Annotated in this window: 57 protein-coding genes, 4 pseudogenes and 1 riboswitch (2 of these 62 only partly in view); of the genes and pseudogenes, 11 read left to right on the plus strand and 50 right to left on the minus strand. The window is 36.3% G+C overall.

Features of this window, described 5'->3' with window-relative positions; translation table 11 throughout:
- From V192_RS0103520 to V192_RS0103580, 13 genes are all read right to left on the minus strand, one after another.
- Positions 1 to 287: the 5' portion of a shikimate kinase gene (locus V192_RS0103520; protein WP_025868972.1), read on the minus strand. 217 nt of this gene lie to the left of the window's left edge; 287 of the gene's 504 nt are visible here — the first part of the coding sequence; its start codon is at positions 285 to 287; its stop codon lies off the left edge, out of view.
- 14 nt (positions 288 to 301) lie between these two features.
- Entirely contained in the window at positions 302 to 1,564 is a 1,263-nt protein-coding gene (gene aroA, locus V192_RS0103525; RefSeq protein WP_029948109.1) for a 3-phosphoshikimate 1-carboxyvinyltransferase, read from the minus strand.
- A gap of 146 nt (positions 1,565 to 1,710) precedes the next feature.
- Positions 1,711 to 2,808 (minus strand): prephenate dehydrogenase, encoded by a 1,098-nt coding sequence (locus tag V192_RS0103530; protein WP_025868974.1) that lies wholly within the window; start codon positions 2,806 to 2,808, stop codon positions 1,711 to 1,713.
- Between the two features lie 29 nt (positions 2,809 to 2,837).
- Positions 2,838 to 4,004 (minus strand): chorismate synthase, encoded by a 1,167-nt coding sequence (gene aroC, locus V192_RS0103535; protein WP_025868975.1) that lies wholly within the window; start codon positions 4,002 to 4,004, stop codon positions 2,838 to 2,840.
- Positions 4,005 to 4,015: 11 nt separating this feature from the next.
- Complete coding sequence (gene aroB / locus V192_RS0103540) at positions 4,016 to 5,077, minus strand: 3-dehydroquinate synthase (RefSeq protein ID WP_025868976.1); 1,062 nt, start codon at positions 5,075 to 5,077, stop codon at positions 4,016 to 4,018.
- A gap of 71 nt (positions 5,078 to 5,148) precedes the next feature.
- Complete coding sequence (gene aroF, locus V192_RS0103545) at positions 5,149 to 6,171, minus strand: 3-deoxy-7-phosphoheptulonate synthase (RefSeq protein ID WP_025868977.1); 1,023 nt, start codon at positions 6,169 to 6,171, stop codon at positions 5,149 to 5,151.
- A 29-nt stretch (positions 6,172 to 6,200) separates the two neighbouring features.
- Positions 6,201 to 7,070 carry a shikimate dehydrogenase gene (aroE, locus tag V192_RS0103550; protein ID WP_025868978.1) on the minus strand — a complete coding sequence of 290 codons (870 nt, stop codon included), beginning with the start codon at positions 7,068 to 7,070 and terminating at the stop codon, positions 6,201 to 6,203.
- A 400-nt stretch (positions 7,071 to 7,470) separates the two neighbouring features.
- Positions 7,471 to 8,451 carry an NAD(P)H-quinone oxidoreductase gene (locus V192_RS0103555; protein WP_025868979.1) on the minus strand — a complete coding sequence of 327 codons (981 nt, stop codon included), beginning with the start codon at positions 8,449 to 8,451 and terminating at the stop codon, positions 7,471 to 7,473.
- A gap of 80 nt (positions 8,452 to 8,531) precedes the next feature.
- Positions 8,532 to 8,984, minus strand: coding sequence for a hypothetical protein (locus tag V192_RS0103560; RefSeq protein ID WP_010772458.1), 453 nt, complete (start codon positions 8,982 to 8,984; stop codon positions 8,532 to 8,534).
- An 82-nt stretch (positions 8,985 to 9,066) separates the two neighbouring features.
- A complete protein-coding gene (locus tag V192_RS0103565; protein WP_025868980.1) occupies positions 9,067 to 9,438 on the minus strand; it encodes a thioesterase family protein in 372 nt (123 codons plus the stop codon).
- A gap of 5 nt (positions 9,439 to 9,443) precedes the next feature.
- Positions 9,444 to 10,655, minus strand: coding sequence for a CCA tRNA nucleotidyltransferase (locus tag V192_RS0103570; RefSeq protein ID WP_025868981.1), 1,212 nt, complete (start codon positions 10,653 to 10,655; stop codon positions 9,444 to 9,446).
- Positions 10,652 to 11,440, minus strand: coding sequence for a 4-hydroxy-tetrahydrodipicolinate reductase (dapB, locus tag V192_RS0103575; RefSeq protein WP_025868982.1), 789 nt, complete (start codon positions 11,438 to 11,440; stop codon positions 10,652 to 10,654). Before dapB ends, V192_RS0103570 begins: the two co-directional genes overlap by 4 nt.
- Positions 11,433 to 11,780, minus strand: a complete 348-nt coding sequence (locus V192_RS0103580) for a nucleotide pyrophosphohydrolase (RefSeq protein ID WP_025868983.1) — start codon at positions 11,778 to 11,780, stop codon at positions 11,433 to 11,435. The genes dapB and V192_RS0103580 overlap by 8 nt, the downstream gene beginning before the upstream one ends.
- Before the next feature lie 161 nt (positions 11,781 to 11,941).
- Between V192_RS0103580 and V192_RS0103585 the strand changes: the two genes are divergently transcribed.
- Entirely contained in the window at positions 11,942 to 12,835 is an 894-nt protein-coding gene (locus V192_RS0103585) for a YitT family protein (RefSeq protein WP_025868984.1), read from the plus strand.
- Between the two features lie 50 nt (positions 12,836 to 12,885).
- On the opposite strand, the gene V192_RS0103590 is transcribed toward V192_RS0103585, so the two are convergent.
- The 6 genes and pseudogenes from V192_RS0103590 to V192_RS0103615 all read right to left on the minus strand — a co-directional run bounded on the left by V192_RS0103590 (position 12,886) and on the right by V192_RS0103615 (position 19,838).
- Positions 12,886 to 13,422: a ReoY family proteolytic degradation factor gene (locus tag V192_RS0103590; RefSeq protein WP_025868985.1), complete on the minus strand. Its 537-nt coding sequence runs from the start codon at positions 13,420 to 13,422 to the stop codon at positions 12,886 to 12,888.
- An 8-nt stretch (positions 13,423 to 13,430) separates the two neighbouring features.
- A complete protein-coding gene (locus V192_RS0103595; RefSeq protein WP_025868986.1) occupies positions 13,431 to 14,690 on the minus strand; it encodes a tetratricopeptide repeat protein in 1,260 nt (419 codons plus the stop codon).
- Positions 14,691 to 14,693: 3 nt separating this feature from the next.
- Positions 14,694 to 15,740 (minus strand): hypothetical protein, encoded by a 1,047-nt coding sequence (locus V192_RS0103600; protein ID WP_025868987.1) that lies wholly within the window; start codon positions 15,738 to 15,740, stop codon positions 14,694 to 14,696.
- 746 nt (positions 15,741 to 16,486) lie between these two features.
- Positions 16,487 to 16,762, minus strand: coding sequence for an HU family DNA-binding protein (locus V192_RS0103605; protein WP_010761417.1), 276 nt, complete (start codon positions 16,760 to 16,762; stop codon positions 16,487 to 16,489).
- A 247-nt stretch (positions 16,763 to 17,009) separates the two neighbouring features.
- Positions 17,010 to 18,318, minus strand: a pseudogene (gene der, locus V192_RS19210) (ribosome biogenesis GTPase Der).
- A 179-nt stretch (positions 18,319 to 18,497) separates the two neighbouring features.
- On the minus strand, positions 18,498 to 19,838 hold the full coding sequence (locus tag V192_RS0103615; RefSeq protein WP_051581922.1) for an acetaldehyde dehydrogenase (acetylating): 1,341 nt from the start codon (positions 19,836 to 19,838) through the stop codon (positions 18,498 to 18,500).
- Between the two features lie 288 nt (positions 19,839 to 20,126).
- Here V192_RS0103615 and V192_RS0103620 point away from each other — a divergent pair, with 288 nt between their 5' ends.
- Positions 20,127 to 20,903 carry a helix-turn-helix domain-containing protein gene (locus V192_RS0103620; RefSeq protein WP_025868989.1) on the plus strand — a complete coding sequence of 259 codons (777 nt, stop codon included), beginning with the start codon at positions 20,127 to 20,129 and terminating at the stop codon, positions 20,901 to 20,903.
- A 265-nt stretch (positions 20,904 to 21,168) separates the two neighbouring features.
- Here the strand turns inward: V192_RS0103620 and rpsA are convergent, their stop codons facing one another.
- The 5 genes from rpsA to V192_RS0103650 form a co-directional block, all read right to left on the minus strand.
- Complete coding sequence (gene rpsA / locus V192_RS0103630; RefSeq protein WP_025868990.1) at positions 21,169 to 22,380, minus strand: 30S ribosomal protein S1; 1,212 nt, start codon at positions 22,378 to 22,380, stop codon at positions 21,169 to 21,171.
- A gap of 211 nt (positions 22,381 to 22,591) precedes the next feature.
- Complete coding sequence (gene cmk, locus V192_RS0103635) at positions 22,592 to 23,260, minus strand: (d)CMP kinase (protein ID WP_025868991.1); 669 nt, start codon at positions 23,258 to 23,260, stop codon at positions 22,592 to 22,594.
- Between the two features lie 125 nt (positions 23,261 to 23,385).
- On the minus strand, positions 23,386 to 23,907 hold the full coding sequence (locus tag V192_RS0103640; RefSeq protein WP_025868992.1) for an SAG1386/EF1546 family surface-associated protein: 522 nt from the start codon (positions 23,905 to 23,907) through the stop codon (positions 23,386 to 23,388).
- A 79-nt stretch (positions 23,908 to 23,986) separates the two neighbouring features.
- Complete coding sequence (locus V192_RS0103645) at positions 23,987 to 25,429, minus strand: RecQ family ATP-dependent DNA helicase (RefSeq protein WP_029948110.1); 1,443 nt, start codon at positions 25,427 to 25,429, stop codon at positions 23,987 to 23,989.
- A complete protein-coding gene (locus tag V192_RS0103650; protein WP_025868994.1) occupies positions 25,426 to 26,457 on the minus strand; it encodes a YpbB family protein in 1,032 nt (343 codons plus the stop codon). Before V192_RS0103650 ends, V192_RS0103645 begins: the two co-directional genes overlap by 4 nt.
- A gap of 39 nt (positions 26,458 to 26,496) precedes the next feature.
- Here V192_RS0103650 and V192_RS0103655 point away from each other — a divergent pair, with 39 nt between their 5' ends.
- A complete protein-coding gene (locus V192_RS0103655; protein WP_025868995.1) occupies positions 26,497 to 26,709 on the plus strand; it encodes a ferredoxin in 213 nt (70 codons plus the stop codon).
- 81 nt (positions 26,710 to 26,790) lie between these two features.
- Here the strand turns inward: V192_RS0103655 and V192_RS0103660 are convergent, their stop codons facing one another.
- The 10 genes and pseudogenes from V192_RS0103660 to V192_RS0103705 form a co-directional block, all read right to left on the minus strand.
- Positions 26,791 to 27,516 carry an alpha/beta hydrolase gene (locus V192_RS0103660; protein ID WP_025868996.1) on the minus strand — a complete coding sequence of 242 codons (726 nt, stop codon included), beginning with the start codon at positions 27,514 to 27,516 and terminating at the stop codon, positions 26,791 to 26,793.
- A 319-nt stretch (positions 27,517 to 27,835) separates the two neighbouring features.
- Positions 27,836 to 28,443, minus strand: a pseudogene (locus tag V192_RS19215) (ECF transporter S component).
- Between the two features lie 438 nt (positions 28,444 to 28,881).
- A riboswitch (FMN riboswitch) is annotated at positions 28,882 to 29,006 on the minus strand.
- Positions 29,007 to 29,161: 155 nt separating this feature from the next.
- Complete coding sequence (locus V192_RS0103670; RefSeq protein WP_025868997.1) at positions 29,162 to 29,878, minus strand: pseudouridine synthase; 717 nt, start codon at positions 29,876 to 29,878, stop codon at positions 29,162 to 29,164.
- On the minus strand, positions 29,879 to 30,496 hold the full coding sequence (gene scpB / locus V192_RS0103675; protein WP_025868998.1) for an SMC-Scp complex subunit ScpB: 618 nt from the start codon (positions 30,494 to 30,496) through the stop codon (positions 29,879 to 29,881). It abuts the gene before it with no gap.
- A pseudogene (locus V192_RS19220) lies at positions 30,450 to 31,276 on the minus strand (segregation/condensation protein A). Before V192_RS19220 ends, scpB begins: the two are co-directional and overlap by 47 nt.
- A 38-nt stretch (positions 31,277 to 31,314) precedes the next feature.
- Complete coding sequence (locus V192_RS0103685) at positions 31,315 to 31,677, minus strand: GNAT family N-acetyltransferase (protein WP_025868999.1); 363 nt, start codon at positions 31,675 to 31,677, stop codon at positions 31,315 to 31,317.
- 32 nt (positions 31,678 to 31,709) lie between these two features.
- On the minus strand, positions 31,710 to 32,600 hold the full coding sequence (gene xerD, locus V192_RS0103690) for a site-specific tyrosine recombinase XerD (protein ID WP_025869000.1): 891 nt from the start codon (positions 32,598 to 32,600) through the stop codon (positions 31,710 to 31,712).
- A gap of 162 nt (positions 32,601 to 32,762) precedes the next feature.
- Entirely contained in the window at positions 32,763 to 33,695 is a 933-nt protein-coding gene (locus V192_RS0103695; protein ID WP_025869001.1) for an alpha/beta hydrolase, read from the minus strand.
- Positions 33,696 to 33,818: 123 nt separating this feature from the next.
- A complete protein-coding gene (locus V192_RS0103700; protein WP_025869002.1) occupies positions 33,819 to 34,448 on the minus strand; it encodes an NUDIX hydrolase N-terminal domain-containing protein in 630 nt (209 codons plus the stop codon).
- Positions 34,449 to 34,581: 133 nt separating this feature from the next.
- Positions 34,582 to 35,673, minus strand: a complete 1,092-nt coding sequence (locus tag V192_RS0103705) for a DUF871 domain-containing protein (protein ID WP_025869003.1) — start codon at positions 35,671 to 35,673, stop codon at positions 34,582 to 34,584.
- Positions 35,674 to 35,850: 177 nt separating this feature from the next.
- Here V192_RS0103705 and V192_RS0103710 point away from each other — a divergent pair.
- Both V192_RS0103710 and V192_RS0103715 read left to right on the plus strand, forming a co-directional pair.
- Positions 35,851 to 36,615 (plus strand): annotated as a pseudogene (locus V192_RS0103710) (peptidylprolyl isomerase); the annotation flags it as partial.
- Positions 36,616 to 37,286: 671 nt separating this feature from the next.
- A complete protein-coding gene (locus V192_RS0103715) occupies positions 37,287 to 37,502 on the plus strand; it encodes a hypothetical protein (RefSeq protein WP_025869005.1) in 216 nt (71 codons plus the stop codon).
- A gap of 134 nt (positions 37,503 to 37,636) precedes the next feature.
- Here the strand turns inward: V192_RS0103715 and V192_RS0103720 are convergent, their stop codons facing one another.
- The 7 genes from V192_RS0103720 to V192_RS0103750 form a co-directional block, all read right to left on the minus strand.
- Positions 37,637 to 38,167, minus strand: coding sequence for a TetR/AcrR family transcriptional regulator (locus tag V192_RS0103720; protein WP_025869006.1), 531 nt, complete (start codon positions 38,165 to 38,167; stop codon positions 37,637 to 37,639).
- 446 nt (positions 38,168 to 38,613) lie between these two features.
- Positions 38,614 to 39,108, minus strand: coding sequence for a TIGR01440 family protein (locus tag V192_RS0103725; RefSeq protein WP_051581923.1), 495 nt, complete (start codon positions 39,106 to 39,108; stop codon positions 38,614 to 38,616).
- A 159-nt stretch (positions 39,109 to 39,267) separates the two neighbouring features.
- Positions 39,268 to 39,513: a KH domain-containing protein gene (locus V192_RS0103730; protein WP_010761444.1), complete on the minus strand. Its 246-nt coding sequence runs from the start codon at positions 39,511 to 39,513 to the stop codon at positions 39,268 to 39,270.
- An 11-nt stretch (positions 39,514 to 39,524) separates the two neighbouring features.
- Complete coding sequence (rpsP, locus tag V192_RS0103735) at positions 39,525 to 39,800, minus strand: 30S ribosomal protein S16 (protein ID WP_010761445.1); 276 nt, start codon at positions 39,798 to 39,800, stop codon at positions 39,525 to 39,527.
- A gap of 235 nt (positions 39,801 to 40,035) precedes the next feature.
- Positions 40,036 to 40,881, minus strand: a complete 846-nt coding sequence (locus V192_RS0103740; protein WP_025869008.1) for a GNAT family N-acetyltransferase — start codon at positions 40,879 to 40,881, stop codon at positions 40,036 to 40,038.
- 74 nt (positions 40,882 to 40,955) lie between these two features.
- Positions 40,956 to 42,791 (minus strand): Ig-like domain-containing protein, encoded by a 1,836-nt coding sequence (locus tag V192_RS0103745; protein WP_029948113.1) that lies wholly within the window; start codon positions 42,789 to 42,791, stop codon positions 40,956 to 40,958.
- 149 nt (positions 42,792 to 42,940) lie between these two features.
- Complete coding sequence (locus V192_RS0103750) at positions 42,941 to 43,504, minus strand: DNA-3-methyladenine glycosylase I (protein ID WP_025869010.1); 564 nt, start codon at positions 43,502 to 43,504, stop codon at positions 42,941 to 42,943.
- 138 nt (positions 43,505 to 43,642) lie between these two features.
- Here V192_RS0103750 and V192_RS0103755 point away from each other — a divergent pair, with 138 nt between their 5' ends.
- From V192_RS0103755 to V192_RS0103765, 3 genes are read left to right on the plus strand one after another with little or no spacing between them, the layout of a single operon-like run.
- Positions 43,643 to 44,023: a GntR family transcriptional regulator gene (locus tag V192_RS0103755; protein ID WP_025869011.1), complete on the plus strand. Its 381-nt coding sequence runs from the start codon at positions 43,643 to 43,645 to the stop codon at positions 44,021 to 44,023.
- A gap of 2 nt (positions 44,024 to 44,025) precedes the next feature.
- Positions 44,026 to 44,925, plus strand: coding sequence for an ATP-binding cassette domain-containing protein (locus V192_RS0103760; RefSeq protein ID WP_025869012.1), 900 nt, complete (start codon positions 44,026 to 44,028; stop codon positions 44,923 to 44,925).
- On the plus strand, positions 44,922 to 46,085 hold the full coding sequence (locus tag V192_RS0103765; protein ID WP_025869013.1) for an ABC transporter permease: 1,164 nt from the start codon (positions 44,922 to 44,924) through the stop codon (positions 46,083 to 46,085). The genes V192_RS0103760 and V192_RS0103765 overlap by 4 nt, the downstream gene beginning before the upstream one ends.
- A 63-nt stretch (positions 46,086 to 46,148) precedes the next feature.
- On the opposite strand, the gene ffh is transcribed toward V192_RS0103765, so the two are convergent.
- The 4 genes from ffh to V192_RS0103785 are packed head-to-tail and all read right to left on the minus strand — an operon-like array spanning position 46,149 to position 49,075.
- Complete coding sequence (gene ffh, locus V192_RS0103770) at positions 46,149 to 47,567, minus strand: signal recognition particle protein (RefSeq protein ID WP_025869014.1); 1,419 nt, start codon at positions 47,565 to 47,567, stop codon at positions 46,149 to 46,151.
- 4 nt (positions 47,568 to 47,571) lie between these two features.
- Complete coding sequence (locus V192_RS0103775; protein ID WP_025869015.1) at positions 47,572 to 47,910, minus strand: putative DNA-binding protein; 339 nt, start codon at positions 47,908 to 47,910, stop codon at positions 47,572 to 47,574.
- A 50-nt stretch (positions 47,911 to 47,960) separates the two neighbouring features.
- On the minus strand, positions 47,961 to 48,605 hold the full coding sequence (locus tag V192_RS0103780; protein ID WP_025869016.1) for an NUDIX hydrolase: 645 nt from the start codon (positions 48,603 to 48,605) through the stop codon (positions 47,961 to 47,963).
- A gap of 2 nt (positions 48,606 to 48,607) precedes the next feature.
- Positions 48,608 to 49,075, minus strand: a complete 468-nt coding sequence (locus tag V192_RS0103785; protein ID WP_025869017.1) for a 2-thiouracil desulfurase family protein — start codon at positions 49,073 to 49,075, stop codon at positions 48,608 to 48,610.
- 145 nt (positions 49,076 to 49,220) lie between these two features.
- Between V192_RS0103785 and V192_RS0103790 the strand changes: the two genes are divergently transcribed.
- Positions 49,221 to 49,934, plus strand: coding sequence for a response regulator transcription factor (locus tag V192_RS0103790; RefSeq protein ID WP_025869018.1), 714 nt, complete (start codon positions 49,221 to 49,223; stop codon positions 49,932 to 49,934).
- Positions 49,931 to 51,688: a sensor histidine kinase gene (locus V192_RS0103795; RefSeq protein WP_025869019.1), complete on the plus strand. Its 1,758-nt coding sequence runs from the start codon at positions 49,931 to 49,933 to the stop codon at positions 51,686 to 51,688. Before V192_RS0103790 ends, V192_RS0103795 begins: the two co-directional genes overlap by 4 nt.
- Before the next feature lie 61 nt (positions 51,689 to 51,749).
- Here the strand turns inward: V192_RS0103795 and V192_RS0103800 are convergent, their stop codons facing one another.
- Complete coding sequence (locus tag V192_RS0103800) at positions 51,750 to 52,658, minus strand: phosphate ABC transporter substrate-binding protein PstS family protein (protein WP_025869020.1); 909 nt, start codon at positions 52,656 to 52,658, stop codon at positions 51,750 to 51,752.
- A 193-nt stretch (positions 52,659 to 52,851) separates the two neighbouring features.
- Positions 52,852 to 54,048 (minus strand): pyridoxal phosphate-dependent aminotransferase, encoded by a 1,197-nt coding sequence (locus tag V192_RS0103805; RefSeq protein ID WP_025869021.1) that lies wholly within the window; start codon positions 54,046 to 54,048, stop codon positions 52,852 to 52,854.
- A gap of 237 nt (positions 54,049 to 54,285) precedes the next feature.
- Between V192_RS0103805 and hisC the strand changes: the two genes are divergently transcribed.
- Entirely contained in the window at positions 54,286 to 55,344 is a 1,059-nt protein-coding gene (hisC, locus tag V192_RS0103810; RefSeq protein ID WP_025869022.1) for a histidinol-phosphate transaminase, read from the plus strand.
- A 291-nt stretch (positions 55,345 to 55,635) separates the two neighbouring features.
- Here the strand turns inward: hisC and V192_RS0103815 are convergent, their stop codons facing one another.
- The 3 genes from V192_RS0103815 to pyrE all read right to left on the minus strand — a co-directional run.
- Positions 55,636 to 56,526 (minus strand): LysR family transcriptional regulator, encoded by an 891-nt coding sequence (locus V192_RS0103815; RefSeq protein WP_025869023.1) that lies wholly within the window; start codon positions 56,524 to 56,526, stop codon positions 55,636 to 55,638.
- 14 nt (positions 56,527 to 56,540) lie between these two features.
- Entirely contained in the window at positions 56,541 to 57,242 is a 702-nt protein-coding gene (locus V192_RS0103820; RefSeq protein WP_025869024.1) for a carbonic anhydrase, read from the minus strand.
- A gap of 180 nt (positions 57,243 to 57,422) precedes the next feature.
- On the minus strand, positions 57,423 to 57,671 hold the final stretch of the coding sequence (pyrE, locus tag V192_RS0103825; RefSeq protein ID WP_025869025.1) for an orotate phosphoribosyltransferase. 387 nt of this gene lie beyond the right edge of the window; only the last 249 of its 636 coding nucleotides appear in the window; its start codon lies off the right edge, out of view; its stop codon occupies positions 57,423 to 57,425.

The following is a 57,671-nucleotide window of genomic DNA, read 5'->3' on the forward strand; positions in this document are numbered from 1 at the left end:
ACAGGTGCCATTTGTTTTAAAAGTGACCTATTTTCTGCCCGCATGACGATACCGCCACCAGTTGAGACAACTTGGTTATGATTTAGATAGCGTTTTAAGACGTCTGTTTCTCTTTCTCTGAAAGCTTCTTCTCCATGTAAATCAAAATATTCTTGGATCGTCATACCAATTTCTTCAACGATTTTATCATCAAAGTCGATGTGCTCCATACCAGTTTTTTCTGAAAGCAATTTTCCGACTGTCGTTTTCCCTGCTCCCATAAAACCAATTAAAATAATCCCCTTCATCTTTGTTCCTCCATTTATCGATATAATTTGTTTAGATCATTAAAGAAGCTCGGATATGAAACCGAGATCGCCTCAGCTTTGTCTAATTCGACTGTCCCGCTTTTAACTAATAAAGCCGCAATTTGAAGCATCATACCAATTCGATGATCACCATAGCTGGTAACTTTCGCATGATGTAGCGGTGTTTTACCATGGATGATCAATCCATCATCAGTAGGTTGAATATCTGCGCCCATTTTACTTAATTCTTTAGCAACAGCATCGATTCGATTAGTTTCTTTCACCTTTAACTCTTCAGCATCTCGGATGATCGTAGTTCCCTCAGCTTGTGTTGCTAATAATGCGATAATCGGCAGTTCATCGATCAATCTTGGAATAATCTCACCACTGATTTCAATGCCCTTTAATTCACTCGTTTCGACAATCAATGATCCAGCTTTGTTCGCTGTACTACCCGTTTCTTGAATGGTCAATTTCCCGCCCATTTGCTGAATGACATCAATAATACCAGTCCGAGTTGGGTTTAAACCAACATTATTCAGTGTGATTCGACTATCTGGAATAATCAGTCCAGCTGTAAGGAAAAACGCCGCTGAAGAGATATCTCCAGGCACAACTACTTCTTGCCCTATTAGATGTTGCGGTCCATTGAGATGGATTTCTTTACCGGAAACAGTAATTTCACCACCAAATTGGCGAATCATATCTTCCGTATGGTCCCGTGTTTTTTCTTTTTCTACAATAATAGATTCCCCATGAGCTTGTAAAGCCGCAAATAAGATGGCAGACTTCACTTGTGCACTAGCAACGGGCATTTGGTAATGTATCGGCTTTAATTTATCTGTGCCGCGCACTCTTAGCGGTGGAAATTCAGTCCCGTCATGACCAGTACATTCAGCCCCCATTTGATTGATCGGCAACATTACTCGATTCATTGGGCGTTTAGCAATTGAATGATCTCCAAATAATTCAGAAGTAAATGGTGTTCCAGCTAAAATCCCCATAATCAAACGAATCGTCGTTCCGGAGTTTCCAACATCAATGGCTTGCTTGGCTTGCTTTAACCCTGAAAAACCCGTTCCATGAACGGTAATGATCTCTCCGTCATCTTCGATGTTAACCCCTAAGTCTTGAAATGCTTTTAACGTACTTAAACAGTCATCGCCTCTCAAAAAATTTTTAATCGTTGTTTTACCTTGCGCAATTGCACCAAACATAATGCTTCTGTGAGAAATTGATTTATCACTCGGAACGTCGATTATTCCGTTTAGACTCATTTTATTGATTACTAAATCCAAAATACCCCTCCTAATTTTACAACTGGAACAAATCACATGGTCCTATAAAACATTTGGACATCCGTACTGAAATATGCTTTGCTTCGTTGCTAATTGACATTTTTCTAAAACCGAACCCGCCAACCTTACTTTTCATAACACAAATAATCGGTTTCTTTTTCAAGTATTTCTTTTGCTTTCTCTAAGTCTTCCTGACGTTTAAACGTCAACTGTAAAATACCGTAAATATCTTCTCGAGTTTCAAGAATTTTCAAATTAATCAGTGAAAGTTTTGCCTTACCAAGTAATCCTGTAATTTCGGCAATCACACCAGGAACATCAGGTACATCTACGAACAAGTCATGAAACGCTGGTATTGCACCTTCTTTGTGAACGGGCATTTGATTTCTCGTTTCCTTTGCATCATAAAAAAATTGAAAAATCGCTTCTTTATTTTCACTTTGAATCCACTCTGAAACTTGATTCATTTCTGTTTGCCACGCATTCATTAATTCTATTAACGCTTCTTTATTACTTAACAATATATCAGTCCACATTTGCGGATCAGATGAAGCAATACGCGTAATATCACGAAATCCTCCAGCTGCTAATTGACGTGAACGTGGGTGCTCTTCGTTGAAAACCTTACTTTGATTAACTAAACCTGCTGCAATAATATGAGGCAAATGACTGAGCATTCCTGTAATTTGATCATGTTCTTCAGCTGTAAGAACTACAAATTTTGCTCTAGTACCTTGTAATAATCGTTGCAGCTCATTTACTTGTCGCTTTTTTTCCGGCTTTGATGAAGTCAAAATATAGTAGGCATTCTCAAATAAATTTTCATCTGCTGCAGTCACACCTGACTTATGCGAGCCGGCCATGGGATGTCCGCCAATAAAGGTTTCTAGACCAGCCATTTGAGCAGCTGTTATGATTTCAAGTTTCGTACTGCCCACATCAGAAATAATGACTTCTTTTTTTAATGGCAATGTACCCAATAACATCAACTGCTCAAGCATACTCTTAACGGGTGTGCATAGAAAAATCACGTCTGCTTGAACAGCTGCAGCCTCTATGGATAAACCTCTTTCATCGATAATTTGCCGTTTTAGTGCAAAATCTTCAGATGCTTCTAAATGATCGATCCCAATAATTGTGACAGATGGATGTTGTTTTTTTATACATAATGCTAATGAACTGCCGATCAAGCCTAGACCGATAATCAAAACTTTCTTATTCATTCCGCTTCACTCTCCATTTTTAGTTTGCATTAAAACGTTTGAGTATAGCGACGGTAAGACTCTACTTCTTCTTTCATTTGTTCAAAAGCATCACTGCCGAATTTTTCCAGCATCGCTTGGGCAACTTCTGTTGCTACAACCGCTTCACAAACCACACTTGCAGCTGGAACCGCTGTACTATCAGACCGTTCCACACTAGCTTTATAGGGTTCTTTTGTATCGATATTTACACTTTGCAATGGTTTATACAACGTCGGGATAGGTTTCATCACACCCCTAACAATAATTGGCATGCCATTTGTCATACCACCTTCAAAACCGCCTAGATTATTTGATGTTCTGGTATAGCCCGTTTTTTTATCCCAAACAATCTCATCCATAACTTGACTACCTGGTTTAAAGCCCATTTCAAAACCAATCCCAAATTCAACACCTTTAAAAGCATTGATACTTGTTACTGCCTGAGCGATTTTTGCATCGAGTTTGCGATCCCATTGGACATAGCTACCTAGACCAATCGGGACACCACCGACAACAACTTCAACCACGCCACCAATCGTATCGCCATTTTTCTTGGTCTTATCAATTAAATCGCGAATGTCTTGTTCTACTGAGGGATCAAGTACACGAACATCTGAATTTTCTGAGCGCTCTTGAATCTCCTTAACGGTTAAATTATCAGGAATTTCTGCTTTGATCCCACCTAATATTGCAACATGTCCTGCTACTTCTATTTCTAATTCCTTCAATAGCTTTTTAGCAACTGCACCAATAGCAACACGCATCGTCGTTTCTCTCGCTGAAGAACGTTCTAATACATTTCTCAAATCATCGTGCTGATATTTGATTCCGCCAACAAGATCTGCATGTCCTGGACGTGGTTTATTGACTCGGCGGATCTTCTTCTCTTTCTCTGTGACCTCTTCAATCGACATTACAGACGTCCAGTTTTTCCAGTCCTTATTTTCAACAACAAGTGTGACTGGCGACCCTAATGTTTTTCCGTGACGAATACCAGAAGTAATTCTTACTTGGTCTTTTTCGATCAACATTCTACCGCCACGCCCATAACCACCTTGTCTTCTTGCTAACTCCAAGTTAATGTCTTCTGGTGATAAAGGCAATCCTGCTGGTAATCCTTCTATAATTGCTGTTAATTCTGGTCCATGTGATTCTCCCGCTGTAATAAAACGCATATAAACTCCTCCTAGTCTAAATAACTCTTCATTTCTTCAATTGGAACACGAACGATTTTTGCATTGCCAATTGATTCTAACAAAATAATATTGATTTTTCCGCCGCGTGCTTTTTTATCATGAGTCAATGCCGTATATAACTGCTCTTGATCCCACTGCTCTGATCTGATCGGTAAATTAAATTTTTGAATCATTGTGTTTAATTGGTTCGTTGTACCAATTGGCGTCAACATTTTACTTTCCGCAACTCTAGTGATTTGGCTCATCCCGATTGCAACCCCTTCACCATGAGTTAAATTACCATAGCCAGCAGTATTCTCTAATGCATGACCGATTGTATGACCAAAGTTAAGCAGTAAACGAACACCATTATCCAGTTCATCTTCTTCTACAACTTTCCGTTTTATCTTACAACAAGCGGCGATGATCTCCGTTGCATGGATGAGTAAATCATGTTCATCCACCAACCCATCAAGCGTTTGCCATAAGTCTTTGTCTGCAATTGCAGCAGATTTGATGATTTCAGCGATTCCTTCTCTAACACGTCTTATTTCTAACGTGTTCAATGTATCAGGATCGATTAAAACGCCGTCCGGCTGAGCAAATGTGCCAACTAGATTTTTGGCTTTAGTCGTGTTAACAGCCGTTTTACCGCCAATACTACTATCAACTTGGGCCAATAAGGTCGTTGGAACTTGTAAAAAATGTAGTCCTCGCATATAAGTTGAAGCAACGAAACCGGCTAAATCACCAACCACTCCACCGCCTAAAGCAATGATTCCATCACTTCTTGTCAAACCATTATCTGCCAAAAAATCATAGATTTCAGCTGCTACAGCCAAACTTTTACTCTGTTCACCTGCATCGATTACAAAAGCTGAAACCTCAAAACCTGCTTCTTCCAAACTTTTAGAAACCTGATTGCCATATAGCGGATGAACGTTTGTATCTGTTATGATCACAATTTTTTGTGGTGACCATAACTCTTTTACCCAAGTACCAATATTTTTCAATAAGCCTGCTTGAATGCTCAAATCATAAGAATGGTTTGGTAAATTTACCGTGAGTTTCATTTATTCCAACTCCTATTTTTTATTAAAGAGAAAACACTAACCTTCTGTTAACATTTATTTTAAAGAGCCCATTACCCTAAAGCGTTGATTTCTTTCATTGCTTTTTCCATAATGTGAACTTCTTCCATCATACGCATGTAAGTTTTTTCGTTTAACGATTGGGGACCATCAGACCAAGCGTTGACTGGATCTGGATGAATTTCAACAATCAAACCATCCGCACCAGAAGCAACACCAGCTCGTGCCATTGGAGGAACAAGATCCCAAATCCCTACGCCATGACTAGGATCAACAATAATTGGAAAATGACTTAATTTTTTAATCAATGGAACGGCACTTAGATCAAGTGTATTTCGCGTTGCTGTTTCATATGTGCGAATACCGCGTTCAATAAAAATTACATTGAAGTTACCTTGTGCAGCGATATATTCGGCTGCATTCAACCACTCATCAATTGTACCAGAAATACCACGCTTTAAGCCAATTGGCTTACCTGTTTTTCCCACTGCTTGTAATAATTTAAAGTTTTGCATATTTCTAGCGCCAATTTGTAAAATATCACTGTATTGCGCAATCATATCGATATGGGCCTCATCCATAACCTCTGTAATGACTTTCATATCAAATTCGTCTGCTGCTTGGCGAATGTATTTTAACCCTTCTTCTTCTAAACCTTGAAAAGCATATGGAGATGTTCTTGGTTTAAAGGCTCCACCTCGTAAAACGGTTGCCCCACCTGCTTTAGCAATTCTAGCGCATTCGCGAATTTGATCTAGGCTTTCGATTGAGCATGGTCCTGCCATCATTGTCATACTACCATCGCCTATTTTAACGCCATCAACATCGACAACAGTGTTTTCCGGATGAAATTCCCGACTTGTTAATTTGTATGTCAATGAAATTCTAACGGCATTTTCAACACCATCGTAACTATTGAATGCTACATCCTGCATTTTTCTAGTATCACCAACTAAACCAATGATTGTTTGCTCTTTCCCTTCACTTAAGTGAACTTCCAGTCCTTCTTTTTTTACTCGTTCGATCACCGATTTAATTTGTGCCTTTGTTGCTTCTGATTTCATAATTACGATCATTGTTGTTCTCTCCTTCAATCCATTTTAATTTAGTTGTTTTCAATAATTGGTTTTACGATATCTATCGGCATTTCTTGTCCGGTCCATTTTTCAAATGCAGCCGCTCCTTGATAAAGCAGCATACCTAAACCATTATTCGTTTTAGCACCACGTAGGCGGGCTTGTTTAAGAAATTCTGTTTCTCTTGGTGTGTAGATAACGTCACAAACAGCTAAGTCTGGTCTGATGATAGAAAAGTCTTGAATTGGTGTTTGCTCTTCTAGCGGTTTCATGCCCACTCCTGTAGCGTTTAGCAAGAGTGCACTTTCTGCTACATCTGTCGCTAAGCTATTTTCATCCGATAAATCATGCAACGTTATGACGCAGTTAGTATTATCTGAAATATAGGCTAATTTCTCTTTGATTTTGTCATAGAAATCATCTTTTCGATTATACACTGTTATTTCTTTGACACCATCTAAGGCCGCTTGAACAATGATTGCTGTAGCCGCACCACCTGCTCCAATGATCGTCATTTTTTTACCAACGATATCCACAGAAAGATCTTGTAAGCTTCGCATAAACCCAGTACCATCGGTGTTATGTCCAGTTAACTTACCATGATCATTAGTAATAGTGTTGACTGCCCCAATCAAACGAGCTGCCTCACTTAACTCATCCATATACTCCACAGCTAAGATTTTATTTGGCATGGAAAGGTTTGCACCCATCATATCCAAATTTCTGATTGAATCGATTGCTTGTTTTAACCCCTCTGTTCCCACTTCAAAAGCAAGATATACTGCGTCAATCCCCAACGCTTGAAAAGCTGTATTATGAATCATTGGTGAAACACTGTGACGAATCGGTGTAGCGAATAATGCAGCCAGTCTCGTATAGCCTGTAATCTGATTTTCCATTTTAGTTCCTCCTCAAAAGTGTTTTTATTCAAACAAAAAGGTGTTCACGTAGATTTTCAGAAAGAAATCTACAGTGAACACCTCACAAAAAATAGGTAATATAAAAGCCACTATAGATTTTCTCATCTACGCGGCTGAAAGTCATCTCAAAATCCCCTAGCCATCATAGATACAAACTTGCTAGTCTGCATCCATAATGTTATGAATACAAACTCATCTAAAATAGCTAAAGTAATAATTATTCAGTTGTATATGGTTATGCTTCATGATTGTCATATGAATCACTCCGTAACTGATTTATTTAAGAATTGTTCTCAGTATATACCTACTAAAACTCAGTGTCAACATTTTTTTCTCAGCAAATTTAAAATAATGATCTATTTTCATGTCAATACGCTTGCTACTCCCTAATTTTTAAAATGATTTTCCCTTTATTTTTGTTTGCAGCCATCCGTTGATGAGCCTCTTCTACATCTTCAAGTTTAAATGTAGAATCGATAATTGGTTTTAGTTTGTTTGTAGCAAATAGTTTGTTTGTCTTTACTGAAAATTCTCTTGTCAGCTCAGCCTTGTATGCATCACTTCGTGGAGTGAGCAACGTTCCTTCAACTGTGACTCTTTTTTGCAATAATGTCATCAGATCAACTTTTGGAACAACCGAACCGCCTAGAATACCTATAAGAATGAAACGACCATCGACAGCAATACTTGCTAAATTTTGCTCCCAATAGGAAGCTCCGATAAAATCTAAAATCACATTGACGCCTTGATCGTTTGTTTCATGAAGAATCCTTTTGCTAAAGTCCTCTTCATGATAGTTAATCAGAACATCCGCACCCAATTTCTGACATAGCTCAAGTTTATCTGGCGAACTTGCAGTGACGAATATTTTAGCATCAGTTAATTGTTTAACCAACTGAATCGCAGCTGTTCCTACTCCACTAGCGCCAGCATGAATCAATACTGACTCTGTCTCCTTTAATTTCCCTAGCCAAAATAAGGTTTGATACGCAGTAAGAAAGACCTCAGGAATTGCAGCGCCTTCTTCAAATGTTAACGATTCAGATAACGGCATGGCATTTCCAACTTGCATCACAGCATATTCCGCATAACCACCGCCATTTACAAGTCCCATGACGCGTGTACCACAAGGAAACTGTAGCGAATCACTCTCTATAACTGTTCCAGAAACTTCAACACCTAAAATCGGGTTTCCTTTAGGTAAACCCCCTGTTTCTTTAGCAACTAAATCAGTTCGATTGACCGCAGCAGCAGAAACTTTGATCAGTAACTCGCCCTTTTTTCTAATTGGTACCCCTACCTCTTTTTTCACCTCTAAACTCGCGTGATTTGCATTAAATGACAATTCAACTGCTTTCATTCAGAACACCTCCAATGATCGTGAGCAAAAAAACCGCAGACTCTTTTAATAAAGAAATCTACGGCTATATCAATTACTTATTAAAGTTCTTCACCATATACGTCATCAACTGTTTGTGTTGGATCAATCACGATGTATAAGCTTTTTGTTTTTTCGCTGACTTTAGTAGATTGGTAGACATTATCTAAACCTTCGTCAGTTTTGTCTTTGTATGGGAAGTAAACCAAATCTGGTGTGCCAGTTTTGTATAAAATTTCCATACGTTCAATATCTTCATATTTTAAAGCGCGAGCAAACATTCCTAATTCTAGTCCGCCAAGGTTGATATCATGCGTTTGAACATGATCACCTTCTTGGAAAATTTCGATTTTAAAGCCTTCACATGGATGGATTTCCATAAATTCGCTTCCGTGGATACGACCAAAACTTGTAGTGATTTGTTTGATCCATAGATCACCAATAAAACGGCGGCCAATTGTCCAAGTTTCACCATTTCTAAAATAAAATTTCAATCCTGTCATTTCTCTACTCATAATATAAGTCTCCTCATTCTAAAATAATTACTACAAATTAAGTTTAGCATAACTTTCTTCTCAGGTCACACCATTCGCTTCATTACTTATTGTTAGCTAATTTACTTAAAAAAACATCGGTTAAGATAACAGCCCTTTGATGGGTTCCTACAGCTATGATTTGATCATTATCGTAAGCCTCAAAAGAGAAATTGATTTTCGTTTTTTCTTGTGAATCGACTTTGACTTTAACATTGATTGTTGCTCCAACTTTAGATGGTCGTAAATGTTTAGCATCAATCACTGTACCCACACTTGTTTCTTCTGCAGCTAAGTGTTTGTGCAGATATTCTTTTGCTGTATTTTCCACCATTGCAATCATTGCAGGTGTAGCTAAGACATCCAAATCACCGGAACCGATCTCTTTGGCAGTATCTTTTATATCAACAACAAACTCTTTCGAAAATTCTTCCACGGCTCTCACTCCTTATTGATTATATTTTTAGCGTATGCAATCAGTAATTCTTTGTCATTTGTGATTTGACCATTTACGACAGAAGTTTCTAGAGTTTCAATCATATCGCCTAACCATTTCCCAGGTTTTTTATCAAAATAGTCTAACAAATCATTCCCAGTAATAGCAAGTTGCTTTCTATCATGGATCGGCAAACGTAAGTAACGGTCTTTGACTTCTTCAATTTTACTCTTTTGGTCATAATAATACAATAGATTTTCTACTGATAGTACAGCATCCATACCTAAATTAAACAAATCCATCACTTGCCAATCACCTAAAAGACGTTTATTTAACCCAAAAATCAGCATTTGTACCTCTTGAATCAGTTGATTTGATTGTTTCCACGATTTTAAAAAGCTACGAATGTCATTTTCTTTTAGTCCCATTGTATGAATCAATAAAGTCCAAGCTTGATTTTCATCTTTGATCTGCCTATTGGGCAATTCAGAAAAGTTAAATAATGCTTCGCCAAATTTTTTTAATCCTGGGCAGTATTGATAGCACTCCGTTTCGATAAACGGCAGCAAGGCAGCTCGTCTATTTTTCCCCAATAAAAGTTTAATAAACTCTACTGCAATTCGTTCGACAGAAATTTTTTCTAACAATGGATGAAATTCTTCAATAGCAAATAGTGTATTGGTTTCGATCGTAAAATCTAGCTGGCTAGCAAATCGCAATCCACGCATCATACGAAGGGCATCTTCATGAAAACGTTCTTTAGGATTTCCCACTGCACGAATGATTTTTTGCTCCAAATCGAGCATGCCATCAAACAAATCGATGATTTCACCATCAACATCCATCGCTAAGGCATTGATCGTAAAATCTCGACGTTTAAGATCTTCTTTTAAAGAACGGACAAAGGTCACCTGATCTGGACGCCTAAAATCCTGATAAGTAGATTCCGTTCTAAACGTTGTAATCTCGTATTGCTCTTCACCAACTAAAACAAGAACCGTCCCATGATCGATCCCTACATCGATCGTACGGTGGAAAATTTGTTTGATTTCTTCTGGATATGCGCTAGTCGCAATATCTACATCATGAATCGGTTGGTCTAATAAGGCATCACGCACACTTCCGCCAACAAAATAGGCTTCAAATCCATGTGCCTGAATTTCCTTTAGCACACTAGTCGCTCGTGTAAATTCATCTGGTATGACAGCTAGTTTCATAATAGATTTTCCAACCCATAAACTAATTTATCTAGGTGAACAACTTTTTCACAACCCAAAGCCACACCAGTCATAAACGAACTTCGATCATATGAATCATGTCTGATTGTCAAGCCTTCTCCAACTCCGCCAAATTGCACTTGCTGGTGGGCGATCATTCCCGGTAAGCGAACACTGTGGATTTTCATGCCTTCAAAATCAGCACCGCGTGCTCCTTCAATCAATTCCTTTTCTTCTGGGTGACCTTGTATTTTTTTCTTTCGAACTTCACTCATCATCTCAGCCGTTTTGATCGCAGTCCCGCTTGGTGCATCCAATTTATTGTCATGATGTAACTCGATAATTTCGACATCTGGGAAATATTCTGCCGCTTTTTGTGCAAATTGCATCATTAAAACTGCACCTACAGCAAAATTAGGTGCGATCAGCCCGCCGACTTTCAACGTCTCTGAACGAGTAGTTAACTCAGCTAATTGCGCTTCTGTTAGCCCGGTTGTTCCTACAACCGGAGAAATGTTATGTTCTATAGCAAAACGTGTGTTTTCATAGGCAACTTTTGGAATAGTAAAATCGATCCAAACGTCTGGTTGAGCCGAAAGAACGTCTTCTTTCGTTTTAAAAATTGGTACATCGATTGCCGGATACTCTATTAACTCATTAAGGTTGTTATTTTCTTCAAAGGGATCTAGTACCCCAACCAATTCAAATCCTTCATGATTTAAAACCATCTTTGTTGCAGTTGTCCCCATTTTCCCTTTAAAACCTGCGACTAAAATTTTAATCATTTGTTTGCCCATCCTTTCGTTCAAAACGATATTTATCTCGTTGATTGAATTTATCCATATTTTTTTGAAATGCCTCTGTTAGATCTATATCTAATGAATTAGCCATGATCATCGTGACAAACAAGACATCACCTAACTCTTCTGAAACTGTCTTAGGTTTTTCATCTGTTTTCTTAGGTTTTTCACCATAATAGTGATTGATCTCTCGCGCTAACTCACCTACTTCTTCTGTCAAGCGTGCCATTTGGCTTAATGGAGAAAAATAACCCGTTTTAAATTGCTGGATATAGGTATCCACTTCTTCTTGCATAGAATGCAGAGATTGATTTTCGTCTTTCATTTTACCCCAACCTTTCTACTACACATCTTATCAAAAACTGCGCCATCTGAAAAGGTTCTGCTTGTTGTTTTATATTGAGAATGATAAAGTGAGTACTGGATAAGGACTTTCGGGTATGAAGTTAATCAACATCTGTTCAATATGTGTTAGGAGTGATCATTATGATTGAAGAAAAAAAGTTTTATGTTAAAGACGTTTTGTTGATTTTAGCAGGCACATGTCTTTATGCTTTCGGTTTAGTAACATTTAATATTGCAAATGATTTAGCAGAAGGCGGAGTAACTGGGATCACCTTGATTTTACGTGCACTTTTTTATATCGATCCAGCTTATTCGACCTTGATCATCAACATTCCATTGATTTTGATTGGCGGGAAAATTTTAGGCAAGCACTCATTTTATTATACGATTTTAGGAACGGTAGCCTTATCAGTCTTTTTATGGTTATGGCAACGATTCCCAATAGAAGTCAATTTAGATCATGATTTATTAATTGCCTCCTTACTTGCTGGACTCGCAGCAGGTATCGGTAGTGGTTTAGTTTATCGTGTAGGTGGAACAACTGGTGGGACTGACGTGGTTGCACGTATCTTGGAGAAAAATTATGGTATCAGCATGGGACGTTCCTTATTGATTTTTGATATTTTAGTTCTAATTCTTTCTTTGAGCTATATTGACGTAAAACGGATGATGTATACGCTGATCGTTTCGTTTGTTTTCAGTAAAGTTGTTGATTCGGTCTTAGATGGTGCTTATGCAGCTAAAGGGATCTTAGTGATTTCAGATCATTCTGAAGATATCGGTGAAGTGATCATGGCGCTGTTAGAACGTGGTGTAACTTATTTAGATGGTCAAGGCGGCTATTCTCAAGTAGATAAAAAAGTCCTTTATGTCGTTGTCAGTCCAAGTGAAATCATAGAAATCAAACGCATTGTCCATGAGTTAGATGAAAAAGCATTCATTTCAGTCATCAACGTTCACGAAGCCATCGGTGAAGGATTTACCTACGCCAGACCAGTAAGAATGCTCTTTAAAAGAAAAAAACAATTGAATTAGCACAACTAAAAAAAGGTGAGATAGACGTTTGTTACGCTACCACACCTTTTTTATTTCTTCAACCGATTCAATTCATCGGTTAACTCTAAAAAAGCTTCATAATTATTATCTTCTAAGGCTAAATCGATTTGACTATACAATAAATCTAGCTTTGCCTGTTTCTCTTCATGAGCAAAGAATTCATTAATACTTTCAATTACATCTTCACTCACTTGCTCATTCCAACGAGCATACGGATTGTCCTCTAAAATCGATAAATACTGACTATTTTGCCAAGAGCCATCAAACACACATTCTACATAAAGCGCTTCTTTCCAATTCATTCTGATTTCGTGAAAGATTTGATCAGTATCCGTGAATTCTTTTCCTGATAAAAATAAACGAATAGGATCATCCTCCATTTCCTTTGATGTGACCTTTAACCCACGACTCGCTTTATCTGCTTGCTCAATAAAATGAACATTATTTAAAATAGCTTCATGATTGATCAAATAATTTAAAATCCATAACACTTCTCTTTGGCTAAATGAAATATTATTAACTAGCCAAATTAAAAAATCTTTTTTTTCTGCGACATTGACAAACATCTTATCACCTATCTTTCTTCAATATCATCTAATAGGGATTGAGCTTCATTATCCCCTGGCTCGTGTTGAAGATAGTGTTGCAACAGCTCCTTGGCTTTTTCTAATTGGCCTTCTTCACGTAGAAAAACAGCATACTCTTTTAAAAATTCAGGTTCATGTGAAAGCTCTTGGTAGGCTTGTTCATAATGGACTTTTGCTAAATCAAACTCTTCCAGTTCGTTATAGGCGTGAGCTAAATTCCATTCTCCGTATGGATGACCTTGCTCTTCCATCTGTTGTACAACATCGATAACTTCATCGAACCTGTTTTCATTCAAATACAAATTACTTAATGTAAGTCGGGTTTCATCAGTCTTTTCGCCAAGCTCTAGTGCTTGTTTTAGCAAAGCTTCTGCTTGTTCTATATCGTGCAATCGGTAAGCATTTTCAGAGGCTAATTGATATAGATCCACCTGAAATGGATTTTCTTTGATCCCTTGAGCTAGAACTGTCCGAGCTTCTTCTAACTGTTCTTCTTCTTGTAACGCTTCGCCTAAAGATAAGTAGACAGATTGATAATGCGGGTTTAATGCTCTTAATTGTTGCAACAGTGCAATTGCTTTTTGATTTTCATGTAGTTGAAGATAAGTAAAAGCCAATTGGAATAAACGATCATCAGTCTGACCTTCCTCTAAAGCCTTTTCTAAAAATGGGATAGCCTCTTCAAAATCACCTGACATGCTGTAACAACTTCCTAAACGTTCGTTGATCGAGATGCTGGAAATTTCTGTTACTTGCCCTTCAAGTAATTCTTGATACGCAGCAGAAGCTTCTTGGAACTGTCCGTTAGAGAAATACAATTCACCTAACGCAAATAAAATCAATGGCTCATCTGGCATTAATCTTTGTGCTTCTTTTAATTTTGCTTCGCTTACTTCGGGTATACCGATCACTTGATATAGATCTGCCGTTACAAGTAAACTTTGGACATAACTATCACTATCTTTCCCTACTTTTTCCAAATAGACAAACGCATCGTCAATCAAATTATTTTCAATTGCAATTTCTGCTAAGGGAATATTCAACCCATCTGCCTCAGGAAAAATCGTCAATAAGTGGTCAAAAACTAGTTTTGCTTCTTCTAAAAAGCCAAGTGACAATAATTCTTCACCTAAATCAGCAAGTGTGTCATCATCGTCTTTTCTAATGGCTTCTGCCAGCATCAATTGTGCTTGAGCCAACTCTTCTTCATGTAATGCTTGTAACATTTTTTCACTATAAGTTGTCATTTTTTATCCTCTAATCTCTTTTAAAATAGTTTTATATTTTTCTACGGTTGCTAATAAGTCTTCTGTTGTGGGTGACTGCATAGAGTCAAGCTTGCCTACTTCTTTCAATAGAGCAGCCATTTCACCCCGATCTACACACGTTAAAACACCTTCCACATAATCACTGACTAAAATTTGTTCTGGAAAATCAACCGGAAACCCTAAACGGATCAACCAGATTATAAAATTTTTATAATGAAATGAAAAATGGTTGATTTCTTGAGACCAAAGCAACTGTAATAAACAGCCTAAAAATCGTTTCATATGGCCGGAAAGTAAATGCCCATTTGTTGTTTCTAAAAAGCCATGCTCAAAAAGTTCTCCGAATTGGTCGATTGTTTGTCCTTCTTTTTCATAGTAACGAATCATTTCATCCAACATACCGTTAAAGGATTGTTGGCTTAAACGAGTTATATCACTATAGTTTTTAAAAAGCATTCGTAAAAAATCATGGCTACAAACCAAACCACAACGAATAAAAACAAGAAAATCAACTAATTTCCCCTCGCCATAATCTGTTGTTAAGGTATGATCATAGATAATTCTTTCTGCTAGTACTGAGCGTTTTAAAACGGGATGATTCTTTAATTCTATTTGGGCCTCAGCAATCAAACTTTTACTTAATGATCGGATCGACAACGGTAAGAGCCAACAATCAGAAGCAAGTATAGAGGTTTCATGTAGGAAATTTGTTAGCTGAACAACCCCTTCATTGCCAACACCTAAAAAAAGAAATGATTGTTGCTGATCAAAATCTGCTAAAAAAGTTACTATATTTTCCAACTCATTCATATTGTTACAATGAGAGTCGTTCTTACAAATATACCAATCTAATTCTTGTTTGTCATCAAAAAGCTGGATCAGTTTCTCTGAGAATAAATCATAATAGCGTTGATTTGTAATCAAAAAAAGATGTCTATCCTCAAATGCTGCTGATTTAATCTGTGAGGCAAAGGTTTCCCCATAGAAAATTGACGTCTGTAACTGATTTTTCTTATAAACTAGTTCCATCGATAACACTCCTCTTCTACATTTTACCATTAGTTGTCGTAAAACAGAAAGAGGGAGGATTTTTTATTTTTCGAAAACACAACGATTCTTGATTAAAGACGTTTGTTCTTTTAATTTTCTTAAAGAACGAGCATTATTGATTCACAATCATCTATCTATATTCTATTATTTTTATGTAAAAAATTCTTATTTTTGGTTTATACTAAACTTGTTTCGCAAAACAGATGACTTCTAAGAAAAATAGCGCAATTCTTACAGTTTTACTGTTTTTAAGAAACAGAGTGATTCAGTCGTAATTAGAATAATTAGCACGCTACAATGTTCATAGTTACATGATTTGTTTTGTCACATAGCTAATTATTCCTTAGCCATTGGTAAAAACTAATGGACAAAAATCCTTAGTTGATAGTGAAAAAAGAGAGCTCCTAAGCTCTCTTTTCTTCTATCAACTACTTCCTGTAAAAAACAATGGTAAACTTGTTTCCTATTTGATAGACTATTAAGTCTCGGTAAATAGGTTCAGTTTTATTTTAAGTGACACGAAAAAATATCGCCTCTCATCTTTTAAATCATTTCAGACTTTGTTTTTATGCAGTCTAAGCAGTCTGTTCCTTAGCTAGTGAGAGATTCATCGATTAGATTGAGACTCTTCCTAGAAGTGCTAAAAGAGCCAAAACCAGCACTAACTAACCACATCAATAAATAAAGAAAGAACCCTTGAATAATCAAGGGTTCTAAGAACTGTCTTATTTAACAGCATCTTTCAAGGCTTTACCTGGTTTGAACGCAGGTACTTTACTTGCAGCGATTTGAATTTCTTTACCAGTTTGTGGGTTACGTCCTTTACGAGCCGCACGTTCGCGTACTTCAAAGTTACCAAAACCGATTAATTGAACTTTTTCACCTTTAGCAAGAGATTCTTGGATTGTTGAAAATACAGCATCCACTGCTGCAGTTGCGTCTTTTTTAGTTAAACCAGTTGAAGATGCAACGTTTTCGATTAATTCTGCTTTATTTGCCATGGATTATTTCACCTCCTCCACAAGGGATAGGATATCTAAAAGATATCTACTTTACGTTTATTTTTGAGTGGTCCAAAAATCACGCACAAATATTGAATTGGATCAATATTCTGTTATCACGATATCATAGGAAGCTTGTAATAGCAAGGTTTTTGATGCGTTTTAACCAGTTTTTTCTAAAAATATCATTTTTTTTTATAACTCAATGAATTTATTTGTACATTTGAAACAAGTATGGTAAAATGCTCTACTTTCGTCTTCTTGGGATGATTTTGATTGGTGTCCCTTCAAAAGTGAATGCCTTGCGAATTTGATTTTCTAAGAATCGAGCATATGAAAAATGCATCAATTCTTCTTCATTCACAAAAATAACAAATGTCGGCGGTTTGATCGCTACTTGTGTTCCATAGAAAACTTTCAAACGTTTACCCTTATCTGTTGGGGTTGGATTGATTGCGATTGCATCCATCACTACATCATTCAATAAAGCGGATGGAATGCGTAAATTTTGATTCATACTAACTAATTCAATCAATTCTGGTAATTTATTCAAGCGCTGTTTTGTTAATGCTGATACAAAAATGATCGGTGCATAATCAAGATAACGGAATTCTTCACGTATCTCTCTTCGAAGTCACGCATCGTATTTGTTTCTTTTTCAACTGTATCCCATTTATTGACAACAATAATAATACCGCGGCCTGCTTCATGAGCATAGCCGGCAACTTTCTTATCTTGTTCACGAATGCCCTCTTCAGCGTTTAGGACCATTAAAACAATGTCTGAACGCTCGATGGCACGCATTGCACGCATCACGCTGTATTTTTCTGTGGACTCATAGACTTTCCCACGTTTACGCATGCCAGCTGTATCGATCATCAAGAATTTTTGTCCATCTTCTGATTCAAAACGGGTATCGATTGCATCACGCGTTGTTCCTTCAATTTCTGAAACAATCACACGATCTTCACCAAGAATCGCATTGATCAATGACGATTTACCCACATTCGGACGTCCAATCAAACTAAATTTGATCGTATCTTCATCTTCATCTTCGATTTCAGTTGAAAAATGTTTAACTGCTTCATCCAAAACATCACCGATCCCTAAACCATGACTTCCGGAAATAGGGAATGGATCACCTAAGCCTAAAGAATAAAATTCATAGATATCATTTCTCATTTCAGGGTTATCAACTTTATTTACAGCTAAAATTACTGGTTTATTACTGCGATATAAAATTTTTGCTACTAATTCATCTGCATCTGTCACACCTTCACGACCACTTGCGACAAAAACGATGACATCTGCTTCTTCAATAGCGATTTCAGCTTGATGCTTGATTTGCTCCATAAATGGCTCGTCACTTAGTTCGATACCACCTGTATCAATAATACTAAATTCACGTCCCAGCCACTCTCCTGTGGCATAAATACGGTCTCTTGTTACACCTGGTGTATCTTCTACGATAGAAATTCTTTCACCAGCTATACGGTTAAAAATCGTCGATTTCCCAACATTTGGCGCCCGACAATTGCAATTGTTGGATTTGCCATTCAAATTACCTCCTTGACAAGTTTTCAATCTTTACTAGTTTACCTAAAGCTTGTCTAAGATGCAAGAAAAACTAGTGAAATAAGTAAATTAAAGCATTAAGTACAAAAATATCCTGTAATTGTCACTTAACATGTTTGACAATTACAGGATATTTTAATTTAAATCAGTTGGTTTTTATTTATTCAACACCATACGCAATACGTTTTACATTCATCAAATGATGAGCCGTTACATTATCCGTTGTACTGCTTCCACCCATTGCGCCACAACCTAGTGTCATTGAAGGCGCCAATTTTGTTGTTGCACCAATTGCCCCTAAGGCACCCAATGTATTGACTAAAATACGTGATGCTTTCATTTGCAAGCCAAATGTTTCTGCATTAGCGTCTTTTGTCGTATGGATCACTGCAGTGTGACCAGTTCCTTCATTCGCAAGTAAAGCTTTACATGTTTCCACACCTGCTTCAAAAGTATCAACGGTAAATAATCCTAAGATCGGTGTTAATTTTTCTCTTGAGTACGGATTATGATGTCCGATCTCTGACTGTTCTGAAATTAAAATTGACGTTTCTTCTGGTACAGAAATTCCAACTAATTTTGCAACATCTGAAGCACTTTTTCCAACAATATCTGGATTTAGTGTTCCTGTCTCTCTCAAAATAAATTGACTGACTTTTGCTGATTCCTCTTCATTCATAAAATAGGCTTTCTTTGCTTTTAATTGTTCGATCACTGCTTCTTTCACAGCTTTATCTACAACAAGTGCTTGCTCTGAGGCACAGATAATTCCATTATCAAACGTTTTACTGCTGACTACGCAATCAATCGCATTTGTAACATCAGCTGTTGCATCGATCAATGCAGGAACATTTCCAGGCCCTACTCCAATTGCTGGGTTACCTGAGCTGTAAGCTGCTTGCACCATTGCTTTACCGCCTGTTGCGAGAATCAACGAAATATTTTCATGTTTCATTAAGGCACTTGTTGCTTCTAATGTAGGTTCCTTTATTACCTGAACTAATCCGGCTGGCGCTCCAGCTTCAACTGCAGCTTGCTCAATTATATCTGCGGCCATTAGAATCGATTTTAGTGCTTTTGGATGTGGAGAAAAAATAATAGCGTTTCTAGTTTTCAACGCAATCAATGATTTGAAAATAACTGTTGCAGTTGGATTTGTTGACGGAATCAAGCCGGCTACTACACCTAATGGAATGCCGATTTCAATGATTTTCTCTTCTTTTCGACGGTTAATCACACCAACGGTAGGCAGATCTTTGATACTTTCATATACTTGCTCACTTGCGAAGGTATTTTTGATTACTTTATCAGAAACTTTTCCAAAACCTGTTTCCTGATTCGCTGAAACAGCTAATTTTTCTGCATTATCAAGTGTTTTTTGATAGACGTTTTTTACGATTGCATCTACCTGTTCTTGTGTAAAGTTCTCATATTTAGCTTGTGCTTTCTTTGCTGTTTCGACTAATGTTTCAATTTCTTGTACTTTGATTTCTTCAGTCATATTAAACACTCCTTTTTTTATAATTCAACTTCCACTACTTTTGAATCGTTCATTTCTAAAATAATGTTGTGCTTTATTTGTTAACCGCTTACAAATTCATTTTAATCTATTTAACCCAATTTGTTAGGGAATATTTTAAGAAGATTATGGACAAAATTTACCTTTTTACGTATTTTTTTCACAAACAATTACACTTGAAAGCCGAGTTTATTCAGGGTATTATAGAGTAGTAAGGTGGATTTCACAAACTGAAGGACTATTATCTCATCAAAGAAAAGAGGGTTTACTATGTGCCGATTATTGATTGTCAGTAACGATGCAAATGAACAGCAAACACTTCAACAATCTATCAACGATTCCTTTATGAATATAAAAGTTTTACCTCCTGCAATGACGGAGCAAGAAGCACTAGCTATTTCTGAAAAGCTTCTTCCGGAAATTCTTTTAATTGCAATCGATCACTTAGATATCGATGGTTTTATCGTGAAACGTAAAATCGTTCAACAATTGCCAAATATTAAAGTTATCATATTGACTGAACGAGATAATTTCCAAAGTATTCACCAAGCTTTACGATGTGGTGTGATTGATTATTTATTAACACCTATTGATTTCAATGAGCTTAAATTTGCTATCGATCGCTCTGTTAAGTCTCTTAATCAAGTTTCTTTGATGGATGTATTGAACAATAAACCTACCGTCTTGGCTAAAGAGCAGATCAACACGATTCTGGATTATATTCATGATCATTACAATGAGGAAATAAATTTGACTACCTTAGCTGATATCATGCACCTAAACCGTCACTATGTTAGTCGCTTCTTTAAAGAGGCAGTCGGTATGAATTTTATTGATTATTTAACAACATACCGAATCGAAAAGGCAAAACAATTATTAATGAAAACAGAAGAATCAATCACTGAAATTGCTGGGACCGTCGGCTATATCGATGCTACGTACTTCAGTAAACTATTTAAGAAAAAAGTAGGTCAATCACCACACCAATTCCGTAAACATTATCGTGGCGAACATATACCAGCTGATTTACGAGTAATCTATCATTGATCTCCTATTAAAATATGCGAGGGACAAAAATAGTTATCCTTGAGAATCAAATGGTTATTGCACCATTATGTTTAACTGAATTGTAAAAAAGACTAAGACAATGTGATTTCTTATCATTGTCCTAGTCTTTTCGCATATTTACGATAAAAAAAGAGTCCGGGACAAAAACTAAAAATCAGTTTTGTTCCGGACTCTAAATCTGAATAAACGGTTGGATCAGAAGCAAACACTTCTGACCCAGCCTCTTTACAAATTCAATTAAGAATTATTCTGAATCAGAATCTTGTGCTTTTAAAGCATCACCTAAGATATCGCCCATTGTGAAACCAGTATTTTCTTCTGGCAACTCATATTCTTGAACATCTTTCGGTTCTTCTTGAGATTCAGGTTTTGCTTCTAAAGCTTTGATACTCAATGCGATGCGGTGTTCATCTGGATTAACTTCTAAAACTTTCACTTGTATTGCATCGCCTTCTTGTAACACTTCATGAGGTGTTGCAATATGTTTGTGTGAAATTTGAGAAATATGAACTAATCCTTCAACTCCTGGGAATACTTCAACAAATGCACCAAAACTAGTTAAGCGTTTGACTGTTCCATCAAGAACAGATCCCACGGCTGCCTTGTTTTCGATATCCTCCCATGGTCCAGCTAAAGTTTCTTTGATTGATAGAGAAACTCGCTCTTCATCTGGATTGATTGAAAGAATTTTGACTTTTACATCATCACCTACTATTAATACATCACTTGGTTTACCAACATGCTGATGCGCAATTTCAGAAACGTGAACTAGTCCATCAATACCGCCTAAATCAATAAAGGCACCAAAGTCAGTTAAACGAGCGACTTTTCCTTCTACGATATCTCCATCATGAAGTGTTGCTAAGATGTCTTTTTTCTTAGAGTTTTTCTCTGCTGCTACAACAGCTTTATGAGATAAAATCAAACGGTTTTCTGAAGGCTCAATCTCAATAATCTTAAATGTTAGTGTTTGTCCTTTGTATTCTGAAAAATCAGCAACAAAATGGTCTTCCACCATTGATGCTGGAACAAATCCTCGAACACCAACGTCAACAACTAAACCGCCTTTTACAACATTAGTAACGGGCGCTTCGATGATCTTGCCAGCTTGGAAATCTGCTTCGATTTCTTCCCAAACTTTTTTAGCATCCAAACGACGTTTAGAAAGTAAATAACTGCCATTTTCTTTATCTTTACCAATTGATGTGATAACAACCAAATCTAAGATGTCACCAACACTCACTAATTCGTTGATATCTTCTACTTGTGTAGTTGATAGTTCTTTTGCTGGTACAACACCTTCAATGCCTGCACCTTCGATACCAACAACAACTTGTTTGTCCTCAATTGCAAGTACTTCACCTTTAACGATGTCGCCAACACTCACTTCTTGGACACTATTCATTGCATCTTCCATTGTTTCATTGCTGATTTCCACTTTTTTGTCTTCTGTCATGAAATTATCCTCCTATGCCACCAAAAAATTCGTAAAAAACTGACCTACTCCCTTAATAGTACGGGATTTTACTAAAAAAATAAAGCGATTTCTCTCATTTTCTTTTTTTTCTTTGAAATAAGAAGTTATTTTCTTGCTTTAAGACAAAGAAAGTATAACTTTCACGTAGTCATACTTCCTTTGCAGCTATTTTATTACAATATATAAATCCTTAACTTTTCGCTACAATGACCTCTTCAATTGCCTTTACAACTTCTTCTATATTCATTCCAGTCGTATCGATTTTTACAGCATCTACCGCTTGTTTTAAAGGTGACACTTCTCTAGTTGAATCAAGATAATCCCGATGTTCGATTTCTTGTTTCAATGTATCAAAATCAGTCATGATTCCTTTTTCCTGATTTTCCTTAAAGCGTCTTTCAGCGCGTTCTTCCACACTAGCAACTAAAAATATTTTAACTTGTGCATCAGGTAACACGGCTGTTCCAATATCACGACCATCCATGACGACACCGCCTTTTTGACCAATCATTTGCTGAAGTTCTACCATTTTTTTGCGAACAGCGCCATGTTTTGCGACGATTGACACAGCGTTCGTCACATTCGGTTGTCTGATTGCTTCTGTTACCTCGATTCCGTCAATAAAAACGAGTTGTTCTTTTTCTGTTTGCTTGAAAGAAATTGTGTGGTCAAGGCATAGTTCAACTAAGCCTTGTTCATTTTCAAAATCGATATTTTTTTGAATTGCCAAATAAGTTAATGCACGATACATCGCTCCTGTGTCACAATAAACATAATGCAATTTTTTTGCCAAAATCTTTGCTACTGTACTTTTGCCAGATGATGCTGGCCCATCGATAGCAATACTGATCTTTTTCATAATGAACTCCTTTGTTTGTCACATAGTAAAAGAGTCTGGTACAAAACATCACGTGTTTTGTTTCAGACCCTTAAAAGTAAAGACTGAGATCAAAATTGCTGCTATCTCACTCCTTACTTGATTTGTTATTTAATACGTAAGGATTGTCCAGGTTGCAGCATGGCGTCTGCACCTAACCCATTCAATTGTAATAATTCTTCTGTTGAGATTCCATTTCTTGTCGCAACTTGATTTGGTCCCTCTCCATTCAATACTTCTGTGTACACTTCTGCTGCTTCACTTGTCGGCGTTGTTTCTTGCGGTACGCTGCTTTGCCCGTCAACGGCAGATTCTGACGCTGCTGGTGCTTGCGTTGAAGCTTGTGTTGAACTGTCTTTTGTTGATGATTGTACCACAACAGAGGATGATGGCTTACTTGCTTCTTTGTTATCGTTAGGTTTGTCTCTCATCACATAAAGATACGTTCCCACTGGCAAAGTGATAATTAATAGTAATAAGATAACTAAAATAGTTAGAAAAACTGTATTGCCTTTTTTCTGTTGACGTTTTTCTGAACGGGAACCTCCAGCATTCTTATCCGTATCATAAATTGATTGCTCCCAAGGTTCACGAGCTCCTGATGGCTTTTTCTTATCTTTTTTACTCACGTATCGTTCCTCCTAAAATTCTCTCGTTTGCTATTATACCACAGCTTTTTATCAACTGCAGTCTAAAAAAAGATTATTTTCATTCTTTAAATAATCTTATCAAAATGTCCTCCCACTGTTCGGAGATTTCGTTTTCTTCTGGTGATTGTACTATTTGGTCTTTGTAATTGTCAAAGGATAAGCCGCATCGATCACAACAATTTTCTTGTTTTATTCCGTCGACTTTTTCTGAAAAATACTGCCGAATGAATGTACGACGGCACTTTGCTTCATTGATATAGTCTAACATAACACTTAGTTGTTGTTGCCGTTCTTTCTCTTTTCTTAATAATTTCTGCTCTAGCTCTTCAAGTGTATATTCTTTTTCTAAATAACCTTGTAGCCATTTTTGTTGGATTTCATTTAATTCAGGTAATAGATGTTCGACTTTTTCTAACTCATTTACATTCAGTCCATTTAATAGTTCTCGATCTAGACGGCTTTCCGATTGAAAGTAATAATGGATGGATTCGTCCCCTTTTTGATAGAGTAAAACCGCTAGACTTGCTTGTCCATCACGTCCGGCACGACCAATCTCTTGAACATAATTTTCTAGACTATCCGGACAATCGTAGTGAAGTACAAATCGTACATCAGGTTTATCGATTCCCATTCCAAAAGCATTTGTCGCGCATAAAACATCTAATTGATTCGAGACAAATTGTTGCTGTAGAAGACTACGTTCGTTTGCTGTTAGCCCGCCATGATAAAATGCCGATTTCAGGGTCGTCGTCTCTTTAATTAGTCGATTGATCTTTTCAGCTGTTTTTCTTGTTGCACAATAAATGATTCCTTTCTTTTTCAGTTGTGTTAGATAAGAAATCAAGGTGTCATCTTTTTCCGTTGTTTGTTCCACAATCAAGCCAATATTCGGTCGATCTACTGAAAATAGTACTTCAGAAATCTCCTTGCGCTGTGTAAATACTTGCTTAAGAATCTCTTTTTTTACAGCAGGCGTCGCAGTTGCTGTCAAGGCCAGAGTCAAGGGATAGCCACATTCTTCTTGTATGCCAACCAATTTTGTATATTCGGGTCGAAAGTCCACACCCCATTGAGAGACACAATGAGCTTCATCGATTACAAACAATGCAATGTTTAAGCTGGCGATTTTAAGTCTGACCTCTTTTTGAGTCAGTGTTTCCGGACTGATCAAAATAAATTTATACTTGCTTAAATGAGTCAATACATATTGCTTTTCTAAAAAAGACAGACTACTGTTTAATGCGATTACCCGTGTCTCACCTTTTTTTTGCAGTTGAATTACTTGATCTTCCATTAATGATAATAACGGAGAAACAATAAGAACCGTTCCTTCGATCAGTTGACCTACAAATTGATAACATAAAGATTTTCCCGTTCCAGTAGGTAAAACCGCTAGCGTATCTTGTTTTTTTAATAGCTGTTCGATTACAGCTTTTTGTCCTGGTTTAAATGTACGAAAACCAAAGTTTTTATATAGTTGTTCTTCTAAGTCAATGTTCATTGGCTAGCTTCTCTTTCTTCTCTCAGTTTTTGGATTTGATATAAACGAAATTCAAAATAATCAAGTTCTGGATTGAGTTGCTTTAATGATCGATAGGACCAATCTTGATAAGGTTTCGAGAATTCTAGTAAAAAATCTGAAGTCTTTTTTGTTATAAAAGAATCAAAAGGAACATCATCCGTCAACGCAAGCTCCATAAGATGATCTTTGATTGTACTTATTTTTACTTTTCTTTGTTCAGCCAGTTTGTCTACTGAGTGGAGCCGCTTTAAGTACACCTTTGTTTCATTCATACTTTTGTTTTCATTTTGTTTGATCAATGGTAGAATCAATGCTCTTAAAAAACTACCTTCTGGCATTTGCTCGATCGTATACAATAAATAATGTAGTTTTTCTTTTGAGAATAGAAAGCGGTCAAATGCATTCCTCTGAACATCCATTAATTGAAATGATGTTTTGCCGATTTGTTGATAGCCTGAAAATTGTCTTGTAAAATAATTAGCTTCTTCTTTAGATAACTCAGCAAAAATTTGAGTCCATTCTCGCTTGGTTGTTTTGATCAATTGGGCTTTCGGCATTGATTTTAAATACATTTTTACTTGTCTTTGGTACAATGGTGATTGCTCAAGAGGAATGTAGTTTTTATTCGTATACGATAAATGAGAGACGACTTGTACCGTGAATTGTAGTAGTCGCCAGATCATTTCGTCTGTTTTGCCAAAATGATAATTGTTGATTCGAGAAAAACGGTCTCGATATTGACTTATAGCTTGTTGCCCCTTAGCCGTAATCTGAGCTTCACCGTCAGCCGTTTGCTGCAATAACTTTTGCTTAATCAGACCAGTTATTATCGAACGGAATTCTACTTCAGTTAATGTTGGAAATAGCTGAAAAAACTGTAGATTTTCATATAAAAAGCCATAAAGCAATACAGAACTCGTTCGTTTGCCTTTTAAAAGATGATACAATGTTGAGGTTCGTGCCTTGTATCCGTGTTGAAATAAAGCTAAAATAAAGAAAGGTTCCATATTTCCACCTCTTTCAATGATAGAATAGGATGTGTTCATATGTTATGTAAAATAATTCCTGAAAAATGTATTGCTTGCGGTCTATGCCAAGTATATGCACCGGAAATTTTCGATTATAATGATGACGGAATCGTCATTTTAAAAAATGATAACGAAGCTTTTCAGGAGTTTGTTCCTGAAAGAGAAAGAAACAACGCGTTAATAGCGTACCGCAAATGTCCTGTTCGTGCAATAGAGATCACAGAAAAATAACGAGCAATCAGAGGAATTTTATAGCAAACAGCAAAAAGGAGAAAATACTTGTCGCAAGACTGATTTTTCTCCTTTAACTGTTTAATCGACTGTATTTAACCACTTGATGAGTTGATGAGCGACTTCCTCTTGTTGTTCATCATTGTTCATCAAAGCTGGCTTATCCCCTTTTTGTGCGCCGTAACTGCCAAATCCAGCATGGTTTCCACCCTTGATTTCCTGAAACACCGTTTGCTTTGGTAAATATTGTCTTGCTTTCTCATAAGCCTGCCAGTTCAAAACACCATCCTCAGATCCAGTTAACGACAAAACTTGACCTTTAAATTTTGACAGACTCCCTTTTTCATCAGGGTAGCTAGCTAAGAAAAAGACCCCGTTTAACGCCTCCTGCGACTCTTGTTCAGCTGCAAAACGACTAGCCATGACACCACCTAGGGAATGACCACCTATCACATAATTAGTTAGATGGTTGTCATGAACCACTTGCTGTGCTCTATTTTGCCCTAAAACAGCTAGGTTTAAAGGCTCATCTACAAGATAAACTGAAAATCCAGCTTGGGCTACTTTTTCCGCCCAGATACTGTAACTTGTATTTTCAACCAAAGCTCCTTGATAGAAAATAAGTGCTGGTTTTTCTTTATCACCTTTAAAATATAGTAGACCATTTTCGTTTTCCGCTTTTTTTGAGGCCTCTATCGCGTTTGTTGTGGGTGTATATGTAATGGTTTTTATATAAAATAATCCCACTAAAATCACTGTTACAACTACACCTAAAAACCAAAGTAGTCGTTTTTGCCATTTTTTCATTTTATTTCTCCTCTCGTTCTTGACTAGTTTATTTTATCAGAAACCTTTCTATAATTAGAATTTTTTGTTTTGACAATAAAAAAAGGCGAGTCAAAAGCGTTCAGCTCCGAGAAATAAGAGGGATTTCACAGAAATGACCTGAAAAACGGGATTTTTCATTCCGATGTTGAATGATTCCTACTTAGTGTTTTCAACTTTTGGTGAATTCCATTTTATTTCCGAATGGGCTGTTTTTTCTCGCCGTTTACTCAGGTTTAGAGCGCACATCAAAACTAAAGATTAGTTTTGATGTGCGCTCTTTTCAATTTATCTGCATATTTTACTTCGTTATTGTTTTTTTATTGCCTAATTGATATTGTTTTCGAGAAAGCCAAGGTAAAAGCTTTGCATGCAAGACTAAGAAAACAGCACTTACAATGGCGCCTTTGATCAGATTAAATGGAACAATTCCAATCGTAACGTATTTTGCTAGTGACATACCTAAATATTGTCCTGATGATACGCCAAATATCTTTAAATAAAGGGGTGTGATCACAAAATAATTTGCTACGCCCATGAAAACTGTTAAGGTGAGTATTCCTGTAGTAATACCTAAAATTTTATTTGAAAGCTTTTCGCTTCCTCGTTTGAAAAAGTAATACATCGGTAGTGTGAAGACAACCGTTGCAAAAAAACTAGCCGCATCTCCTACTAAATTTTGTGGTGATGCTCCAGTTGTAAAGAGATGCAACAGAGATCTTATAAAAGCTGTACTGATTCCGGCTAAAGGACCGAATAAGAACATGCTGATCATAACTGGGATGTCACTAAAATCGATTTCAAAAAATTCAGCGACGGTATGATTGGAAACGCCACAAACTGTAATACCACACCGATTGCTGCTAACATTGCTACACTTACCATTTTTTGTACCTTGTTGTTTCGCATATGAAATCCTCCTGTTAAGGACCCATCTTCAAACGAACTTTTCTAAATTAACTTTTTCAGTGATTTCTCTTCATTGACTGTGAGGCGCTGCTTCATCAAGCGATATACGTTCTGTAATTATTACAGCTAAAATATCTCGTTACGCAAGTGATTTACACTTAGTTACCATTTGATTGGTTAGGCATGATGTTTTATTCATCATTTACTCTGTCCTACCATTTTTGAAGCTTGAGCTCTTAAAATAGATGGCACTAAAATACTTTATTGTGATTTACTAGTACGGTAACTTCGCTCTCTTCGTTCGCCAAGTACTGTTCATCATCTACTCTGTCTTTTGGCCAGTCGTAGTGATTCACAGCAAGTCACAGCAAAAACTCTATTTTCCTACAGGGAAATAGAGTAGAGTTATCTTATCTGAAAAATGCCAATTCAAATAAGCTCTATCTTCTTTATCCAGACTTTACTGTCGGTATTGGAATTTCACCAATTCAGCCACTTCAAATGAAGTAGGTCGTGGACTATAACCACCGGTCGGGAATTGCACCCTGCCCCTGAAGACGAACCTTTATTAAATTTTTGTACACCTCAAGTATACAACCTTTTTAGAAAAAAGCAATGTTTATGTTCAACTTATCACACGTAAATTATCTGTAAATGTTAATTTCATAAAAAAAGCGTGAGTCAAAATGAAACCGCCATTTTCACCCACACTAAACATTTATTTTGATTGATTCATTAAAACACTGATCTCTTTTTTATTTAGATTACGATATTCACCGGGACGTAATCCTTTTAGGGTTAGGTCGCCGTATCTTTCTCTCTTCAACTTTTGAACTGGGTAACCCACAGCTTGTAGCATTTTTTTCACTTGATGGTTGCGTCCTTCATGAATCGTTAATTCTACAATACTAGTATTGGTTTTAAGATCTACAGAAATAATTTCAAAAGCAGCTGGAGCGGTTTTATAGCCTTCGATTTTCATGCCTTTCGTTAATGGAAGTAAGTCATGTTTTTTAGCCAAACCTTTGACTTTTGCTACGTAAACTTTATCGATTTCATGACTCGGATGCGTCAACTTTTGAGAAAATTCACCATCGTTTGTTAATAGTAACAGTCCTGAAGTGTCATAATCCAATCTGCCGACAGGATAAATTCGTTCTTTAATATGTGAAAAAAAGTCTGTAACGACTTTTCTGCCCTTGTCATCAGAGACAGCAGAAATAACTCCTTTAGGTTTATAGAATAAATAATAACCATACTCTTCTTTATAGATTGGTACATCATCTACTTCAACCTTATCATTTTTACCAACTTGTGTGCCTAATTCGCGAATGATTTTTCCATTTACTTTCACACGTCCGTTGATAATATATTCTTCTGCTTTTCTGCGCGATGCAATCCCTGCATGAGCAATAACTTTTTGAAGTCTTTCCATCTATTTTTCTTCCTCCGCTTCATCTATGTCCGTTGTTGGTTCTTCTTCATTTAATTCTTTGTAGCGGTCGAAAAAGAGGTCTAAAGGTAACTCTTCTGCGATTTCTTCTTCCATTTGATGGATATCTGGCAACTCTTCTAATGATTTTAACCCAAAATAATCCATAAAATACGCTGTAGTTCCATATAAGATAGCTCTACCAGGGCCGTCTACACGTCCTTTTTCTTCAATCAATTGACGTGCAACTAATTTTTGCATAGAACCTGCTGACTGCACCCCTCTGATTTCATCTACTTCTACTCTTGAAATTGGCTGCTTATATGCAACGATCGACAAGGTCTCAAGAGCTGCTTGAGATAAAGAATTCGAAATGGGCGATTGAGCATACTTTTTCAATAATGGTGCAAATACTTTTTTCGTAGATAGGACAAAATGATTCCCGACTTCTAAAATATTTAATGCTGCTTGTTTATCTGACGCATAGCGTTCTTTTAAAGCGGTCAAGGCTTCATATGTTTTGGCAGTGGATAATTCTAGTAAATAAGATAATTCTTCTAAACCGATTCCTTCTTCACCAACAACAAATAGAATCGCTTCGATTTGACTGACTGTGGTCACGCTGTTTCCTCCGTACTTGATTCAATTTCTTCAGACGTATTATATAACAAAATAGTGCCATAATTATCTTCTTGTTCGACGTGAACAACCCCTTTTTCATCAATTCCAGCAAAGCCATAAAAGTAGTCACAACTTCTTGTTTAGAATATGAAGTGAAAAAGGATTCAAAATCAATTGGTGTATCACGGTCGATATGCCTCATTCTTTGAGTAATGACTGTAATTTTCTCTTCAATTGAGACATCATCACCTGTAACCGTTGTCTCAACCGGTTGCCGGCTTTTTTTCTTTTCTAACATTGCATGAAATGCCAAGAATAAATCAATCGTATTTAATTGATTCGGCGTAAGCAAAGGATTGTCGTCCTTATACTCATCAATATCCATTGGTTCTTTCGTATAATAAAGACTTCTTTCAGATTCTTTTTCATGTAAAAGACCTGCTGCATATTTAAATTTACGGTATTCTAACAATTGAGCAACTAATGCATCACGCGGGTCTTCGCCATCAAGAATCTCATCGTCTTCTGTCATTTCCAACTCTTGTTTTGGCAAAAGCATCTTGCTTTTAATTGCATTAAGGTTGCTGCCATGACAATATATTCTCCAGCAATCTCCAGCTCCAACGTTTTCATCGTATGAATATAGTTCATATACTGTTCCGTCACTGCAGCAATCGGGATATCATAAATATCTATCTCCAATTTTTGGATTAAATGTAAAAGAAGATCCAGCGGTCCTTCGAATACATCTAATTTTACATTAATTTCCTGCAAGTTCATCCAACTTTCTTTTTCAACTCTTTAGTTTACCATAAAATTCATGATTTGTGTTCTTTCCATTTAGATAAATAAGCTGAGGTGGCTAAGGTTCCATAAATTTTCATTTCAGGATACAATTCTACCACTTCATTTAATATATCAAAGCCAACTTTTTCACCTCTGAAAGAAGGATTGATTGATATATCATGTATGATCATCGCCTCAGAAGTTTCTACTTCAATTCCCACAATCCCTTGGATGTTTTGTTCTCCTGCTGGTATCCAAAAAAGTAAATGCAAATCAGCTTCCGTTTCATACATGTCTATTTCTTTCAATAGTGACTGGTATTCGGTCAATTTTTGATGGAAACTCAACAATCCCATCGCAATTTTCCGCTGCTCTTTTCGGTAATACGTTAACATGATTTCACCTTCTCTCTTCCGTTTTTTTCAAGTTAGGCTCTTGGAAAGTGTTGTTTGTACACATCCGCCATTCGCTGTTTAGTAATATGTGTGTAAATTTGAGTCGTAGAAATATCAGCATGCCCCAAAAGCTCCTGCACAATTCTCAAATCAGCACCATTTTCTAATAAATGTGTTGCAAAACTATGCCGCAATGTATGAGGGGTAATATTCTTATTGATCCCAGCCGCTTGAACGATTTGTTTTAAGTTTTTCCAAACCCCTTGACGTGACAATGGTTTGCCATGATGGTTGACAAACAAATGCGTTTCATTTTGATTCTTTTTAATCAAAACAGGTCGTGCTTCTTCTAAGTATTTTTCGATCCATTGAATGGCATAATCCCCCAAAGGAATGATGCGTTCTTTATCTCCTTTACCAATGGTTTGGAGTAATCCCATTGCTAAGTGTAAATCGCCAATTTTCAGGTCCACTAATTCACTCACTCGCAAACCAGTTGCATACATGACTTCTAAAATTGTTCGGTTTCTTATCCCTAAAGGTTTTGTGGTATCAGGTGTCTCGATCAATAAAGTAACTTCTTCAACTGAAAGCGTACTTGGAAGCTTCTGAGCTTTTTTTGGTGAATCAATATGCTGCATTGGATCGTGATCCATTATTCGTTCTTGTCTTAAAAATTGGTGAAAGCCTCTTAAACTTGAAATCATTCGGATAATTGTTGCTGATGAGCTATTATCATTATGCAGTATTTGCAGATATTCCATAATGATGTAGCGATCGACCAGCTGCCAAGAGTCGACTTTTTGCTCTATGAGAAAAGTTAAATATTTATGTAAGTCTCGCTCATAGCTTTTTCTCGTATTGAGAGAAAGACCTCGTTCTATTTGTAAGTAATGCAGATAGTCAATTACTTGTTCTTCCATCTATTTTACCTCATTTCTTTTTATTATCATATCAAAGAATTCTAACAAATGTATAGTAAAATTAGTGAGAATTCTTTTTAACTGAACGTTCATTCCAAAATAATAGAACTTTTCTGCTTTAAAAAATCGTCACCAGCTTATTAAACTGGATGACGATAATCGTTAATCTACATATTTTGTTAAAAAGCTTTCGACTTTCGCTTTATAGGCTTCAGGATCAACAGTATACGCTTTAGCATGCGCAGCACCTTTTACAACAAATTTTTCTTTTGGTACATTCGTTGCATTATAGACTTCATCTAACATTTCAAATGGAACAAATTTATCCGCATCTCCATGGATAAACAGCATTGGAACTTTATTTTTTTTCAATTGCGCAACAGAACTTGCTTCTCCAAAGAAATAGCCTGCGCGAATTTTAGTGATCAAGCTAGTCACTGGCACCAACGGAAACGCTGGTAGATTAAACATATCTTTTAACTGATACGCTAATTCTTCATTTACGGTCGAATAGCCACAGTCTTCAACAATTGCTTTAACATTTTTCGGTAGTTTTTCACCACTAGTCATCATGACTGTAGCACCACCCATACTGATTCCGTATAAAGTAATTTGCGCATCTTTGCCATTTTCGGCTATCACTTTATCGATCCATTGAAGGTAATCTTTTCGCTCTGGCCAACCAAAACCAATATAATTGCCTTCACTTTCTCCATGTCCTCTAGCATCTGGGACCAACACATTATATCCCCAATCATGATACATTTTAGCAAAACTGGCCATTGTCTCAGCACTGCCCATATAACCATGAGCCATAATAACATTTTTATCTGTTTTTTCTTCAGCAGGTAAATAGATTGCTTTAAGTTTTAAATCGTCGTTTGATGTCAACGTCCAATACGCTCGATTCTTTTTGTCTTTAAACCATTTTTCCTGTGGTGTTTTCGCTTCAACATCTGTACCAGGTGTATCTCCTGCTAGAAAATCTTTTTGCGATGGAACAACTGCATAATTATAGAAATACATCCCTGCTCCTGTTAACACAATTATGACCAACACTACAATAGCTATCAAAATTTTTACAATACGATTCATCCGACTGCTCCCCATATAATAGTATTATTTGAACAATGTATCTGTCTTAAATCAAACACACTAAATAATACTAATTTTTCAAATTCTTAAATAGTATAATGTTTTATTGGGATTTTCGCAATCTTAATCACAAATCATTGTCTTTTTTTCGTTTTGGTAATCGGCAAAAATCATTTCAAAATTGTCGATAATATTTCGGTGTTTAGAAAGAGAAAGTAAATAAATCTCTTGTAGTGAAAAGTATCCTACATCATTCGTTTCGACACCTGTGGCTAATGCTTGACTTTGAGCTTCACATCGAATAAAGAACTTATAGACATACGTCAAGGTTGGCGGAAAGTCATGTTTTGATTTGTCCAATACAGCAATCACTCTCTTTGCTGTGACCGTTAAACCTGCTTCTTCTAAAGTTTCCTTTTCAGCGATTTCTTTTGGTGAATAACCAATATCAGCCCATCCGCCAGGCAATGACCAGCTGTTATCACTTTTTTCTTTTACTAATAATAATTTGCCCTCTTGATTAAAGACGACCGCTCGAATATCTACTTTTGGTGTTGCATAACCTTCATCTTGATCAATTAGCATTACTAACTCATGATTGGATAGATTCGGATACATTAAGGTCATTAATTGCTTGGTTACTTGCGATAGTTCTTCGTAGCGTTCTTGATCGAAAAGATCTTTCCCATATTTTTTTCCTGTTTGTGCAATTCCTTGAAGTTTTGCTAATAACAGACACAACTCTTTTTCCATTGAAACACCTCGTTTTCTTTCTATTTTAACGAAAGGGGACTGCTTTTAAATGGTTTAGAAGAGATCTTAAGAAAGAAAAAATAAGATCAAGTAAAAGGGTTCGTTCCTTTCACTTGATCTTACACTTATTTTATTATTTATTTTCAATCAATTTAAAACTAGACCAAGGTTTTAAGAAGTCTAATAAGAATAACTCATCCTCAGAAATACGACCTACAACATTCACTCGTCCGTCATTTTTCATTTCTTTTAATGCGATTTGGGTTTCGCCTTTATACTGACCATAATCAACGTTATCAATCAATACATCTCCTTTTGTCATATCTTTTGTATTATGAGCTGGAAACGCACGATCTTTAAAATGAATACGCGTCATAGTAGAGCGTAAAATATACTCTGAACGGTCACCACGATAAGAATGTAGACTTGTGAATAATACTTCTCTTTCATCATCTGTAATATCTTGAGCGACATCCACTTTGACAGAAGGATATTCGGCATTAAACGCTTCCGCCATTGCTTTAAGTTCTGCTTCTGATGCATAAGCATTTCCAACTAAGATATCGTCGATCAAGCCTGTCAACACTAAATGTTTCACTTGAGTAGCGATTTCTAGATCACGATGATCTTCTAGCGAACATAAACCATCTTGTGTTGGCCACGGTCCAAACGTTGCATCATGAGAATTCACAAATGCCATTGTGTTTAAGTTATATTTTCTGAATTTTTCAGAACAAAAGACAAAATGATCATATCCTAAACCAGAATAACGGTGAGGATAGAAATTATGAGAACCTAATAGATTATCTGTATTCGGTGAATAACTCATAATATTATCAACATAACTTGTTCCAGTACTCATATTGATTTCGATCTTGATTCCATATGGGTTACGAGTCATTTTGGCTTCTTCGGCTCCAGTAAAACCAACATCTAAACGTACACCATACGCACCCATCTCATCAAAAAATGATAAGTCATCATAAGAGATTTCTAATTGTTCAAATAAGGCAGGATTGATATCCACCATGATTTCCATTCCAAGACTATTGGCATAATCAACAACTTTTTTAAACTCTGCTAATACCTTTTCTTTGTCTTCTGTAATTTGAAGCAAACTTGTAAAAACACGTTTAAAACCATATTTATGTGCTAAGTCTAGATACGCTTTGTCCTTTTCAAAAGTTGAACGTTCTGGATAAATCGAAATACCTAATTTTCCCATTATTGTTGCCTCCTAAGATTTGTATTGATTATAATGTATCCATTTTCATTATAGCAGAATAAGAAAAAGTGGTCTACACCTTTTATGAATCTTAAAAAATTTCCGTTTTGGCTAGCAGTTCTAAAGAGGATTTGTTATGATTAGATGTAACTATTTTTGAAAGGAAGACTTAACTTTATGAAAACAAAAAAAATCACTGCTGCAACAGCTCTTTTAGCTACATTAGTATTATTTGCAGCTTGTGGACCTACTAAGGAAAAAGCGGCAGATTCTTCTGCTACCTCTTCAACTGAAACAAAATCTTCTGAATCGGTTGATTTAAATGCTTTAGATTTGCCTCAATTATCAGATACAGTCAGTGAAGATGAAGATTTAGTTGAAATGGTCACAACAGAAGGAACAATTGAAATCAAACTATTTCCTAAACAAGCACCAAAAACCGTTGAAAACTTTATGACACATGCCAAAGATGGGTATTATAATAATGTGACTTTCCATCGTGTAATCAAAGATTTCATGATCCAAAGTGGCGATCCTAAAGGTGACGGTACTGGTGGAGAAAGTATTTGGAATGAACCATTTGATGATGAGTTTAGCAATCAGTTATATAATATTCGTGGCGCTCTTTCAATGGCAAATGCTGGTCCAAACACAAATGGCAGCCAATTCTTTATCGTTCAAAACAGCCAAGATGTTTCTGATGGACTTTTGAAAGATGAATATCCTGATAAGATCATCGAAGCCTACAAAAAAGGTGGAACTCCATTTTTAGACCATGCTTATAAAGCAAAACCCCAATCTAATCATGCCGTATTCGGTCAAGTGATCAAAGGTATGGACGTTGTTGATAAAATCGCCTCCGTTGAAACTGGCGAACAAGATAAACCTAAAAAAGATATTCGAATTGAAAAAATCAATATTTTACAAGAAGCAAAAAATAAATTATTAGTAAGAATGGTGATTCAATGCCATTCTTTTTTCTTTCAGATCAGGAGTGAAACAGTGAAAAAAATCTTAATCACAGGACCGGTCGGTAGCGGAAAAACAACGTTTGCTAAACAGTTGTCCGTTAAAAATAAGATTCCCTACTATGAACTAGATAATCTTATTTGGAATCGTCAACCTACCGGAGACCGACATTACACAGAAGCAGAATCTGCCAAACAACTACAGACTATTTTAACAAAAGAAAATTGGATCATCGAGGGGACTACCACTAAAGAGTGGATCAAACCAGCAATAGATGAGGCAGACATCGTTTTATTACTGCTCCCCTCTTATTTCACTCGAGTTTATCGAATTTCCAGTCGCTTTATCAAACAAATCACAAAAAAAGAAACCGCTCATTATAAGCCTACACTTCATTTATTGAAAATGATGTTTGTCTGGAATCACCACTTTGAAAAAAAGAACATTTTTGAATTAAAAAAATTAGCTGCTGACTCCGATAAAGAAATCACAATTTTGAAAGATTCCAGTATCTTTTCTTGCGATGAATAAAGATTTAAATAATATGAATTGTGAAAGATTTTCTTTCCGTATCTTCATTTAACACTGAATAACTATCCATTTTGATGATAAAGTGGTACTGTTAACAAAAGAGGTGAAAGCTAGTGACGTTTAATCCACAAATTGAAACGCTCATTCTTGAGGCTTCCAACCGGAAATCCCCTCACTTTGTAGCAAATGTAATCAATTTTCAGCAATTTGACCAAGAAGACGTAAAAGACACTGCGCAAAAATTAATTGATGACGGACGAATTCAAGCAACGATCCACTTTCATTATAATGATTTATGCACAATTGACTTCATACCTCAGGCTATTTGAATAAATTGATTACAAAAAAGACTGTCAGCTTATAATCCAAACAAAACAAAGTTTGGATTATAAGCTGACAGTCTTTTGGTTCTATCCGAGATTTTCCCCTTACATTTATTCGGAATTTAATCTTTCCTAAAGAGCTATTTAATCGCTTCGAATGCTGAAATCAATTGCTCTTGCGATAAGTTTATTATTCCTGAAATGCTGAGTGAGGCCATTCCAGTAGCCAATATCCATAAACGCATATGAAGTTTTTCTAGCTGTTCCTTTGACACGGCAGCATACATCTCATCGTCTTGAATAACGTTCCGAAATGAATCAAAAGATAATTTCTGCAACTCTTGTCCATAGGAATGATGGTCGACAAATAAGAATTGATACAGCTTAGTATTTGACTTCGCAAAATCAATATAGTTTAAGCCGAAATTTGCTAGGTTATTTGAGGTTTGCCTTTTAGAAAAGAATTCAGTGTCTAAAAACTCGTGTATACTATTCAATAGCGTTAACTTCAACTCTTCCATATTTTTAAATTCAAGATAAATGGGTTGTGTTGAAATCCCCATATGATCTGCTACATTTCGCGCTGTGATAGCCGCGAAACCTTTCTCTGTTAATAGGTCACGTGCGGCTGCTAAAATATGTTGTTTTTTATATACTTTTTTTCTAACCAAAATAACCCCTCCTTTTTATTTAAAAGCTGAGCGTACTTTCCCATCCTCTTGAAAACTTGAGAGTATGCTATTTTGCAAAGTCAATGTTCATTTTCCTAGAGGTCAGCTCGTGAAACTAACGAATGATTTTCAATTTTTTATTATTTTTATTTATTCTTTCATTTTACACTCTTTTAGTAGTTCGTTTTCTCAATAATTACGTGTATCTGTAAAAAAGCTGATAATTTGTTAAACTTCATTGAAATGTTATTGCCCAAGGTCCGTTTTACTGGTACTATTTCTATTCTTGATAAAAAAAGGGGAATTTTTATGGCTAAAAATAATAGCTAAACAGGATCAATAGTAAATAAGATTTGTTTTCATTTACCTGGCTTTGACATTAGAAGACTTTGAGAGACAAAAAAATGGCAAGATACCCGATCAATTCACAGGTTATCTTGCCATTTTTATTCATAAACCGCACGAATTCCACCAATTAACTTAGGTCGTGTACGTAAATAAGTGGTATGTGCCCCACCGATTTCTTTGATTGAGGTACGGACTGGAACTTGGACATGCTGGATATGCATACCGATCGATGTATCACCAATATCTATGCCACCTTGTGCCGTGATTTTTTCTATAACGACAGGATCTTGGAATAGTTTAAAAGCAGCAACTGCCGCAGCACCTCCTGCATGAAGCGCAGGTACAACCGAAACAATTTCAAACTGATGGTGTTTGACAAGTGCCTTTTCAACAACGAGTGAACGATTGATGTGTTCACAGCCTTGTACAGCTAGATGAATTCCCTTTTTATCTAAAATATCTTTGATCAATGAAACAATCATTTCGCCGATTTCTAAATTAGAATTTTTACCAATGACGCCCCCTGTGACTTCACTGCTGCTACAGCCAAGCACAAAAATATCACCTGCTGCTAATTCAGTTTGCGCAAATATTCCTCAAGGCCTTGCAATAGTTGTTCTTGATAACTTTTTAAATCACTCACTTATCTCTCCTCCATTCTTGATCCTTATCTTAGTTCATAGTAACCGCTCTTTAGGCATTCGTCAAAATAGACAAAAAAGCACTCGGATTTTCGAGTGCTTTACTTTGTGCTATTTACCATCTACGATATTCAAACGAACTTTTTTCGGCCCATCCACACGTACACTATAAACAATGGTCCGAATTGCTTTAGCAACACGTCCCTGCTTGCCAATGATACGACCAATATCTTCAGGCGATACAGTCAAATTGTACTCTAGAAAAACATCAGATTCTTCTATTTCTAATTTGACTAGCTCAGGTTGACTGACTAATGGGCGAACGATAGTTAAGACTAACTCTTTCACATCTGTCATCATCGGTCACCTTATTTCTTTTCAAGTTTAGCTTCGTGGTGTTTTTTCATAACGCCTTCTTTTGAAAGGATGTTACGAACAGTATCTGAAGGTTGAGCACCTTTAGACAACCAGTCTAAAACTAAATCTTCTTTTAAAACTACTTCTGCAGGATCTTTTAAAGGATTGTAAGTTCCAACAGTTTCGATGAAACGTCCATCACGAGGAGAACGAGAATCTGCGACTACAATACGGTAAAAAGGACTCTTTTTAGAACCCATGCGTTTTAAACGAATTTTTACTGACATTTTATATATTACACCTCCATTAACTTAATCACAAATGTTAGTTTACCAGATTTTAAGCAAGCTGTAAAGAGTTTTTTCTTTACACCTTAAAAAAAGCTTTAGACCGCTGATTTTTGGAACTTTCAGCTAGATATGCTATACTTATTTTACCTTGGCAGGGGCAATCAACAGTTGCTTAATAAAATAGGCGATGAACAATGATGAAGGATTCTCTTCTCTCGTTCATCGCTTATTTTTATACGTTCTTATTCGATAGTTCATAGACGTAATAATCAAATAACGTCTGCTCCTCAAAGCCTATGGATCGATAAAGATGTACTGCTGCATCATTCGTTGATTCAACTTCTAAATAAACTGTTTCTGCTCGCTTTTCTAGTAGTTGTTGAATGAGTTGACTCATTATTTTTCTACCGATTCCTTGTCCGCGAAAATCGGCTCTTACAACAAATCCGTAGATCCCATAAGAATGTTCTTCATTTTCTACTCTAATACTTGCGATTATTTGCTTATTTCTTCTTAAGACAAACGTTTTTTTCAAATCATCTGAGTCTAGAGATAGAACCTCTTCATTTGATTCGTATGTTTCTAGTGAAGCAATCATTTTAGCATCCGCTTTTTTTGCTGGTTCTAAAACAACATCAGAAGGGGTTGGAGTAAATTTATCTACGGCCAAAATCATCGAATACTCTGAAAAAATATAATTGTACCTATTCGTATCGTTAACATATGCTGTAAAAAAAGAATCACTTCGATCAGTGATCAATAAGATTTTCTTGATTTTTCGCCTTTGGGCAAACATCAAGATAGTCTCATTCATTTTATTGAGAAGCTCTCGATCTGGAGTGACAATCTGAGTTATCTCTAGTTCCTCGGGATCAAAATTAATTAGCGCTGCATAACCAATTAATTCCTCTTCATTCCAACATAATAAATGATGCACTTTTCCATTAGTGAGCGTGAAAAAACTTAAATCCAGTTTATAATCAAGCGAATATAATGTTCGATTTTTTTCTTTTAATGAATTAATAAGGTTAACTTCATGCGCTGTTAACTTTTCTTGAATGAGTTGTTTTATGGTCATCCGTTCTCCTTTTGCTTTAAATTAGGTTGATTATACAAAAGTTTTTGGAGAAAGACAAGATAAATTCTGAGCATTTATTTTTCAACGCGCTCGTTTCTTACTACTAGCCAAGCTGCCAAAAATAATAAGAGTAAACCCATTAAACGAAACATGTTTGAATGTGTTTCACCAGTTTTTAGTAAGCGTTGTTGATTTTTTAAGGGGGTATTATTTACATTGCTACTGCCATTGCCACTTAGTTGAGCTGACGTGATGATTTCTGTGTTTGCCGTCTCGCTGGAGGACTCTGATTCACTAGTTTCTGATGGTAAAATAGCTTCGACTAGATTCGCTCTTGCCGACTTCAAATCTTGTGTCATTTGTATGACTTCATTTCTACTAATTGATTTAGGCGATTCTTTCACCACTTGAATCAGGTTAACGGCTTCTGTTTTTTTATTGATCCAAGTTGTCCATGTTTCAGGCGTATAATCTTTTTCTTTTAGAGATTCATTTTGTTCGATGAACGTTTCTAATTCTTGGATGTCCGTTGGTTGAGCTATCTCTTTTGAAGTTACCAGCTGGTTGACTAAATTTTCTGTAGCAGTCTCTAAATCACTGATCGTTGCATTTTCATCATCAACAACAGTTTGTGCACTTTCTTTAGCCTCTAATAGTTTCTGGCTAGAGGAATCAGTGAATTCATCTAAATCCAGACTATCTGCCTCATCGATTTTGTCTGTGATAACATCTATAGACTGATTTACATCTCCGTTACCGATACCACCATTTGCATAATTTGTTAAGCTAGCGTTCCTTGACTGCTTCGTGCCATCCTCAGCTAAAGTATTGGCACTATTGACGGATTTTATAGTTGGATCGGTGACTCTTGTGCTGTAATTAATAACTGCAGAAATATACCCGTTATCCTCACTATAGCTCCCTAGACTTTCCAAAAATAGCGTAAAACCGCTGGGAGCTAGTTCTACTTTTGTTAAATCGCCCGGAATTTTACTTGGAAGCACATACTTTTTTAAACTTTTTTTATCTGTATCACGATAGTTGACACTGAATGTATCACTAAGCAATTCTTGTCCTGCACCTAATTGATCATAGATGATGGGCTTTAATAGATTTTGTGCTGAATTATTGATCGTGATCGTCCAATTGATTTTTTTAGGATCGACTGAATCAAATTTTCCGCTCTTAAAAATAGTTGTTGGGTTTGTAAGCCCAGTGCTTACACCGCTAGTTTTAGTTATTGTAAGGTCAAGATTACTTGTCGCGCCATTGACAGGTAGTGGTATCGGATTGACTCCCTCTACTATCTGATCATTCACCAACTTCACCCAGAAAAAGAATTGTCCGTTGATTGAATTGTGATCTGTCACATACTGATTAAACGTCACAGTAACTTTATTCGTTGAACGATCGATTTTTGCTACACCGATCTTTTCGCCATTCTCATTGAGTATTGGAAAATCACTATAGTTGACCATCTGTAAAATCAAAGGCAATTCAACAATCAACTCATCCCCCGCTTGCGCTTCATCAGGTAAATAAAAGGAATAATTGACTTTGAATTTATCACTATTTTTTACGCGATGGATCGGATTGTTTGCGATATCTGAAAGATGCACATCTGTTAATAATTCAGAATCATACTCTTTTGTTGCTTTTACAACTGCCTGTTGCTCTAATTGTTTTTCGGTACTGATCTCCTCAGCCGAAGAGTCGGTAGCTTGAATCGGTTCTACACTACTACTCTCAGTTTGTGGTTCATTATTTTGTATACTTGATAGTTCTTGCGTTTCAGTTGCGTTGGAACCAGTTTCTACCGCGCTTGTTTGCATAGAAAACCCTAGAATCAGCCACCCTACAATAAATAAAAACATAGTATTCATACCCAATCGCTTAGCACTCACCATCATTTTTTCCTCACTTTTCTAAAAGTTTTGTTGATTTTAATTATATAGGGGATATTTACTGTTGAACATTGATTTGCTTAGTTGTTTCTACTTGCTTTTCTAGAAAAAATAGTCTAGGCCAAATCAAGATTCAATTTTGGCTTAGACTATTTTTATTCTATTTCTTCATATCGAAAGCAAGTCGTCACATGATCATTGATAACACCGACAGCTTCCAAAAAAGCATAGATGATTGTGCTACCAACGAACTTAAACCCTCTTTTCTTCAAATCCTTCGTGATCCTATCCGATAAATCATTTGTGGTTGGAATTTCTATTTGATCACGATAAGTATTCTTTAAAACATTGTGTTCATTGAACGCCCATAAATAATTTGAAAAAGTACCGAATTCTTTTTGAAGTTCAATAACTTTTTGAGCATTATGAATGGTCGCTTCGATTTTTCTGCGGTTACGGATAATTCCTTGGTTATCTAACAGTTCTTCAATCTTTCTTTCATCGTAAGCAGCGACTTTTTTTACATCAAAATAGTCAAAAGCCTTATCAAAATGATCTTCTTTATTTAAAATAGTTTGCCAACTTAGTCCAGCTTGATGAATGTCCAAAATCAGTTTTCTAAACAAGCGCTGATCATCATACAGAGGAACTCCCCAGATCGTATCATGATAGATTTTCATTTTCTCGTTACCTTCTGCCCAGGAACACCTTTGCTTCATCCTTTTTCCTCCAAACAATTGCCTCTATTTCTTAAACTTCCCCTTTATTTTAACAAAATTTCTGAAATAATGTTTACAACCTGAACTGTACTATGTATACTAGTACACAACAAACAGATTTTTAGAAAGGAGATATCTATGGTTTCTATTGATAAAACAAGTAGTAAACCTTATTATGAGCAACTTATGCTAGGAATCAAAGAAGATATTTTAAGCGGTTTACTGCAGTCAGGCGATCGCCTTCCTTCCGTTAGAGAGATGGCTCGTCAGCTTATGATGAATCCTAATACGGTCAGTAAAGCCTATAAATTACTAGAAGCACAAGAGGTTATCATCACGGTTAAAGGAAAAGGAACCTACGTGAAAAAAATCGATACAGAACTACGTAATGAATATCAAATTCAAAAAATCAAAAAAAGATTCACGGATTTAATTATTGAAGCAAATTATTTAAACGTTTCGAAACAGGAACTAAGTCAATGGTTGGAAGAAAGCGATCAGCACTTGAAAGGAGAGTAACTATGAAAATAGAAAATTTAGAAAAAAGGATTGATCAAAATATTATTCTAAAACAAATCAACTTAACATTCAATAAAGGTGAAATCACTGGTTTGATCGGTCGAAATGGTTCTGGTAAAACCACTTTTTTCAGATCTATTGCTGGACACTATGAATTGGATCAAGGAAGGATTCTGATTGATCAAGAGGATATTCAAGAACATAAAATACTTAAACAGAAAGTCTTTTATATTGATGAGCAATACAATTTTCTTTCAGGTTATACGTTAGATAAATTGCTTGTATTTTACCAAAATGCTTATGCGGGGTTTAATAAAGAAAAGTATTTAGCCTTAACTAAGAAAAATAATTTGAATCCCCAGTTTAAGTATCGCTCGATGTCTAAAGGTATGCAAGGTCTTTATAAGATGATTCTGGCTATTTGTTCTAATGCAGATTACTTGTTACTGGATGAGCCGCTGGATGGTCTAGATGTTATTGTTAAAAAGAATGTTTTAGGAATTCTTTTAGATGACGTCAGTGAAAATCGTCGTTCGATCATTATCTCTTCTCACAATTTAAATGAGTTGGAAAGTATTATCGATCGTGCACTAATTTTGAAAAAAAATCAAATTCAACTTGATTATCACTTAGAAGTTTTAAGAGAACATGCGCGTAAAATCCAAATGGTTTTTAAAACGAAGAAAGTGCCTCAACTTGTTAAAGAAAATAGTAAGCTACTTCACTTTCAAGGACGTGTTGTTACAGCTATCTTTGAAAACTATACCGACGAATTGAAGTCGTTGATTCAAGCAGAACAACCAATCTTATTCGAGGAACTGCCATTGACATTGGAAGATGTTTTTGAAGTGAACCTGACGAATGAAGAAACAGATTACTCTTTACAAGGAGAATTGATATGAATAAACAGTTAATGACCATTTTGAAAAAACGCTATGGACTAGCTTTGATTATTACAAGTCTTTCTATTATTTTGTTTTATACCTATCTGGGGATCAGTGATGTTAATCGTTGGAAGGAGATGAACAATTATTATAACTCCGAACAATACCTCGATGATTCAAAGAACATACAAACTAACGATGATCCAAGGTATAACGGGTTATCTCTTAAAGAACGTCAGGATTTAGATAAAAAAGAAGGATTAAGTTTGTTTTATCAAACAATAGGTTATGATGACCAAGGAAAACTGATCACTGATGTGGATCAACCTTACTTTTCAATGTATTTTAATGAAAATCCGATTCTTTTAGTAGCGATTATTGTATCAGTGGGATTTTTTATGTTTTTTGTTGATTTAAGGACATCATTCAATGAGTTTCTTTTTTCATTAGGTGTCTCCAAACGTAGAATCTATTTCTCAAAGCTTGCTCTGATTTCACTCCCGATATTAAGTAGCCTACTACTAGCTAAAATTTTGTTTGTTGGCATCATTACAACGGGAATTCCAGCTGAGTATGTCAATATAAGTATGATGGATTTGTCAGCAAACGTATTAGCCAGTTGGGCGACATATATCTTTTACTTCTTCATCGCAGTCTTTATTGGTCTGGTGACAGGTAATGTCATTTTGGGTCCTCTTACTGCCCTTGGTTTCTGTTTATCATTCGAATTTTTCATTACATCTGTCATAAATGCATGGCATTATTTTACAAAGGCAACAACGGATACCTATGTAACGAATAAATTTTTTGTCTATACCGTAACGAAGGATCCCATTTCTATCCTACCAATTATTTTAGCTGTCTTTTTATCGTTGTTGCTCTTTCTCTTTGGCTCATATCTGTTTCCTAAGCTTACTTTGGAGAAAAAAGGCAACTATTTGTTGTTTGATACACTTAAAATCCCCGTAGTCATTGCCATGACCATTTATGTTCCAGTCGTTCTTGTGTTCAACCGCGGCTATTATAACTATCAAAATGATGCTTCCCCAATTCCAGCATTGTTGATTTACGGAGTAATCACTGCTTTGATTGGAAGCTATCTTGTCTTTAGAAAAGAAATTCATGAGTCGATCAACCGCATTAAAAAGAGGAAAAATAGTAGCAACATTGCAGTATAGTGTTACAGTACTATCATAAAAAAGTTGAGCAAAATCATCGGACTTTGCTCAACTTTTTTTATCTTATTTTTTCTTCTTTTTCTTCTTCTTATTTTTCTTCACCATGCGGTTCATGGCCATTTTTCCAAGCTTACCTTTGATGCCTCCACCAAGCATTTGATCCATGCCTGGGATATCCATATTTCCTTTAGACATTTGCTGCATCATTTTTTTTGACTCTTTAAATTGTTTGATCATCCGGTTGACTTCAACAACGTTATTACCAGAACCCGCAGCAATTCGGCGACGACGACTTGGGTTTAGAAGATCTGGATTTTCTCTTTCAGCAGGTGTCATTGAAAGAACCATTGCTTTTTTGCGAGCCACATCTTTAGGATCGACTTTAACATTCTCTAAACCAGGCATATTATTCATACCAGGAATCATCTTCAATAAATCTTCGATTGGTCCCATGCCCATTACTTGATCGAGTTGCTCAATAAAATCATTAAAGTCAAAGCTGTTTTCTTTCATTTTAACTGCAAGTTCTTCAGCTTTTTTCTCATCATAATCTTGTTGCGCTTTTTCGATCAATGTCAGCATATCGCCCATACCTAAAATTCGGCTGGACATCCGATCTGGATGGAAAATTTCTAAATCAGTTAATTTTTCACCAGAACCGATGAATTTGATCGGTGCCCCAGTGACAGAACGAATAGAAAGTGCCGCACCGCCTCGAGTATCACCGTCAAGTTTTGTGATCACAACCCCAGTGATCCCTAATTGCTGATTAAAACTATCTGCAACATTAACTGCATCTTGCCCTGTCATTGCATCAACAACAAGTAAAATATCATCTGGTTGAGCTACTTCTTTGATTTGTTTTAATTCATCCATCAATGCTTCATCGACATGTAAACGACCTGCCGTATCGATCAAAACATAATCATTTTTCTTTTCTTTCGCTAGTTCCATCCCTTGACGAACGATTTCAACCGGACTAACATCCGTACCCATATCAAAAACAGGTACATCTAATTGTTGTCCTAATACCTTTAATTGATCGATTGCTGCTGGACGATAGACATCGGCTGCAATCATCAGTGGACGAGCATTTTCATTTTTGATCAAATGGTTCGCTAGTTTACCACCAAAGGTCGTTTTACCAGCCCCTTGTAAACCAACCATCATAATTACAGTGGGAATACGCTCAGACTTGTTCAAGCCAACGGTTTCGGTACCTAATGTCGCTGTTAATTCTTCATCAACGATTTTAACAATCTGTTGTGCAGGTGACAGGCTTTCCAGAACTTCTACACCTATTGCACGTTCACGAACACGTTTGGTAAAATCTTTCACCACTTGTAAATTGACATCGGCTTCTAGTAATGCCAAACGTATCTCTCTCATCATTTCTTTTACATCAGCTTCAGATACTTTTCCTTTGCGACGTAATTTACTCATTGCCTGTTGCAGGCGATCTGTCAAACTTTCAAAAGCCATAATCTCATTCCTCTACTTCTTGTATTTGTTCTATATAACGGGCAATCGTTGTATCTTTCGGATAAGTTTCGTTTACGTAGTTTTTTAGTGTTTCTAGTAATTCTCCACGAACGACATAATCAGAAAATAAATGAAGTTTTCTTTCATATTCTTCCAAAATTTTTTCTGTCCGTTTAATATTATCATACACTGCTTGACGGCTGATATTATATTCTTCAGCAATTTCACCTAAAGAGAAATCATCCGCATAATACATCTCCATATAGTTCATTTGTTTTTCTGTCAACAAAGTGGAGTAAAATTCAAATAGTGCGTTCATCCGATTGGTTTTTTCAATTTCCATAGTTGTTGCTCCTATCTTCAATCCCCTTTAGGTTACCGATTTCAGAGTGATTAGTCAATAGTTCTTATTTGATTTTCGAGGATTTTTTCAAAAGATTCGATCAATCGATCGTAATAACTTTGCGCATTCGCACAAAAATCTTTTTTGGAGAAGCGTTCTTCCACAATTTTCTGTTGTTTTTGATCTTGAGTATACCCCATTAAAGTAGCTTCCGCACTGGGATCATTAAACAATCGTTTTAAAAGCGTCAAGGTAATTGGAAATATACTTGCCACTTCCTCTTCTTGTAATTGGAATTCTCCTAATAAAATTTCTTTTTCCACCAAATAAACATTTGTAAACTCATTATCAATAAAGTCATCTAAATCGATTTTTACTGGGAAGACACCTAAAAACTGTGCATCATCACTCGTAACATTGATTCCTAGTTCTTCTTTCACTTCTCTAAAACCATCAGTCACGGTTTCTTGTGCTAATAAGTGTCCTGCCGCTGTAATATCTAGTTGGTTGGGAAAGTCTTTCTTTATAGCTGATCGTTTTTGAAAATAAACAATCAGTTCGTTCTCCTGAATCGTATAAAACCAGCAATGAAAGGTTTCGTGCCAAAGCCCTCGCAAATGAATTTCTTGCCGTGTCGCTGTGCCGAGTTGCCGATAATTTCTATCAAATATTTTTAATACTTCACTTTCTGACATTACTATCCCTCACGTTCAATGACTGTTTGCCAATCATTTTCTGAAATCACAACAAGTCCTTGTGAAATAAAATAAGCTGTAGCAACTCCTGCTCCATCACGATGATTGCCAGAAAACGTACCATCATAAATACTCTTACTGCCACAAGACGGACTATTTTCTTTCAAAATAATCGTTGTAATATTATGTTCAATTAATTTTTGATACGCGATGATTGCTCCTTGTTTGAATGATTCAGTCATGTCCTCCCCTGTCTCAGTGAGGACTTTTGCTTTATCATTCCAGACATCAAAGCCATCTCCTCCCTTAATTTCAGCAGGTTCTCTAGGGATCGGTAGACCTCCAAGGACTTCCGGGCAAACGACTATTGCTTTGCCGTTGTCTATTAACTTTTTTAAGGCAGTGATTTCTTTTGCTTGGCCATCATAACGGCAGCAAACCCCACCCAGACATGCACTGATTCCTATCATTAGCTTCCCTCATTTCAATCTTTATCATTATACCATTTCTTTGACTTTGAAAGTAGTTTTAGAAACATTCCATAAAGTTTTTGATCCCCCGGAATCTGTGATAAAATAACCTTGTATTTATTTCGTATTTAAAGGAGCTAAATAGATGAAAAAAGTATTAGTCGTTGATGACGAACCATCGATTGTCACGCTGCTGACATTTAACTTAGAAAAAGATGGCTATGAAGTAATGACAGCCGTTGATGGAGCCGTTGGTTACGAGTTAGCTCTATCTAACCAGTTTGATTTTATTATTTTAGATGTTATGCTGCCCAATATGGATGGTTTAGAAATCACGAAATCACTGCGTAGAGAAAAAATCGATACACCTATTTTGATATTAACTGCTAAAGATGATCAAGTCGATAAAATCATTGGACTAGAAATCGGTGCGGATGACTATCTAACAAAACCTTTTAGCCCTAGAGAGGTTTTAGCTAGAATGAAAGCTATTTTCCGGCGATTAAAACCTGTGTCAAATAAATCAGAAGAGATGGCTGAAACTGTAAAAGCACCATTAATCTTAGGTGAGATCAGCGTGGATGAACAAAATTATGAAGTGACCGTCCGTGGCAAGAAAATCGAGCTGACGCCAAAGGAATTTGAATTACTTGTCTACTTTATCAAACGAAAGGATCGAGTGATTGATCGTGATACCTTATTAGACCGAATTTGGAATTATGATTTTGCAGGTCAAAGCCGTATTGTTGACGTCCATGTCAGTCACTTAAGAGATAAAATTGAAATTGATCCAAAACGTCCTGCTTACTTAATCACAGTTAGAGGATTTGGCTATCGTTTTCAGGAGCCTAAAAAATGAAAAAACGCCAGCGCTTTGAATATTTGATTGTTGGAATCGTGATGTTTGGTTTGTTTGTAGGCAGTATTTTTTTAACGAATTATTTTTTTAAAAAGGAATTATTATCACAGCAGGAAGAATACTTGCAAAAAAAAGGGACCTTGATCCTCGACCAACTTTCCCCCGATTTATTTTTAACGCAACAATTTTCAGCCCAAGAAAAAAAACTCATCGAGCATTATTCAACAGATAAAAATGAACGGCTGACGTTGATGAACGGGCAAGGAACTATTTTCTACGATAGCATCGACCCAGCGCTACACGATTCTAGAAGTAACAGACCTGAAATAAAAGCCATTCTTTCAGGTGCTGATTTTGGCTCTGACTTGAGAAAAAGCGCTACGTTAAAAAAAGAATTGCTTTATTTAGCGTTACCAGTTGAAAAAGATGGCCAACTGGTCGGTATCCTTCGCATGTCTGAGGAAACAACCCTGTTTTCCAATAGTATACAATCTTTCAAACGATATATTGTATTTACTTTGGGTTTGTTATTTTTGATTATTACAGCGTTTGTCTTTCTATTGCTTCATCAGAAAAATGAACCGCTTGTAACTGTTCTTCCGGTATTGAAAAAAATCGTAAAATACCCAGATGAGGCTCGCTCGATCATCCAAGATTCGCCCGAATGGAACGAACTATATCAAACGGTCAATCTTTTGAGCCAACAAATGAGTCAAACGTATTTAGCTTATACTTCCACTGAAGAGCAATTTCATGCTTTATTGGATGAATTAATGATTGGTGTGTTTATTATTGATGTAGATGGAAAATTGCAGCTGATCAATCCTAAGATGGTAAATATTTTAATGATCGATGAGAATGATGCAGGCAAAGATTATTTTGATGTAATCAAAGAACCTGCGCTGATCCATTTGATTCACCAAGTGATTACTGAAAAAAGTTCGATACATCAAGAAATCAAGTTGAGTGATTCGTTGAATGAAACTATTTTAGATATGTCTTTAAGATTCATTGAAGAAGACGGCAATGACTATCAGGTTCTTGGAATTGCTTATGACTTGACTCGTGTTAGACAGTTAGAGAAAATGCAAAAAGATTTTGTTAGTAATGTTTCACACGAATTAAAAACACCGGTTACCTCTCTCTTAGGTTTTACTGAAACTTTATTAGATGGCGCTAAAGATGATCCTGAAACATTATCGCAATTTTTAGAAATCATGCAAAAAGATGCGCTGCGTCTGCAGCAACTGATCCAAGAAATTCTACAGCTTTCTCGCGATGGTAAAAATATTTCTTATGATGATCAAGAAGTTATTTTACTTCCCTTTACACAAGAGATTCTTCGCTCTTATCGTAAGGCAATCAATGAAAAAGATTTAAAGATTGAGATTCTTGGTGATAACACAACAATTTATACAACCAAATATGAGCTATTTTATCCGATCATCAAAAATTTGATTGAAAATGCGATTCAGTATTCCCAATCAGATGGAACGATCACAATCGATTTTGGTTTCACTGATACCTTTTTCTTTGAAGTGAAAGATTCAGGTATCGGTATCAGTTTAGAAGATCAGGAACGGATTTTTGAGCGCTTCTATCGCGTTGATAAAGCCCGTAGTCGTCATTCAGGCGGAACTGGTTTAGGCTTATCGATTGTTAACAATTATACGGAACTATTAGGCGGAACAGTTACAATCGATAGTCATTTGGGGCTCGGTTCGACATTCAGAGTGAGGTTGCCAAAAACTTAAAAAAACAAAAAGAGGCTGACGTGATAACGTCAGCTTCTTTTTGACTCTTTAGGGGAAGAATTTATTTTTTAGTGATCGTTCCTGAGACGTCTCTTTCCACTTTCATTGCGGTCATTGGTAAGTAGCCTAGCTCTTTAACAACGCCTTCTTGTACATCATCTGTTAACATGAAATCTAAAAATGCTTTTACATCATCATCTGGTTGACCTTTTGTGTACATATGCTCGTATGACCAAATTTTCCATGAATTATCCGCAACATTTTCTTCTGTTGGTTTTACATCATCAATACTTAATGCTACTGTTGAGTCATCCATGTAGGAAAATGCTAGGTAACTGATTGCTCCAGGCGTTTGTGCGACGATTTGTCGCACAGTTCCTGATGAATCCTGTTCCTGTGATTGGACTGCTGTCGCCCCATCCAGACCCCATTTTTCAAACGTTGCCCGTGTACCACTTCCACTTGGACGATTGATCACAGCGATTTCTTGATCTTTACCACCTAAATCTTTCCAGTTTTTGATCTTTCCAGTAAAAACATCGATCAACTCTTGCTTGGTGATATTTTTTACACCAACGTCTTTGTTGACAACAGGGCCCATACCAACAACCGCCACACGATGATCAACAAGTTTCGATGCATCGACACCTGATTTTTCTTCGGCAAAGACATCAGAATTACCGATTGTTACAGCGCCGTCGGAGACTTGAGAAAGTCCAGTTCCACTTCCACCACCTTGTACTGAAATCGTATAATTCGGGTGCTCCGTTGTAAATTGATCTTTTGCCGCATCCACTAATGGCTGTAACGCTGTTGAGCCTACTGCTACGATTTTAACAGGTTGATTGCTATTGGTACCACTATCTTTTGATTTATTACTACTATCACCAGTTGCGGCTCCTTGGCTGCCGCAACCTGCGACTAAAAGTCCTACACTTAAAACAATTGCTGATAATAAACGTTTCTTCATCTTTACACGTCCTTTTCAATTAGTTACAAGATCAGTTTAACAGCGGTGTGTTAATTCTGTTTCAATGTTCTGTAAATAATGGGTAAATGAATGTAAAGGTTGTGTTTAGAAAAGGGTGTGAGACAAAAGTAAAAATCACTTTTGTTTCACACCCTAAATACGAATGAACGATGGGAGCAGAAGCAACTCTGTATTATTTCTCGGGATTAAGTGCTTCTGTTCTAGCCGCTTCTTTGATATACAGACCTATTCGTTTCATCGCTTCTTTTAATGTAGCTAAATCTGCCGCATAACTAATGCGGACATACCCCTCTGCTTCTTTACCAAATGCCACTCCTGGAATAATTGCAACTGCTTGTTCCTGAGCTAACGCCACACAAAATTTCATTGAATCTTGCTCATAGCCTTTGGGGATTTTGGCAAAAATGTAAAATGCACCATTCGGTCGAGCTACTTCAAAGCCGAAAGAAGTCATTTGTTCATAGACAAAGTCTCGTCGTTCACGGTACTCTTCTTTCATCACTGCAGCATCGTTCATCCCCTCAACTAATGCTCGAACTGCTGCTTTTTGAGAAATAGTAGAAGCAGCTGTAACTAAATATTGATGCACTTTGATTATTTCAGCAATCAACGTCTCAGGACCAAAAATAAACCCGATCCGCCAACCTGTCATCGCATGTGATTTTGATAAACCATTGATCAAAATCGTTTGCTCCGGGATAAATTCTGCGATCGATACATGCTGATCATCATAGGTCAATTCACTGTAAATCTCATCACTTATTACAAAAATCGAATAATTTTTCAATACATCAGCAATGGCTTTAACTTCCTCACGATTATACGTTACTCCAGTTGGGTTACTTGGATAATTTAGAATAATTGCTTTGACTTGATCACCATGCTCTAGCATCGCTGCTTCAATCATTGCAGGTGTCAAGACAAAATGATTTGAGGTTGTATCGATATAAATAGGTTCTGCTTGAGCCAAGGTGATTACGGGTTCATATCCTGGATAAATGGGGGCTGGCATCAACACTTTATCCCCTGGTTCCAAAATAGACAATAGACTTGCTGAAATCGCCTCAGTTGCCCCGACAGTTACCAAAACTTCAGAAGCTGGTTGATAGCTAACACCATATTTTTCTTTCATAAAAAATGTAGCTGCTTCACGGACATCAGTCAAACCTGACATACCAGAATAATGTGAAAAATTAGCTTTGATCGCATCATGCGCTGCTGTTTTTACATGCTCAGGGGTATTAAAATCTGGCTCTCCTAAAGTTAATTTTATGATTCCTTCGATATCGGTTACTTGTTCATCGAACTGACGAATCATCGAAACAGCGATTTTATCTACTTGTTTGTTAAATCTTTTGGTTAAATCCATCAAACCATCCCTTCTTATCTAATCTTGTAATTGCCAGTACTGAATGTTATCAAACCAGCGATAATCAAAATACTTATGTTCAATTGATATTTTCTTAATGGAATTATAATAGCATAATTTCGTCTAAAATGAAATTTGTATTTCAATTCCCAGTTTTTTCTTTCTAAATTCACATTTTCCTCTTGCGAAAGCTTCTTCTCTTCTTTATAGTTAAATGAAATGAAGGGAGAGAACCACATGAAAGGTATTAGAAAAGTTACAGCTTATATCCCAGGAGAACAGCCTGATTTTCCAGACATGATCAAGTTAAACACCAATGAAAATCCCTATCCACCTTCTCCAAAAACCGCAGATGTATTGAGAAACTTTGATATTGAACAATTGAAGCGCTATAGCTCTATTGATAATCTATCTTTAAAAAAAGCATTAGGTACTAAACACAAGTTATCTCCTGATCACTTTATAATCGGCAATGGTTCAGATGAAGTTTTAGCCTTTTGTTTTCTTGCCTTTTTTAATAGCCCTGATCCTATCTTGTTTCCGGACCTTACTTATGGCTTTTATAAAGTTTGGGCGGATTTATTCCAGATTCCATTTAAAGAGTTACCATTAAATAATGACTTTGAAATTGCCATGGCTGACTACACACAACTAAATGGTGGAATAATCATTGCCAATCCCAATGCACCTACTGGGTTATTCAAATCGCTCGCAGAAATCGAAGAGTTGCTGAAAAGCAATCAAGAAGTTATTGTAATCATTGATGAAGCCTACATTGATTTTGCAGGTCCGTCTGCTCTCTCACTTTTAGAAAAATATCAAAATCTGATTATCATTCGAACTTTCTCAAAATCAAGTTCCTTGGCAGGCCTAAGAGTTGGCTACGCCATTGGTAATCCGCTATATATTCAAGTTATAGAAAGTATCAAATCCTCATTCAATCCCTATTCTGTTGATACCTTAGCTGAAAAATTAGCTATCGCTGCTGTTGAAGATGAAGACTACTATCTAGGAATTACTAAAGAAATTTGTGAAACGAGAGACTGGTTTGCCCAAAAAATCGAAGACATTGGCTTTTCATCATTCGATTCAAAAACAAATTTTTTACTGATGACTCATCCTGATTTGACGATGCAAGATCTTTATCAGTATTTAGAAGCAGAAAATGTCTTCGTTCGTTATTTCCCTAAAATCAAACGATTGAATAAATATTTACGAGTGTCAATTGGAACTCAAGAAGAAATGAAGCAAGTCTATCTCTTGTTAAGTGACTATGTAGAAAAGAACAACGCGTGATTGAATAAACTCCAAGAAACCAGAAGTGTAGACCTGGATTTCTTGGAGTTATCCTATATTAGAATACGATTTAATTCAGTAGCGATTTACAGAAAAGTACACGCCTACTCTGTTTGGTGCTGATTGCACTACTATTTGGTCTTTTAAAAAGACGAACCAATAAACTTACCCCCCGCAGCATTCTTTTTTTTATACATTAATTGAAGATAAATCTAATAGACAATATTCATAACAAAAAACATCCTAACAATGAATGAAGGATGTTTTTAAGAAATTTATACTATTGAAACTTTAAAACAACTGTTTCAATTCTTTTATAAAAAATTGACCAATTGTACTGATCGTCTTATTTTTTTGATAGAGAACACAGATTTTATTGTTCGCACTATCTGCCAATGGAACCAAACGAATTTCTTTTTTAGTAAAACCCGTCACCACACCTGAGCCTGACGCATACGCATCTGTTTCTACAAGTAAATTCATCAATGTGCCTCGATCATTTGTGTAGATCACTGTTTCTTGCTCTTGATTTTCGATAAGATCTTCTGAAAAATAAGCAAAGTTACTGCCTTCTTGTGTAAAACGAACTTGAGGATAGCAACATAGCTGCTCTAGCTCAATTTCCTTTTGCTTCGCCAATGGATGATCTTTCCCAAGAAAAATATGTGTTTTAAAGCTTCCCATAACTTCGTACGTTAGGTTGGCTTGTTCCAAATACCGTTCAATTCCAGATTGATTTTGACTATTTAAATAAATAATACCTAGTTCGCTGTGATAACTTTTCACATCTTCGATCACTTTTAGTGTGGTTGTTTCAAATACACGGAAATTTTTGTATTGGTCTTTAAACTGCTGGATCACTTTCCCCATGACCTCACCTAGGAAATCATAATGTTGGGAAGAAATCGAGAAACGCTCACTTTTTGTCACTTCTTGATAGCGATTTTCAATCATTTCCATTTGGGTCAATATTTTTTCTGCATGCTCTAAAAAGGTCAATCCTTCTTCAGTCAAAGAAGCGCCTTTATTGGTACGTATGAATAACGTTACGCCAATCTCTTCTTCTAGTTCGCGAATCCCATTAGAAAGACTTGGCTGGGTGATAAAAAGTTTCTTTGCCGCTTCCCGAAAACTACCATTATTTGCAACAGCTACCACATATTTCATCTGTTGAATATTCATAGATGTCCTCCATTTTATTCAGAAAAATAGATTTTACGTCCATTCAAGGCTTGAACAGGACGATTGTTAAATGGCAGCATACCTTCATCGATCCGCTCAAAAAAGTCACGATCCATTTGTTGAATAGAATCAAAAACAAACCAATGAACCGGTCCTTTTGTTGGTGGCGTAGTAAGTGAGCCCAAATAGTGAAAATGGGATTTTTGCTCAGGTAAAAAAATCGAAGGATCAAACCACTGCTGATGGGTTCTTGCGTTCCACTCAAGAGTAGTCTGATTTTTTGAAAATTTATTTTCCTCTGCAGTAATCGTAAACAGGCAACCAACAACTAAGTTATCACCAGAATTATTCATATGAACAAGATGAAATTCTAAAGGTGAGTGCTTGCCATCGAGTGTATGTTCACTTGGTGTATGGAAGTGAATATCAGTCAAGTAATATTTTTCATTTTCGAAAACAATATAGCTTTCTGTATTTGGTGGAACAAAATGAAACGTATTTTTGAATTCTTTTTCTGTAAATTCTTCTGTTTTATAACAAAAATCAATTGCCCTGTCAGTAGCATTGCCATTGATTAAATTTTTTGATAAGTTGACGGGTGATTGGTAAGGGTACTTAGCCCCAATTGAGAACCAGTCACAAAGCGTATGCCAATGCTCTGGCCCACGCTCTCCTTCATAGCCCCACTCCACGTCCATATTGCGAATATTTTTCATCAAACCCCACCTTCTGATTTTATCGTTTGAATAACTGTATACTAATTATTATGAACAGTCAATTTTCAATAACTGCTTTGCTCTTTTTTTCAAAGTATAACATATCTGAATAAATCGAGCGATCAAGAAAAAAGTATAACTTTTGAATCAACCATCAAAAATTATACTTTTTAGTATAAACTATTTTTTCAACCAATTTTCAGGGTCTTGTTTCCACTCTTTTAGTAATACGACATCATTTTCTTCAATATAATTTGACTCTAGTGCTGCATCGATCAATGTAGAATAATTCGTCAAAGTAATTAAATCCATTTGTTGTTCTTCAAAATTTGCTTTCCCTTTTGGCAATTCATACGTAAAGATTGCTGCCACCCCAAGAACGTCTGCGCCTTCACGTTGCGCTGCATCCGCCGCTTCTAGTACGCTTCC

Source organism: Enterococcus crotali (genome assembly GCF_000633635.1).
Taxonomy (GTDB): domain Bacteria; phylum Bacillota; class Bacilli; order Lactobacillales; family Enterococcaceae; genus Enterococcus_L; species Enterococcus_L crotali.

Excerpts from the sequence above, each read along its gene's own strand:
- V192_RS0103670 (WP_025868997.1), bottom strand. The coding sequence starts at position 29,878 with ATGGAAAGACTTCAAAAAGTTATTGCTCATGCAGGGATTGCATCGCGC.
- aroA (WP_029948109.1), bottom strand. The coding sequence starts at position 1,564 with ATGAGTCTAAACGGAATAATCGACGTTCCGAGTGATAAATCAATTTCT.
- V192_RS0103815 (WP_025869023.1), bottom strand. The coding sequence starts at position 56,526 with ATGAATATTCAACAGATGAAATATGTGGTAGCTGTTGCAAATAATGGT.
- aroB (WP_025868976.1), bottom strand. The coding sequence starts at position 5,077 with ATGAAACTCACGGTAAATTTACCAAACCATTCTTATGATTTGAGCATT.
- V192_RS0103820 (WP_025869024.1), bottom strand. The coding sequence starts at position 57,242 with ATGAAAAATATTCGCAATATGGACGTGGAGTGGGGCTATGAAGGAGAG.
- V192_RS0103595 (WP_025868986.1), bottom strand. The coding sequence starts at position 14,690 with ATGACAACTTATAGTGAAAAAATGTTACAAGCATTACATGAAGAAGAG.
- V192_RS0103555 (WP_025868979.1), bottom strand. The coding sequence starts at position 8,451 with ATGAAAGCAGTTGAATTGTCATTTAATGCAAATCACGCGAGTTTAGAG.
- V192_RS0103645 (WP_029948110.1), bottom strand. The coding sequence starts at position 25,429 with ATGAACATTGACTTAGAAGAACAACTATATAAAAACTTTGGTTTTCGT.
- V192_RS0103775 (WP_025869015.1), bottom strand. The coding sequence starts at position 47,910 with ATGGAAATTGAAAAAACCAATCGGATGAACGCACTATTTGAATTTTAC.
- xerD (WP_025869000.1), bottom strand. The coding sequence starts at position 32,600 with ATGGAAGAACAAGTAATTGACTATCTGCATTACTTACAAATAGAACGA.
- dapB (WP_025868982.1), bottom strand. The coding sequence starts at position 11,440 with ATGATTAAAATTTTAGTCGCAGGTTTTAAAGGGAAAATGGGGACAACT.
- V192_RS0103705 (WP_025869003.1), bottom strand. The coding sequence starts at position 35,673 with ATGGGAAAATTAGGTATTTCGATTTATCCAGAACGTTCAACTTTTGAA.
- V192_RS0103760 (WP_025869012.1), top strand. The coding sequence starts at position 44,026 with ATGAAAATAGAAAATTTAGAAAAAAGGATTGATCAAAATATTATTCTA.
- V192_RS0103800 (WP_025869020.1), bottom strand. The coding sequence starts at position 52,658 with ATGAAGAAACGTTTATTATCAGCAATTGTTTTAAGTGTAGGACTTTTA.
- V192_RS0103700 (WP_025869002.1), bottom strand. The coding sequence starts at position 34,448 with ATGGAAAAAGAGTTGTGTCTGTTATTAGCAAAACTTCAAGGAATTGCA.
- V192_RS0103795 (WP_025869019.1), top strand. The coding sequence starts at position 49,931 with ATGAAAAAACGCCAGCGCTTTGAATATTTGATTGTTGGAATCGTGATG.
- V192_RS0103590 (WP_025868985.1), bottom strand. The coding sequence starts at position 13,422 with ATGTTTGTCAATGTCGCAGAAAAAAAAGATTTTTTAATTTGGCTAGTT.
- aroE (WP_025868978.1), bottom strand. The coding sequence starts at position 7,070 with ATGGAAAATCAGATTACAGGCTATACGAGACTGGCTGCATTATTCGCT.
- V192_RS0103805 (WP_025869021.1), bottom strand. The coding sequence starts at position 54,048 with ATGGATTTAACCAAAAGATTTAACAAACAAGTAGATAAAATCGCTGTT.
- V192_RS0103580 (WP_025868983.1), bottom strand. The coding sequence starts at position 11,780 with ATGAAAGACGAAAATCAATCTCTGCATTCTATGCAAGAAGAAGTGGAT.
- V192_RS0103780 (WP_025869016.1), bottom strand. The coding sequence starts at position 48,605 with ATGTCAGAAAGTGAAGTATTAAAAATATTTGATAGAAATTATCGGCAA.
- hisC (WP_025869022.1), top strand. The coding sequence starts at position 54,286 with ATGAAAGGTATTAGAAAAGTTACAGCTTATATCCCAGGAGAACAGCCT.
- V192_RS0103740 (WP_025869008.1), bottom strand. The coding sequence starts at position 40,881 with ATGACCATAAAACAACTCATTCAAGAAAAGTTAACAGCGCATGAAGTT.
- V192_RS0103650 (WP_025868994.1), bottom strand. The coding sequence starts at position 26,457 with ATGGAACCTTTCTTTATTTTAGCTTTATTTCAACACGGATACAAGGCA.
- aroF (WP_025868977.1), bottom strand. The coding sequence starts at position 6,171 with ATGATCGTAATTATGAAATCAGAAGCAACAAAGGCACAAATTAAATCG.
- V192_RS0103605 (WP_010761417.1), bottom strand. The coding sequence starts at position 16,762 with ATGGCAAATAAAGCAGAATTAATCGAAAACGTTGCATCTTCAACTGGT.
- V192_RS0103785 (WP_025869017.1), bottom strand. The coding sequence starts at position 49,075 with ATGATAGGAATCAGTGCATGTCTGGGTGGGGTTTGCTGCCGTTATGAT.
- ffh (WP_025869014.1), bottom strand. The coding sequence starts at position 47,567 with ATGGCTTTTGAAAGTTTGACAGATCGCCTGCAACAGGCAATGAGTAAA.
- V192_RS0103755 (WP_025869011.1), top strand. The coding sequence starts at position 43,643 with ATGGTTTCTATTGATAAAACAAGTAGTAAACCTTATTATGAGCAACTT.
- rpsP (WP_010761445.1), bottom strand. The coding sequence starts at position 39,800 with ATGTCAGTAAAAATTCGTTTAAAACGCATGGGTTCTAAAAAGAGTCCT.
- aroC (WP_025868975.1), bottom strand. The coding sequence starts at position 4,004 with ATGCGTTTTATTACAGCGGGAGAATCACATGGACCAGAATTAACAGCA.
- V192_RS0103620 (WP_025868989.1), top strand. The coding sequence starts at position 20,127 with ATGTGCCGATTATTGATTGTCAGTAACGATGCAAATGAACAGCAAACA.
- V192_RS0103585 (WP_025868984.1), top strand. The coding sequence starts at position 11,942 with ATGATTGAAGAAAAAAAGTTTTATGTTAAAGACGTTTTGTTGATTTTA.
- V192_RS0103685 (WP_025868999.1), bottom strand. The coding sequence starts at position 31,677 with ATGTTAACGTATTACCGAAAAGAGCAGCGGAAAATTGCGATGGGATTG.
- V192_RS0103765 (WP_025869013.1), top strand. The coding sequence starts at position 44,922 with ATGAATAAACAGTTAATGACCATTTTGAAAAAACGCTATGGACTAGCT.
- V192_RS0103695 (WP_025869001.1), bottom strand. The coding sequence starts at position 33,695 with ATGAATCGTATTGTAAAAATTTTGATAGCTATTGTAGTGTTGGTCATA.
- V192_RS0103530 (WP_025868974.1), bottom strand. The coding sequence starts at position 2,808 with ATGAATAAGAAAGTTTTGATTATCGGTCTAGGCTTGATCGGCAGTTCA.
- V192_RS0103745 (WP_029948113.1), bottom strand. The coding sequence starts at position 42,791 with ATGATGGTGAGTGCTAAGCGATTGGGTATGAATACTATGTTTTTATTT.
- cmk (WP_025868991.1), bottom strand. The coding sequence starts at position 23,260 with ATGAAAAAGATCAGTATTGCTATCGATGGGCCAGCATCATCTGGCAAA.
- rpsA (WP_025868990.1), bottom strand. The coding sequence starts at position 22,380 with ATGACAGAAGACAAAAAAGTGGAAATCAGCAATGAAACAATGGAAGAT.
- V192_RS0103615 (WP_051581922.1), bottom strand. The coding sequence starts at position 19,838 with ATGACTGAAGAAATCAAAGTACAAGAAATTGAAACATTAGTCGAAACA.
- V192_RS0103600 (WP_025868987.1), bottom strand. The coding sequence starts at position 15,740 with ATGGAACTAGTTTATAAGAAAAATCAGTTACAGACGTCAATTTTCTAT.
- V192_RS0103730 (WP_010761444.1), bottom strand. The coding sequence starts at position 39,513 with ATGACAGATGTGAAAGAGTTAGTCTTAACTATCGTTCGCCCATTAGTC.
- V192_RS0103655 (WP_025868995.1), top strand. The coding sequence starts at position 26,497 with ATGTTATGTAAAATAATTCCTGAAAAATGTATTGCTTGCGGTCTATGC.
- V192_RS0103660 (WP_025868996.1), bottom strand. The coding sequence starts at position 27,516 with ATGAAAAAATGGCAAAAACGACTACTTTGGTTTTTAGGTGTAGTTGTA.
- V192_RS0103560 (WP_010772458.1), bottom strand. The coding sequence starts at position 8,984 with ATGAGTAGAGAAATGACAGGATTGAAATTTTATTTTAGAAATGGTGAA.
- V192_RS0103790 (WP_025869018.1), top strand. The coding sequence starts at position 49,221 with ATGAAAAAAGTATTAGTCGTTGATGACGAACCATCGATTGTCACGCTG.
- V192_RS0103570 (WP_025868981.1), bottom strand. The coding sequence starts at position 10,655 with ATGAAACTAGCTGTCATACCAGATGAATTTACACGAGCGACTAGTGTG.
- V192_RS0103750 (WP_025869010.1), bottom strand. The coding sequence starts at position 43,504 with ATGAAGCAAAGGTGTTCCTGGGCAGAAGGTAACGAGAAAATGAAAATC.